The following is a 57,671-nucleotide window of genomic DNA, read 5'->3' on the forward strand; positions in this document are numbered from 1 at the left end:
CCTGAGGCCATGCCAGCAGCAGTCCACCTGCGTTTGTTGATGCCGCCAACACCTCACCTTCCGGAACAGACCATGCAAACCCAATCCCCCACGGCAACCGCCGCGGCCCATCCTTGGTTGGCCGTTGTGGCCGTCGCCCTGGCAACCTTTTCGGTGGTGACCACCGAGATGCTGCCGGTCGGCCTGCTTACACCCATCGCCAATGACCTTGGTACGTCCACCGGCAATGCCGGATTGCTGATCTCCGTGCCGGCCCTGCTGGCAGCACTGTTCGCGCCGTTGGTGGTGATTGCCGCAGGCGGCATCAACCGCCGCTACATCCTCTGCGCGCTGCTGGCCCTGCTTGCCGCGGCCAACGCCGCCTCGGCGTTGGCACCGACCATGCCGTGGATGCTGGCTGCGCGATTGCTGGTAGGCCTGTGCATGGGCGGGATCTGGGCAATCGCCGGTGGCCTGGCGATGCGATTGGTCTGCGCACAACGTGCTGGATTGGCCACCTCGATCATCTTCGGCGGCGTCGCCGCCGCCTCCGTGCTCGGGGTTCCGTTGAGCGCGTGGGTTGGGGAGGTGTTCGGTTGGCGCAAGGCATTCGTCGGTATGGCGCTGCTGAGCACGGCGGTGCTGTTGCTTCAACTTGCGGTGATTCCTTCGCTCCCCGTCTCTGCTTCGGTGCAGTTGCGCCACTTCGCCCAGCAGCTGCGCAATCGACGCGTGCAGCGTGGGTTGGTACTGACGCTGTTGCTGGTCGCCGGCCACTTCGCGGCTTTTACCTTTGTCCGGCCACTGCTTGAATTGGTATCTGGCGTGAGCGCCACATGGATCGGTGCGCTGCTGCTTGCCTATGGCATCGCCGGCATCGGCGGCAATTTCCTGGTGGGTGTCCTCGCTCCTCGCAACGTGTCCGCCACGGTAATGGCCATTGCCGCAGGCCTGCTGGCCACGGCTGTCCTGTTCCTCTGCATCGGCAACACCCCGATCATGGGTGGTGCACTGATGTTGCTCTGGGGCCTGGCCTACGGCGGGGTATCGGTTGGGCTGATGACCTGGATGATGCAGGCTGCGCCACGCGCCGTTGAGGTAAACAGCGCGCTGTATGTGGGGGTCTTCAATACCGGCATCGCACTTGGCGCCTGGGGAGGCGGGCGAGTACTGGACCAGCTTGGCCTCCGCGGAACGCTCTGGGCGACCTCGCTGCTCGCAGCCGTTGCGCTGCTGCTGTGCGCCATCAGCATTGATCGCCACGAACATCCAGAAGCCGATGACGGCGATTGAATGGGCAACCGCGCAGGCTGCTGCTTGTGGCCTGAGACGCAAGACCGGCCCACACTGCTGCTGGCGTTAACTGGCCTCGCGCATGACCTCCGCAACTTGACGAAGGATTGGTTTTCTCAATACTTCGCCAATGCTGAGCCAACACTTCCTGTTCTTCTTTGCGATGCTCGGCGCCTTCATTGGCACCGTCCTCGCATCGTTCCTGTGGTGGCGGGCCAAGGGTGAGCCCAGCCAGCGCTGGCTGGCGCTGCTGATCCTGGTCGTGGGCATGCGCACAGGCAAATCGGTTGCTTATTACTTCTGGCCGGACATTCCCCGGGTGTTCCTGCAACTGGGTTTGACCGCCTGCTTCATGATCGGGCCGTGCCTGTTCTTTCTACTGCGTTCGAGCCTGGCCGGCACTCCCGGTCCACGGTTGGCAGACCGCTGGCACCTCATCGCATTGCTGGCCATTGCCATCGGGGTAAACGTGTTCCTGCCCTACACCGGCCATCCCGAGCTGTGGCTGCATACCATCACCCCGGCCATCCAATATGTCTGGCTGGGCTACCTGCTGTTGGCCAGTGGACTGCTGTACCGGCACCGCGCCCAGCTCAAAGGCACACCTTCCGGCGCGTTGCTGCTGGGAGCGCTGCTCGGCGTGTGGCTGATCTGGGCCGCCTATTTCACCGCGGGCTACACCTCTTACATCGTCGGCGCGCTGTCCTTCACCTTCCTCCTGGCCGCGAGCGTGCTGGTCTACCTGCGCCTGCGTTCCGGCCAGGCGCCGATCGAGCCCTACCAAGACCGGCGGATTTCCGATGACGAAGCCGCACCCCAGCTGCAGGCGCTGGCCGACCTGATGGCCCGCGAGCGCCTCTACCTCGATCCGGGGCTGACCCTGCCTCGCCTCGCTCGCCGGCTCGGCATTCCGCAGACCCGGTTGTCGCAGCTGTTGAACGACAACAAGCAGACTTCCTTCAAGCAATACCTGGCACAACTGCGTGTCATCGAAGCGAAATCACTGCTGCTGCAACTGCCGCCAAAGCCGCTTGAGCGGGTCGCCGAGGAAGCTGGCTTCCAATCGATGTCCACCTTCCACGCCGCCTTCAAAAAGCTGGAAGGCCTGCCGCCGGGGGCGTTCCGCGCCGCTGCCGGAAACTCCTGAAATTGATTCCAGCACTCCGGAATTGCATAGCAAGACATTGATTTAAAAGGGGAGATATAGGCTGCAGGCTCACCCCAACGAGCCGGCGCCATGCCCTTACATCGACTCCTCAAACCACTGCTGATCCTGCTGCTGTGCGCATGGCAGGGCGGCATTTCCGACGCCGCCGCGAGCGCCGGGCCCGCCATGGGGCGGTCCTCGACTGACCCGTCGACGCAACAGGCCAGCAGCAACCACCTTGTCGCCAGCAGCGGCCTCGGCGACACCAACCGGGCCGGGCAACAACGCATCCTGTTCATCCTTGCCAGCAGCAAGGTGCACGGCAGCTCCAGCATCCCGGCCAGCATCAGCTTCGGCGAAGTGGTCCATGCCTGGGATACGTTCCAGGCAGCCGGCTATGCAGTGGACTTCGTCACCCCTGACGGCGGCGACGTGCCCATCCTCGACCCCTACGTGGGCAAGGAAGTGGAATCGCGCCTGCAGGACGAGCGCGTCATGCGCGGCCTGCGCAACACCGCCACACCGGCGCAGATCGACCCCGGCCTGTACCGCGCCGTCTATTACGTCGGCGGCAGCAACGCCATGTACGGCGTGGCGGAGAACCGCGCCCTGCAGGACATCGCCATGCATGTCTACGAACGCAATGGCGGGGTGGTCTCGGCCGTGTGCCATGGCACAGCCGGAATCGTGAACCTCAAACTCGCCGGTGGCCAAAGCCTGCTCGCTGGCAAGCGCATCACCGGCTACCCGGAAGAACACGAGGATCGCGACGCCGCCTACTTCAAGGAATTCCCCTTCCTGATCCGGCAGACCGTGCAAGCCCGTGGCGGCCTGTTCCATGCCGTGGACGGCTACGCGCCTTACATCGAAGTCGACGGCCGCGTGATGACGGGCCAGAACTATGCCTCCGCCGCGCCGTTGGCTGCAGCCGTGGTCGATGCGCTGCGCAAGCTTCCCAACCCGCAAACCAGCCAGGCCAGGAGGGATTGAGCGGCCAGAATCCCGTCCAACTCCACGCACATCAACAACCCACACTCCCCAGGAAACCCATGAACACATCAATCCGATCCACCGTTCTCGCCGCAGCACTGCTTCTGCTCCCCACCTCGCTGATGGCACAAAGCACCGAACATGCCGAAGTTGATCGCGCCATGCAGACCCTGCTGCGCGGCTTCGAAGCAGGCGACGCCAACCTGCTCAGCGGCGTACTGCGGAAAGACGGCGTGGTTATCGGCTATTCGTCCAATCGCGGCGCCGTCGTGATGGAGACCACGGAAGAATGGGCCAAAGGGTTTCCCGGCAAGCCAGCGCCGGATGAGGCGCAACGTCACCGCCAGTATCGGATCCTGGATGTCACCGACAGCGCGGCCGTAGTCAAGCTCACGCTCGACTATCCGACATGGGACGGCTCGGACTACCTGGCGTTGGCGAAGATCGACGGCAACTGGATGATCGTCAGCAAGTCGTGGAGCGGGAAGCGCAAGACACCGGCAAGCTGAGCAGCACGCTACTGCTCGCCTGAGTTGCATGGTGAAGCGCCCGGTGAAAACCGGGCGCTTCGTCCATGTGCTGCCGATGGATCCGGATACGTGAACCAGCGCGCGGGACGCCCCTTCCTGCGTCGCCCAACACCCCGCCCAGCGAGGCCGCCCCTGCCTGTGCGGACCGGCATGACTTCTGGCAGGGATATTAGGTGTTATACCTAACTATAGTATCAACACACCGCTCACCAGAGGCGGCATGGACCGGCGCACGCGCGCACCCTGCTCCATGAGCGCGCTGGGGCCAACAACATCAGCATCCAGGGGAACCGATGAGCACAGGAAAAATGAAGGTATGGCTGCTGGCAACGTTGCTGGCTGCCGCCAGCTTGGCCCAGGCCAGCGAAGTGATGGTGGATCGCGGCGCCTACAAGCTGAGCGCCGAGCAGTCGGCAACCGGACCGGTCACGGTGGTCTTCGAGTCGGGTTTCGGCCAGGGCAAGGACACCTGGAAGGACGTGATCGCTGCGCTCGGCCCCGACTACCGCAGCATCAGCTATTCCCGCGTGGGGCTTGGCAAGTCGGGCAGCGATGGCAAGCCCAAGGACATCGACGCCCACCTCGTTGACCTCGGTGCCGTGATCAGTGACCTCGCCGGCGGACAGAAGGTCGTGCTGGTCGGCCATTCGTATGGTGGACTGCTGGCCACCGAGTTCGCACGCCGCCATCCGCAACAACTGCAGGCGCTGGTCCTCGTCGACCCGGCCACGCTGGGCCAGCGACACGCGTTCAAGCAGGCCGATGCAGCACGCGTACTGGCCGATGATGCCACCCTGCTGGGCATGCTGCCGCCGCCCATGGCCGCCGACTACCGGACATTGATCACCCAGCTGGATGCGCCTGACGCGCAGACGCCAAGCACCATGCCGGATCTACCGGTAGCGCTGCTCACCGCCACGCAGGTCGCCGCCGAACCCTTCGTTCTCGAAGAAACAGCTGCCGGCAAAGCGCTGTGGAAGGCGCAGCACGCCGCATTGTTCAGCACCTTCAACCGTGGTTTCCACCGCTACTTCGTCACCGGCCACAACATCCACCGCGAGAACCCGGCAGCGGTTGCCGACGCGATCAGGGACATTGCAGGCAGGCGTTGAACCGCCGGCTCCGTGGGACTGCTGCCAGCACAACGCGAAGCCGGGCAACACCTCACCATCACTGTCACGCAGCGGGCACTGATCGCAGTGCCGTGCCGCCACCGCCTTGAATGATTGAACGGACGCGAGCGAAATGAAAAGAGTGGCTGCCTTGTTGATGCTTCTTCCGGCTTTGGCGCTTCCGCTAGTGGCGCTGGCGCAACCGCGATCGTCACAAGCAGTGCAGGCGGAAGTGCATGCAGAGAAGCTCGATGACTTCATCAACCATGTCGAGGACAACAACGGCGGCATTGGCAGCCTGTCCATCTTCAAGGGCGGCCGCGAGGTCTATGCCAGGCGCTTCGGGCAGCAGAATCTGCCTGGTGTTGCTCACGATGAGAACAGCAGATACCAGATCGCTTCCGTGACCAAGATGGTCACGGCGATCCTGGCCTTCAAGCTGATCGAAGATGGGCGCCTGCGCCTGGATGACAGGCTGTCCAGCTTTTTTCCGGACATGCCTTCCTCACATCGGATAAGCATCGGCAACCTGCTGGAGCACACCAGCGGCCTTGGCAACTTCGCTATCAGGGAAGGCCAGGTATGGGTAACTGATCCGCTAAGCCAGGATGAAATCCTGCGGGAGATACGAACGCAGGGCGTTGCATTCGAACCTGGCGAACGCGTTGCCTACTCCAACTCCGCCTACTTCCTGCTGCGGATGATCCTCGAGCAGGTGTACGGGCGCGACTACCACGACATCGTCGCGCAGGAGATCGCAGCCCCTCTTGGCCTTCGCAACTTCGCTTCCACGCGCTCCCATCCCGGCAACACCTTCAAGTCCTATGCATTCGCCGGGCAATGGCGGGAGATCAAGGAGATCGAGTACTCCAACGTGATCGGCGTTGGTGATATCGCTGCCACCACACACGACCTGGATGTACTGATCACCGCGCTGTTCGAGTACAGGCTGCTGCGCAGGGAGACCGTGGAGCAGATGCAGCCACGGCCGGCTGGCAGCGGCTGGGGACGCGGCCTGGCCGAGTTCACCTACGGCGAGAATCGCTTTCTAGGTCACGGTGGCGATGCTCTCGGCTCGCACTCACGCGTGATCTACAACCCAAGCGATGGCGTGGCGATCGCCTATTCGACCAACGGCGAACGCATCCCGACCAATGATTTTCTGCGAGCAGTCGTGGATCTTTGCTACGGCCGCGAGGAAACCGGGGTCAGAGTGGGGTTTCGTTCCGAAACCCCACTCTGACCCCGGTTTTGCCCCCCCCGGTTCCGCGTATATGGGTAGGGTTTTTTTGGGCCCGGCCCGCTCCACCGGGGGGTTCTTGGGGGAGTTTCGTACCGAACCCCCACTCTGACCCCGGTTTCCCGACCACGGTTTCCGCTTATCTGGCTACCTCCTCCACCGCCGCAAGGATCACATCCGCCACCTTCCGGGGTTGCGACAACTGCGGAACATGGCTTGCATCGAGCGTGGTTACCCGGGCACCGATCTTCTGCGCAAGGTCCTTCTGCAGGCCGGTATCAAGCATATGGTCCTGCTCGCTGATGACGTACCACGATGGTCGGCTCGTCCACGCCGCCGCAGAAGTCTTTGCAGCGAAGTTGGCGCTGTTGGTCGGGTTCTGGGTAGCAGCCAGCAGCTTGGCATCAGTCTGGCTCAGATCCTGTGCGAGGTGGTGCGCTACGCCTTCCAGGGTCAGCGTGAGATAACCGTCCTTGTCAGCATCGAGGTGACTGAAACCGGAAGGTGTCGGGTAACCCTCGGATAGATCGCTCACCGACTGTCCTTGCGATGGGGCGAAGGCAGCAACATAGACAAGTGCTTTCACGCGTTCATCCTCGCCCGCATCAGAAATGACCGCGCCGCCATAGGAGTGGCCAACCAGCACAACCGGGCCGGTCTGCGCCTGGATCGCCCGCTTGGTTTTGGCGACGTCATCCTCCAGCGAACTGAGCGGGTTCTGGACGGCAACCACGTTCAAGCCCTTGGCCTGCAGCAAGGGAATGACCCTGTCCCAGGCATGGCCGTCGGAAAAGGCCCCATGAACCAAAACGACCGTGGGCATCTCAGCCGACGGGAGAGATGCCGCACCGGCCGCTCCAGCGCTCAGGGCAGCGGCAAAAAGCGCGCTTTTCATAAGAAATTGCATGACAGAAGTTCCTGTTTGAGGGATCAAGGCGGCCGGATTCGGCCACGTGGGATCACTCTACATAGGCAACCAAATGAGATAAATTAACTTCCAATTCAATCACTAGAAACCACTGGATTCAAATGGACCGCCTCCATGCGATGCAGGTGTTCACCCGCGCCGTCGAACTGGGCTCGTTCTCGGCAGCGGCGGTTGAGCTGGATATCTCCCCCCAATTCGCCGGCAAACAGATCCAGGCGCTCGAAACCGGGCTGGGTATCAAGCTGCTGAACCGCACCACCCGGCGCCAGAGCCTGACCGAGAGTGGTCAGCTGTTCTACGAGCGGGCAAAGAACATTCTTGCGGAGATGGAAGCAGCCGAAGCGCTGATGGCGGAATCACGCGCAACACCACGCGGCAAGCTGCGCATCAGCGCACCCATCACCTTTGGCAGCCGTGCCTTGGCGCCGTTGCTGCCGCGTTACCTGCAGGAACACCCGGAAGTCACCATCGACCTGAGCCTGAGCAACCGCACGGTCGATCTGCTGGATGAGGGTTTTGATGTTGTCTTCCGTACCGGGCAGCTGCCAGACAGCGGCCTGCAGGCCCGTGTGCTTGCGCCGCTGCAACTGGTGCTGTGTGCTTCACCGGCCTACATCCAGCGCAGCCCGCCGCTGGCGCGACCTCAAGATTTGAAACAGCACGAATGCCTGGTTTTCTCGCACACCTCGATGCGTACGGAATGGCAGTTCGAAGGGGCGGAAGGTCGGGTATCCATTGCCATCCGTGGCAGGTTCAGTACCGACAGCGGTGAGGCACTCAGGGCCGCAGCAATTGCCGGGCACGGCATCCTGTTGCAGCCCAATGCCCTGGTCGCCGACGACCTGGCCGCAGGCCGCCTGCAGCCTCTGCTGCCGGACCATGTATCGCCTGCGCGTGAGCTGCATATGCTGTTTGCACCGGACCGGCGAATGACGCCGAAGCTGCGGAGCTTCCTGGACTTTGCGCAGGAAAACTTCGGCTGATTACGCCGGGAGCCTGCCCGCCAGCCGATGTCGTGTGCGGTGCAGCTGCACGATCTTGTCCCGCCAGCATTGCACCTGGAAAACGTGCCGAACGCAGGCCTGCCGACAACGCAGTTGATCCGTGTACAGCGCATCGTCCGTGAAGTGTGTTTTTTTCCACGACTCATTCCGCTACGACGGGTGCGTACACGGCGTCCCCGCCAAAACGCAGGCCATCAGCATAGCCGCTGGAACCAGTGAATCAGTCCCGGTTAGGCCTGTTAACCTTCGCAGTCATGGATGCCTCTCCTGCCCAACGTGCCGCCGCACTGATCACCCAGCCTGCCGCCAAGCGATGCCGGTCGGGTCGGCATGGCACCCGCATGCCCTTCTCCAATGTCTGATCCAGCCGACAACCCCACTGCCCTGCACTACCGGCTGGATGACCTGCACATCGATGTGGCACGCCAGCGCGTGCTACGCGATGACGGCCAGCTGCTGGACGTCTCCGGGCTCAGCTTCCGCCTGCTACATTACCTGCTGACTCAGGGCACCCGGGTGGTCGGCTTTGATGACTTGATCGCCAACATCTGGGCGCCAGCCATCGTCAACGAAGAGACCGTCACCCAGCGGGTAAGACTGTTGCGGCAGGCGCTGGGGGATGACGGCAGGCAAGCGCGTTACCTGCGTTCGGTGCGTGGCCAGGGCTACCAACTGTGCAGCGAACCCGTTGTCGAGGTGCCTGCGGCAGCACCCGCTCCGGCAGCGAACTCCACGCGCCGCTGGATCATCCCCACGGCTGCGTTGCTGCTGATCGTGGCCGGCGTTCTCTACTGGCAATGGCCGAGCCCGGATGCAACCGCCGCTTCACCACTGCTGCAGCGCGCGGACTACTACGCCGGCATCGGCCAGCGCGACAACAACGAACGTGCCATCGCGCTGTATCGGCAGCGCCTGCAGGAGGCTCCTGATGATGTGCAGGCACAACTCGGCCTTGCCCGTGCCCAGGCGGCGCGCACCTGCCTGTACAACGGCAGCGGCGAGGACGCCGAGCAGGCATTGCAGCTGGCGCAGGCAGTGATTGCACGCCATCCGACGTTGGCGGCTGCACATGCGGCACGCGGCTATGCACACGATTGCCGTGGCGAGGTCCGAGCGGCGTTGGCCGCTTATGAACATGCGGTGCAGTTGGACCCGGCCGCCGACGCCAGCCGCGCTTCGGCTGCCTACCTTTACGCGCGGCAGGGGCGCTTGAGCGATGCGCTGGCCGCAAACCTGGCCGTGCGCGCACCCGAGCGGGTGCGCTTCTGGGAATTGCAGGTTGCGTCCAATCTTGATCTGCTTGGCTACTCCGCAGCAGCGGAGGCCCGCTACCGGCGCAGTTTCCAACTGTATCCGGACAACGTGTTCTCCAACATCGCCTGGCCAACCTTCCTCTACGAGCACGGCCGCTCCGGCGAAGCACAGGCAGCGCTGGATGAGGCCTACGCCCGCCATACCGAACATGCCTCGCTGCACCTGCTATCGGCAGAACTGGCACTGCAGCGCGGTGATCTCACTACCGCGCACACTGCCGCGCAGCGTGCGCGGGCACTGCGGCCACAGGCCAGTTGGCCGACCACCTTCGCCTGGATCATCAGCGCCGAGCCCACGCCGACGTCAGCGCAGCTGTTGGCGCACTCCGCCGCGTTGCGGGCTGGCCTTGCACAAGGCGGCGATCCGTCCGATGGAATCGAGGCCGCCCTGCTGGCGGATCTCGCAGGCGAGCGCCAGGCCGCGCTGGAGGCACTGCAGACAGCGGTGAGCGCCGGTTACCGCAATGCCAGCTACCTGCAGGTATCACCCTTGTTTGCCGAGCTTCGCAAGGACCCCGGCTTCACCCCACTGCTGCAGACGGTAGCAGCGGCCGTGGCCGCCGACCGGACGCGGGTCCTCGCTTCCGGTCAGCTGCCAGCCGATGCGCAGGCGGTTACGGCAACGCGCTGAGGACGTAGTCCTGCAGCAACTTCTGGGTTTCCTGGTGCATGCCGCGCTGGTTGAAGCGGGTCCGCGTGACCACGACCACCAACTGCCTCTCCGGCACCACGAACACCGCGTTGCCACCATTGCCGGACATCGCCCAGGCATGCACGGGCTTGCCGCCTGCGCTGAACGGGAAGCGCCAGATCTGGTAGCCGTAATCGGCATCGAACGGGGTCTGCGCGTGCACCTCGGTCATCGCCCGGATCCAGGCGGCGGGCAGCACCTGTTGGCCCTTCCAGCGGCCGCCGTCGATGATCAGCTGACCGAGTTTGGCCAGATCGCGACTGCGGTACTCGGTGCCACCACCGCCCATGCCGACGCCCTCGGATGAGCGGTTCCAGACCGACGTCTCGATTCCCAACGGCCGCTCCAGTGCCTCGGTGGCGAAGCGCTGCAAGGGCATGCCGCTGGCCCGCTCGACAATGGCACCGAGCATGAAGGAATTGGCCGTGCAGTAGGCGAAGGCGCGCCCGTGCGGGCTGTCTGCCGGCCGCTTGGTCCATGGCGCATAGCCGCGCTCAGGCAGGTCAAGGGCGAAGCCGGTCCAGTCGGCGCTGACATACATGCGCTCCTCATGCCCGGCGGAGTACTCGTTGTTGTCGTCGCACTCCCACTGTGCGCTCATCGTCAGCAGGTCTTCGACCGTCATCGCGTTCTTGAACGCCCCCGGGTGGGCCGGCGACCGCTCCGGGAAGAAACCAAGGACCGGCGCGCTGACCCCGCTGATCAGGCCGCGGTCGATGGCAGCGCCAACCAGCATCGCGGTCACGCTCTTGGTCAGCGAACGGGTGTTGTGCAGGCGGCTGCGGTCGGCGCCGTTGAAGTAGGTCTCATGCACCAGCGCCCCTCGGTGCACCACCAACACGCTGGTGGTATCCGGCGCCTGGCCGCTGTTGATGGCGGCATCCAGGGCGGTGAACTTGCTGGCGTCCAGTCCGTGGCTGGTCGGGTCGGCGACGGGCCAGTCATCGCTGGCTGGCGGGGCTGCTGCGGCGTCCGCACCAAGCAACAACGCGGCGAACAAAGGAAGGCGGATCAACAGTGACATCGGGGTGCTCCATGTGTGGAGCGCCCAGCCGAACATTCCCTTGGATGAAACGCCTGATGCCTGGATGAAGATTCATGAAGTTGTTTGCAATCAGTGGCTTGGCGGAAAGGCAAAACCGGGGTCAAAACCGGGGTCAGAGTGGGGGTTAGGTGCCAAAACCCCCCACGGCCCCCGGTTTTTGCAGGGGTTGCTCTGGCTTACAGCTTGGCCCTGTCAGTAACAAACACCGGCAGCGGCACATCCAGCACGTCCGCGCTGAGCCCGCGTCCGGCCAGGAAACCGGCGATGTTGTCGGCGATGGCCGGATTGCCTACCCACATTTCGTTGTCATGGCTGGCGCTGCGCACCAGCAGCTCCCTGCCCTTTCTGAAGCCGGGCAGCAGCGCCTGGGCATTGGCATGCGGGGTGCGGCCGTCCAGCGTGCCGCTGATGAACAGCACCGGCACGTCGCTGCGCAGTGGCGCACGGAAGGCCTCACCCAGGTCCAGCATGCCCAGGCCATCAGCAACGTCCGGGAACGGGAAGTTCAAGGCGTCGCCGAGCAGGCTCTGGCGTGCCTGGGCGGCAGCCAATGCGCGCCGTTGCGGACTCTGCCCGGAGGCCACATCCATCGCCGTCGGCATGGCGCGCCAGCCGCCCAGGCCCTCGCGCACCATCAAGGCGATCGCACCGAGCAGGTCATAGTTGCCGGCCTCAGCCTCACGCAGTGCCAGCGGCAGCATGCGCTGGGTGGAGCGGCGACCAAGTGCTATCGCTATCGCCATCTGCGCATCGAACTCGCCGATGGTCACTTTCCTGCCCCCGTGCATCGGGCTGCTGCCCTGCCCCGGCTGCTCCCGCAACTTGGCCAAAACACGCTGCGCCGATCCCTGCAGATCCTCGAAGCCGTCCTTCCTGGCGATGACCGCCAGGTCAGCCAGCAATGCGTCGGCCGTCAGCGGCAGCTTGAGCGTATCGTCCGGACCTTCGCTGCCCATCAACACCACGCGCTCCAGGCTGTCCGGGTGACGGCGCACGGTCGCCAGCGCCAGGTGCGTGCCGTAGCTCATGCCCCACAGGCTCAGCTTCGGCAGCGCCATCGCCTTGCGCAGGTACTCGATATCGTCGGCACTCTCGGCGGTGGTATAGGCGCCCAGATCAACTCCTGCGTCCTTCCAGAAGGCAAGGCAGCTGACCAGTGACGCCTTCACCGCTACCAGCGCCGCGTCGCGCTGCAGCGGTTTGGCATCATCGAACTTGTGTTCGTGCGGGCATTCCGGGGGCATCTCGGAGAAGTCGGTGCCGCGTTGATCAAGCAGCAACACATCAGTCTCGCGGCGAACCCGGTCGAATACCGGCCAGCGCGGGCCCAGCGCGGTGCCGAAGCCCGACCCGCCCGGGCCACCGGCCAGATAGACCACCGGGGCATTGCGGCCATCGCCACCGGTCGCCGGCAAGCGCACGACACGCAGGCGGATACGCGGCCCGTTCGGCTCACTGTGGCGACGCGGGACTTCGAGGAAAGCCTCTTCGGTGGCGATGGTGCCGTTGTTCTTGGTCTGCATTGCATAGGGTGCAAACACCAGCGGCGCAACCGAGTCCTTGGCCAGCGCCGGCGAGGCGCAGGCCAGGGCCAGGCACAGCGCCAACAGGCGACCGCTACGTCCCAGCTTCCCCTTCCCGGTCACAAGCACTCCGCCAGCGTCGTGTTGATGCCCAGCGACAAGCGAGGCGTTTGAAGGAGCCGCCAACGACTGCAGGCAAGGACGGCAAGCACTGGAAACAGATAGAGAGTTGTTGGACATGGCCGGCTCCGACTAAGTGGGAAGGTGGGTGTTGCCGTGGCCCCGACAACCCGGAAAAACCTCCCGTTGCCTCGCCACGGAGCCAGCATCCCTCCCTCAACGGCGCTTGCGGGGCGCGCGTCCGCCGAACAGCTCCAACCCACCGCCCAGCGTCTCCGCGCAGCCGATACGATAGGCCCATGCCGATCCTACGAATCCTGAGCGTACTGGCCGTGCTGGTCTTCGCGGTCGCCGCGTGGCTGGCGGTGCTGCTGCGCGACGTCAACAGCGTGCATGTACTGAGCGGAGAAATGGCACCTGCCAGGGTGACCGCCGCTGGTGGTCTGCCGACCTCACCGCCAGCCGACATCCATTGGCAACCAATCGATCAACAAACGCTGGCCAGCTGGCGCGGCCCGTACTGGCTGCGCTGGCAATCGCCGGCGTCCACCAAGCCTGACGATGGCGGCCGCGCCCTGCGCCTGTCGCTGCGTGGCGCCAGCCAGCTCTACTGGAACGGCCAGCCGATGCAGGGCAATGGCGTCGTCGGCACCAGCGCCGCGCAGGAGCAGCCCGGCAAGGTCGACATCACCCGCGTACTGCCACCTTCCTCGCCCACGGGCACAGACGAACTGCTGGTACTCGCGTCCAGCCACCACCAGCAGTTCGGCCTGTACAGCGCCGATGCCCTGGTTGCGGTGGCACCGGCCGTGGTGCTGTTCCAGCGCATGATCCTGCCCTGGTTGATCGCAGCCCTCGCCACCGGCGCACTCGCAGCAGCCTGTCTGTACTTCCTTGCGCTGCAGCACGGCCGGCCGCAGATGCCGGGTGGGCGACTGTTGCTCGCGCTGTGCGCGGTCGGGATTGCACTGCCGGTGGTCGAAGGCTGGCGACCGTTGCTCGGCTATCTCTATCCATGGCACGGCCTGCGACTGTATGCGCTGCTGGCGTTGCACGTGGCAGCGGCCATGCTGCTGCCAGCCTACCTGGCGCGACGCTACGGCGTTGCCGTGCCCAAGGGCCTGGGCATCGCCTACGCGACCGCACTGGTGATGACGGCCGTGCTGCTACCCAGCTTCGACATCCGTTCGGCGGTGGCGCTACTGCTGAGTCTGCTGGCCTCGTCTGCGCTGCTGCTGCGGGCCAATGGTGAGCGCGAAGAACGCTGGCCGATCCTGGCCCTGCTGGTCGCCGGCGTACTGGCCTTGTTGTTTGCCCCCGGGGCCTTCCTCGATGGCCCCTACTTCCTGCTGCTCGCGGTGCTGGTGGGCTTCCTGCTGCTCTGCCATGCCGCACAGGTGCGGGCCCTGGACCTGCACAACGCACGCCTGCGCGAAGAGCGTGCAAGCTTGTCGCTGCAGTTGCTGCAGCGTGGCATCCAACCACATTGGCTGATGAACACGCTCACCTGCCTGCAGGAGCTGATCGAACAGGCTCCGGCAAAGGCCAGCCGTCTGGTCGAATCGCTGGCCGAGCAGTTCGATCGCCTGCGCGACAGCAGCAGCCGACAGAGCGTGCCGCTCAGCGAAGAACTGGCCCTGTGTCGCAACCATCTGGATATCGTCGGCCAGGCCCTTGACCAGCCGATGACGCTGGAGGTGGATGCCAACGACCTGCAGCTGTCGCTGCCGCCCGGTGTGCTGCATGCACAGGTCGAGAACGCCTTGACCCACGCCGGCGCGGTGGCCTGCGCACAGCGCCCATTCCGCCTGCGCGTGCAGCGCGACAAACAGCATTGGATCCTGGAACTGCGTAGCGCGCGCGGCTCCGCGCCGCATCGTGGCCAGGGCACCGGCACCCGTTATATCGAGGCCAGCCTGGCCGCCTCCCATCCCAATCGCTGGCACTACAGCCAAGGCGCCGATGGCGCCGACTGGTGCAGCCGTATCGAGCTCACATGCGCATATTGATCGTCGAAGATGAGCCGCTGCTCCGCCAGCGCCTGCTGCGGCTTTGTGCGGAAATAGCGGGCACGCGTGCGCGCTTCGATGCGGTCGCCGATCTGGATGCCGCCGGTGACCGGTTGCAGCGCAGCGTCTACGACGGTCTGCTGCTCGACCTCAACCTCGGCGGCGAAGATGGCTTTGACCTGCTGCGCAGCGCGGTCGCCGGCCGCTACCACTGCGTGGTCGTATCCGCCCACCGCGAGCGCGCCCTGCAGGCGTTTGAGCACGGCGTGCTGGATTTTGTGCCCAAGCCGTTCTCGCGTGAGCGCCTGGGCCAGGCACTGGAACGCCTGCTGGATGTAGGCCGCTACAGTTCCGGCCGCGCACGCTACCTCGGCATCTGGCGCGCGCAGGGCACCGCCCTGATCGAACTGGCCGACGTGCAGTGGATCCGTGCCGACGGCGACTACAGCGAGCTGCGCATGCGTGATGGCCGCAGTGAGCTGCACGACAAATCCCTGGCCGGACTGAGCGCGGTGCTGCCACCCGATTTCATCCGCTGCCACCGTTCCTACCTGGTCAACCTTCGCCATGTCAGCACCTTGCATTCGGGTAGCGGCAGTCGGTACTGGTTGGTACTCAATGGCGGCGGGGAGCTGCCGGTCGGGCGTGCCCATGTGGCCGGCCTGCGGCAGGCACTCGCGCTTGAATGAACCAGCCGACGACATGAAAGCGAGCAGACGCCGTAGCCCGGGTAAGCGCAGCGCACCCGGGAGCTTGCAGAGCGGTGCGAAGTCGCGTGCCCATACAAGCACATCAACGCCATATCTGACTCAACGATTCCCCGGGTGCGCTGCGCTTACCCGGGCTACGTGGTTACGCTGAAGATCTCAGACGGTTCGTCTGCCGATGGAATCTGCGGCGGCTGCTCAAGGGCTCTGGGGCATTGAACGCGCCTTGCTCAACGCGTCCTCAAAACTCTCCTTGTGCTCGTCCACCAGTCGGGCGAGCAGGCCAGGGTCCACAAATGCATCCTCATCGCCATCGGCGCGTTGCGCCTGCCGCTCAAGGATGCCGGTGGTATCGGGATGGCCGCTCAGGACGATGTCCGCCTGCATCGCGCCAAGCTTTGCAAACGTAGCGCGGAAATCCTCGGCGATCGTCGGGTAACTGCGATTCCCAACCAGCGTATTGCCGGCGACGGTAATGCTGCACAGGAACAACACCTCACGCGACGTGCCACGGTCATTCACGGTCATGCTCCAGCTGGTGCAACCGGCGGTGTGCCCCGGCGTGAGATGCGCCGTCAGCTCGACGTCACCAAGCCGCAGCTTCTGCCCATCGCTGACGATCTCATCCAGCTTGATCGGATCGAAGGGCTGGATGCCGTAGTTGTTGTCGCCCTGGTTCCTGCCGTTCTCAAGCGCCCAGCGGTCGCCAGCGCTGGCGGCATAACGTGCACCGGTGTCGCGCTTGAGTGCTGCCATCGCGCCGACATGATCCGCATGGGCATGGCTGCTGAGCAACAGCCGCACATCATGCAGCGGCACACCCAGGCTTTCGATGTTGCGCTCGATCTGATCCGCATTGGCAGCAAGCGGAGCATCCAGCAGGATCGCCCCCTGCTCCGACACGATCAGGTATGCCGCCAGTCCCTCGCTGCCTACGTAATAGATGTTGTCGACGATATGAAATGGTTTGATCGGTGTCGTCCAGTCCGCAGGCGGTCCAGCCCACGCCGCCGCCGCCGCCGACACCGCTCCGGCAAACACCATCGCCGCCACCTGCAATCTCCTGCGAATTCCCTGCTTCTGCATCATCTCTGCACCTTGTCCAATACGTGCAGGAACTGTGCGCCGTAGAGGAGATTGCGACAAATGCGTAGAACTGGGCCGAGCCATGAGTTTTTCCTGGCCTTCGCCCATCCGCGGGCAGGCCGGTACGATACGTGCCAGGCACCTCGCCATCCGGCAATGAACGGCCGGCGTCCGCAGCACACCGTAATTGCAATTCTCCGGCCTGCAATTTTTACGGTGTTTTCATCGCGGCGTATCACCACCCCGCCGCGCCCAGCAGTATCTTCGCGTCCATCCGCCCCGAGAAGCCACAATGATCCGTCGATCCTTGTCCCTGCTGCTTCCGCCCCTGTTTGCGGCTGCAGCGCTGTCGGGCTGCGACGCTCCCGACAACGCAACCGCCGTTGTCGATAAGGCCCCGGCAGCAGATGCCAATGAACTCCCGTTGTTCGACACCTTCGGCGACCTGCACCGCGACATCGGCAGCAAGGTGCCATTGGCACAGCGCTACTTCGACCAGGGTCTGCGCCTTGCCTATGGCTTCAACCATGAAGCTGCCGGACGTGCATTCGCCCAAGCCGCGCGCTTGGACCCGGCATGTGCAATGTGCATCTGGGGCCAGGCCTTGGTGCTTGGGCCAAACATCAATCTGCCGATGGACCCCGCGGCCGCCAAGGAAGCCACCGCATTGGCGGCACGTGCCGCCACACTTGCCACTGGCGCGCGACCCGTCGACCAGGCGCTGATCCAGGCACTGCAGAAACGCTACAGCGATCCCGCACCAGAAGACCGCAAGCAACTGGACCATGACTACGCCGACGCGATGGCAGCGGTGGTGGCGCAGTTTCCTGAAGACGATGATGCCGCCACGCTGTACGCGGAGGCCTTGATGGATCTCTCGCCGTGGGCTTATTGGCAGGATGGCAAGCCCGCCGAGTTCACCCAGGCATTGGTCGGTGAGCTGGAGCGCGTGCTGGCGCGCAACCCGCGCCATATCGGCGCGATGCACTACTACATCCACGCCATGGAATCCTCGCCCGAGCCAAAGCGCGCCGAGCCCTACGCCGATGCGCTGGCTGCGCTGGCGCCGGGCTCCGGCCACCTGGTGCATATGCCCGCGCATATCTACATCCGTGTTGGCCGCTACCACGATGCAACCCTGACCAATCTGGCTGCGACCACCGCCGACAAGGACTTCCTCGCGGTCTGCCGTGGTAGCAATGGCGTGTATCCGCTGGGCTACGTGCCACACAACTGGCACTTCGCCACGATGACCACCGGACTGACCGGCTCGCGCACGCTGTCCATGCAGGCCGCCAGACAGACGGCCGATCGGGCGGACCGCGCGGTCATGGGCGAGGCGCCGATGCAGTTCATGCAGCAGTTCGTGGTGGCACCGCTGCTTACCCAGGTCCGCTTCGGTGATTGGGACGGCATCCTCGCCGACACCGGCACTGCAGCCGAACTCCCCTATCCTGCCGCGATCCGCCATTTCGCCCGCGGCATGGCCCATGCCCGCAAGGGCGCACTGGCAGAAGCAACACGCGACGCCGAAGCCCTGCATGCCATCACCGCCGATACGGCAATGGCGCAGGTCAGCTTCTTCGACATCAACCACGCAGACAGCGTGCTGCGTGTTGCCGATGCACTCCTGCGTGGCGAACTGCTACGCGCGCAGGGAAAACACAGCGAAGCGATTACCGCCTTGCGAGAGGCTGCAGCCGCCGAAGATGCCCTGGCCTACAACGAACCCGCCGACTGGCCGCTACCCGTGCGCCCCTACCTGGGCGCCGCGCTGCTGGAGACAGGTGATGCGAGATCCGCAGCCGAAGCCTTCAATCAGGACCTGAAGACCTATCCGGCCAATGGCTGGTCGTTGTTCGGGCTGGCACAGGCACAACAGGTGCTGGGCCAGGCCGATGCGGCAGCCGAAACCAAACGCCAGCACACAGCAGCCTGGCAATGGGCGGATGCGCCACTGGCAGCCGCGCGCTATTGAACCAGCAGCGCTGGCTGCGACCTGGCTGCATCCACATCCGGCTGCAGCTCGGCCATCGCTGCCAGCGCCGCCGTCTCGCGCTGCTGCCAATCGCCGCGCAGCTGGAAAAAAGGAATCCGCCGGCTGCCTAGCTCACGCAGATACCAGGCATGCTGCCAGCGCCGGAACGCCTCGTCGCGTCGGGTACCGTCCTGCACGAATGGAACATCAGGGTCACACAGCAATACCAGGTCATAGCGACGTCGCGACAATTCCAGCAAGCACGGATCGGCGCGACCAAACATCGCCTCGGCGTACAACAAGGTGGTCAACGGCGAGGTGTCGCAGAACAGCCAGCCGGTGGCGGCACCCAGCAGATCTTCCTCGCGCGCCACCTGGGTCTGGGCGATATGCAACAGATCCGACTCCTGCAACTGCCCATCCTGCGCCTCCCATAGCTCGCGGCCATACTCCGCCGCGTAGACGCTATCGCAGCGCGTGGCCAGTGTCTGGACCAGCGTTGATTTCCCGGTGGATTCACCGCCCAGCAACACCACCCGCCTGACAAAATCACGGTACACGAGCGGCGCCAGCTGCTGCCGCTGCGCATGCAGGTCCGCGCGCACTGCAGTGCCCGATACCGGCACGCTGCGCCGTGCCGGATCGACCTCAACGTGCGCCACCGCGCGGCCGCCATGCAGTTGCTGTTGCTGCGACAGCACTGCAGCGAAACCGGGCCCGTAGTCCTCGCTGGTGAATACCAGATCCACCTCGCTCTGGATCACCTCGCGCAGCAGCCAGGCCATGAACAGGCGATGCGCCTCGTCGCTGGCATCGTTATCCGGCAGGCATCGCTGCGGCAGCCCCAAGCGCTGACAATGTGCGGCCAGGCGCACGTCGTCGAGCACCCAGTGGTTGGCGTCGGGATACAGCGCACGCAGCCAGGCCTCGCGTCGCGCAGGCCCCATGCCGGGAAACTCGGGCTTGGTGTAACTGACCACGACCAGGCGCTCGCAAGCGGCCTGTGCATGATCCAGCAGCAACTGGTGGCCGCGATGCAGCGGGCAGAACTTGCCCACCACCAGGCCAACCCGCAGCATGCTCACGCAGCCGCGCCCTGCTCGCGCCACAGCCGGCGCCAATGCCGCCAGGCCAACCAGGCGTTGATCCAATACGCTGCATACAGCACGGACGTCAGGGTGAGCCCGCGCGAGGCGTACAGCGGCACCGCGATGGTGTTGACCAGCACCCACACCGGCCAGGTCTCGATGCGCCTGCGCATCAGCAGCAGCTGCGCCAGCACCGACAGGCACAGCACCGAGGAATCGGCGAACGGCGCGTAGGCGTCGGTGAAGCGATGCAGCACCAGTCCGTAAGCAGCACCGGCCAGCAACGCACCTACGCCCATCAGGACGAAGCTGCGTAACGGCGTGCGCTTGATCGGCAGTGCCGCATGGCTGGCGCTGGCGTGCCAGTTCCACCAGCCGAACATGCTGGCGACGACGAAGAACACCTGCAGCAGCACATCGGCATACAGCTGGGTATGCCAGAACAGCAGGCCGAACAGCGAGCAGCCAATGATGCCCGTCCACCAGGTATGTACGCTGTTGCGCGCCGCACACAGGATGGACGCGGTGGCGAAGGCGTTGGCCGCGATTTCCAGTGCGGTCATGCGCCCAGGCCTTCGTTGAGATCGGTGGTGTATTGCAGCACTTTGTCCTCCACGTGCATCAGCACGACCTGTACCGGCAGGTCGTCCAGGGTATGTTGCAGGGCCGCTTGCGCCTGCTGTGCGTAACCGGCCTCGACGGCTGGTAGATGCAGGTTGACGCTGCCGTCGCCCTGCTGGTGCACACGAAAGCGCGACAGCGGCAGCGCCGCCAAGGCGTGGGTCAGGTCGATGTTGTTGATCCAGCGGCCACTGCGGGTGCGGTAGCGTACCGGTCGCCTGCCCTGCAGGTCGACAATCATCGGCACATCACCACACATCGCCAGCGCGCCACGGTCGCCAGTGCGGTAGCGCAGCAGCGGCAGGCAGAAGTTGAAACCACCGGTCAAGGTGATCTCACCGACCTGTCCATCCGCAACGGCACGACCGGCATCGTCCAGCACCTCCACATACATGCCCGGCTGCAGCAGCACGTGGCCACCGGCGGCGGCATCATGCACCGCCAGCGGACCGGCTTCGTTCATCGAGTAAATGTCCAGTACGGGGCAGTCGAATCGTTGCTGCAAGGCCTGCCGCAGGCCCGGCGACAAGGCCATCGACACCGACAGCAGCGCGCGTGGCCGGTGGCTGACCCCCAGTTCCAGCAAGGTGGCGAAGGAGATTGGGTCACCGGCAATCACTTCCGGCTGCAGCGCATCGATATAGCGCGCGCGGTCATCGGGATGACGCCACTCATCCGGATGCAGGTTGATCTTGGCCAGCCCGGACTCGTCCATGCTCGGCGTCACCGATACATAGGTGAAGCAACGCCGCTGCATGCCCAGCAGCATCACGCCCATCTGTCCGCGACCGTTGCGCAGCTGTACGCCAGCGCGCGCCAGCGCACGCTTGTGGTAGGCCAGATAGCGACCGGCCACGACTGGATGCGAGGGCAGCACCAGCGGATGGCCGGTGGTTCCGGTGGTGCGGAAATTCATCATCCGCTGCAACGGCACCGGATCTGGCACGAACTGGGCGATATCGGCGGCAAGGTCACCGCGATGGGTGGTAGCGATGTCCTCGAAACATGCGGCACGACCGCGCGCGCGAAAATACGGTACCTGTGCCACCACATCCTCGACAAAGCCCTGCAGCCACGGTGGCGGTGAACCCGGCTGCCACTGGAAGCCCGCGCCGAGGATGTCGTCTTCGTACCCGCGCAGTTGCTGCACTTCCTCGGCGAGCAGTCGATTGCCGCTCTGGTTGCGGTAGCGCGGTGCTGCCGGGTGCTCGCGCATCCGCTGCAGCATCGCCCCGCCCGCTTCGCTCAGGGTGGGATAGCGCTCGCCGTCGTGCGGGTCTCGATTCACTCGCGCGGTCACTCGCGCGTCCATTTGTCCGCCGATTCCTCGGCGGCCTTGCGTGCCAGCGCCTCGCGGATGGCACGTGCGCGCGCTTCAGCAGCGCGGCTGGCTTCCAGCAGGCGGCGGCGCTCGACGCTGCTGACACTGGCCAGGCGATCGGCTGCCTGTGCCGCGGTTTCACCCGCAGGCAGCAAGCCAAGACGGGCGATGGCGGTACGCACCAGCTCCTCGCGCCGGTCCGGGTCGTGCAGATAGCGGTTCACTGCGGCCTCCGCTGCCAACGCGGGCACTGCCTCGGCAAATACCGGCAGCAGCGCCTCGCGCGGGAAGCGCAGCGCGTGCCAGGCCTCATCGGCGAGCAGCCAGGCCATCACCGCGGACAGACTCAGCTGGTTGGCGGTGACCGCCGCCAGGTTGCCGGACAGGCTGGCCTGCAACGCAGCAGGCAAGGCGACGCCGTGCAGGGCCAGCACGTCATTGACCACGGCGGCGACCTGCAGCTGCCCTTCGCGGCCGCGCCGTGGCGGATCGAGGAAGTCCGGTGGTGTATCGATCAGGCGACGCAGCAGGGCGTCCAGCGAGGCGCTGTTGCTCATGGTTGATTCCGTAAGGTGTTCTTCATCGGCCTGCGCCGTCCAGCGACTGGTAATGGCGTTGGCTGAACTCACGTGCGAAGGCCAGCAGATCGGTCATGTCACGCACGACGTGGATATCCCAGCCCTGCTCGCGTGCGCGCAGCAGGTCCGCGGTCCAGCCTTTGGCGCCGACCAGGCTTGCCGGCAACGGACTATAGAGATTGAGCGCCATGGTGCCGCCAGCCCGGCCCGCACGCAGCGCCTGCGCGGCGACGTCCCAGCCGCTGTTACCGCGCTCGTCCTGCTCGAACATGGTGGTGATGCCGTCATCGGAGATATGCAGGATATGCACGGCACGCGCAGCCGCCGGCCGCTGCGCGTAGGTGCTGCGCAGGCGATGGATGGGGAAAGCCGTTGCGCCACCGAAGTAACCCACCAGCACCTTGAGGATGTCGTCCTCGCTGCGCACGAAACCATCGGTGTGCAGGCATTGCTGCTTGCCGCTCCACAAGGTGGCCTGCACGCGCGCGCCCGCGCGCAATGCCGACAACGCGATCACCGCACCGGCCAAGGTCAGCCATGAGGTGTCCTGCTGCGGATCGGGCATGGAGCCGGAGCTGTCCACGTACAGGTCCAGATCAATCGGTTCGTTGGCCTGCTCATTGCCCGGCGCCGGCCCCATTACCCGCTGCACCGTGGTCACGCCCGGCACCACGGTGGGCGACTGCATCAAGGTCTGCAGCCAATCCACCGCATCCAGCGGATCGCCAGGCTCCCAAGGCTCCAGCCCTTCAAGTTCGAGTTCCTGTGCCTGCGGCTGAGGGCTCACCGGGAAGCGGATCAGGTGCGGCAAGGCACGCTCGCGGTAATAGCGCACCGCGAATTGCTGTGGGTCCATGTCCAGTCCGGCCGCGCGCAGGATTTCACCGTACTCGAACGGCTCGCGGGTCTGGCCGTAGCCGGGCGCGCGGGCCGGCAATGCGTTCTGTGGCAATGCATCCTCCGCCACCACGTCTGCTGCGCCAGCATCTTCCTCGCCAGTGATGCGCGGATCGAGCGCCGGATGCAGCACCGGTGCAAGTTCGTCTTCTTCCAGCCGGTCCAGTCCCGCCGGTTGACTACCGCGCCCGGCATGGCGGGTATCCATCAGCGCGTCGACGCGCGCGTCACTGATCGTCTCCAGCAAGTGCGGCAGCAGCAAGGCACTGAAACGGCTGGCACCTTCCATCCACTCGCCGGCATAGGTGCGGATCACCCGTGCGCCCAGCCACGCATCGCCGCGCAGGCCTGCAGCTTCGAGCGCTGGCCCGCCGAGGCTGCCGGCGGGCTGCTGCCACAGTTGCTCGTAGATGCCCATGTACAGCTGCCACAGCGGCGAACTGCCGCTGGCGCCGGTGGCAAGACGCCGGTAGATGTCGGCCATGCGCAGGCCACATTGGCGTTGCAAGCGATCGTTGATCAGCAGGTCGGTATAGAGGTTGGCGACCATCGGCGCGTGCGCTTCCAATGTCGGCAATGCGCGATGGATACGCGCCAGCAGCCGCGCGTGATCCGTTGCAGTCGCAGGTGCCAGCACGTGATGGCCGATCTCGTGGGCGAGGATTTCGCGGGCGTGATCCTGCAGCCCCAAGCGCTGCACCTGTGGCAGATCGATCACCACCCGCTGGTCGGCCAGGCGGATCATCGCGAAGCTGCCGGTCAGGCCCTCCTTCGCCGCCTCGACGCTGCTGGCGCACAGGCGTGGATCCTGCAAGCGGGTGAAACGACTCCAGTCGGCCAGCGCCACCGGCCAGGCGGCGCGCCAGTGGGCCAGCAGGCTTTCCTGCTCGACGCTGCTCATGCCACGCCCGGCAGCAGGCGCACGTGGTGCGACCACGGCGAATACAGGGCGATGCCGGCCGGTCCAGCCACCGCCGCAAGGCCATCAGCTGGGGCGGCGTAAACGATGTTGGTCGTGCCAATACGCGCGCCCTGGCTGTCGATTGAAAGCTGCGTGGCCGGCGTGACCCGCGCGGCGGCAAACTCTGCCGCACTGGCTGGCAACACCACACCACCGAAGGCATCGGCAATCAGCAGGTAATGGCGGTCGCCGCTACGTGCGATGAAACCTTCCGCGCTGGCGCACAGCTCCGGCGGCGCGGCGAATGGGCCGCCCAGCCCGGTGAAGCCGCCCACCGTCTGCCCCTGCACGCTTGCCGCTGCACCCCGCGGGTGCCACCAACGCTCGCTGCCGAGCTGGCTGCGCAGCGACGGCCACTGCGCGCCGTCGACGCCCAAAGCCTCTGCGGCCAATCCGGCAGGCAGACCGCCGGCCTGCGCCAACGCCGCCACGCGCAGATGCGCCATGCCGGCCTGCCATGCACACAGTGCGCCGACGCTGCGCAAGGCCGCCGTGCTGTCGCAACGCGGGGCCAATGCGGCCATGCGCTGCAGCCATGCGTCAATGCGCACGCCCGGCACCTCGTGCATGCGCACGACCGCATTGCTGAGTGCGCCCAGCGTCTCCAGCGGCGCAGCTGCGATCAGTGGTGCGGCAGGTGCTGCCAGTTGCTGCCACGCGGCATCTACCCACGGCAGCCGAGCTGCCGGTCCCGCGAGTCCCTGTGCCACCAGTTCCAGGCCCAGCTCGAAGGCCACCTCGGTGGCCGCCGGCATCGCGGCTTCATCCACTGCGGCAATCGCCAGGCACAAAGGGTCCAGCGTCTGCGCGACAAAGACCGAGAACGCCGCGGTATCCAGAGTGGGCCAGCGTCGCCTCGCTTCGGCAACCTGCTGATTGAGCAGGCTGCGGCGCGATGCCAGCAGGCCGGTCAGTGCGGGTGACAGCACCTCAGCGCGCCTGCTGCCAATGCAGGTAATTGGTATAGCGCTGGTGCAGGTACTTGAGCTTGAGCAGGTCGTCGTACAGATGACCGTAGAGCTTGCGGCCCTTCACCCGCTCCTCCACCAGCCGTTCGATGCGCGTGAGACGCGCACGCGTCTCGCGCTCACTGACACCATCCAGGCCGCGCGCGAACTGCGCGGACAGCTCGCCGACCGGATCATTGCGATCCAGGTCCAGGCGGTCGTACTCGGCATTGGAGCTGTCCAGCAACCAGCGCAGCCAGCTGAGCCGGTCGCTGCGGTAAGCGGCGTTTTCCGGCAGCGCGAAGAACGGCGCGTCCAAATCGGGTTGCAGCTTGTCGTTGAGCACGAACGGCAACACCTGGCGCACGTCGTCCAGCGCGACCGCGGCATTGCCACGGAACCACGCCAATGCCTTGGCGAACATCAGCAAGGTCATCAGGTTGCGTACCGACAAACCATTGCGGGTCTGGCAACCCAGGTCCTTCATGCGATCACGGCCGGAATCGGCGGCGATGGCCTGGGCCCAGTCAACACCAGCCAAGCGCACGGTGTCCTTGGTCAGGTATTCGAACTGTGCACCCGCGGTTTCCATCAACTCGAACTGGCTGCTGAAGAACTCAATGCGCCTGCGCACGTCCTGCGGCACGTCCACCGCGCGGATCTGCTGCAGCATCAGGTCGCCTTCTTCTTCGCTGAAGATGATCTCGCGCGGCACCACTTCTTCCGGACGGATGTTCTGCTCGATGCGCAGCAGCATCTCCTCGAGGAAGCGCGGATTGAAGGCCAGCGCCTGCACCACCACGTCGATACGGTCGCGCAGCGCCTCGATCACCTGGTAGGTGCCGCCACCACGGTCGTCATTGGCGGTGAGGTACCACGCCGACTCGGGGCATTCGTAGACCTGGTTGAGCACTTCGGCGTAGTTGTCCCCCATCACCGTCAGCAGCGCGCTCTGGGTGCGGGTGGGGATGCGGTTGTACTCGTCGATGATCTTGACCCGCATGCCCAACCAGCTGCGCCACGCGATGCGGATCTGCGACATGTCCTGCGCGGCGACCAGATCGGCCGGCAATGGATTGCCGAGCAGGTCGGCGATGGTCATCTGCGGGTGGCCGTGCTGCATGGCGCGACGCACCTCGCGCACCGGGTAACCGGCAAGCACGCCCATCAGGATCGCACTGGCGGTCTTGCCCCGGCCGGGGCCGCCGACGAACAGGCATTTGCGGCGGGTGGCGAAGGTCAGCAGCGGCAGCAGCACGTAACTGGAATAGCTCTGCGCCGATGGCAAGGTCAGCTGGCGGCGGGTATCACCAACATTGAAGCTGGCCGACGGACCGGCGTGGTACTCGATGTCGTAATGCGGGCTGATGATGGCGTTGTTGACGATCCAGAAGTAGGCCTGGCGCAGCTTCTCGTCCAGCGCCAGCGGCGCGGCATCGGCGGCATCGGCCAGCTGCACCGGTCCTTCATACAGTTCGGCCACATCGAAGGTCCGCGCCACCGGCTCGGCCTTCGGGTTGGTTGGCGCCTGCGACAGGCGCTGGAACAGGTTGAATGGCGACACCGGGCGTCCCTTCATCACGGAACCCGGATTCTAACGTGGGGGCCGTGACGTCGGCCGTCGCTCAGTCAGTCGGTTGCGCGGCCTGCTCGAACTCGAACACCTGCACACGTTCGCCAGCGGAGACAGTGGCTGTCAGCTGCCGGCCGTTGCGCTGGTAGGCGATCCGCTGCGGGAAGTCATGCCGGAGGTTTTCGAACACCACCGACTGCGCCCCCTGCTCCACCAGTGCGAACCTGACCGGCGCGGGATTCCCGGCAACATCGGCGACGTAGTACAGCTGCCCGCCTGCATCGATGATGCGCAGACGTTCCTGGAATTGCAGTTCGCCTTGCCGATAGCTGCGGCCCTCGCCTTCGAGAACATCCGCCTGCCGACGCCATTGCTCAGCGCCGCTCGTACCGGCTGCCATGCCGGTGCGCTGCCAGTTGCCCAGCAGCCAATCCAGCGAGGCCAGCTCCGCCGCAGCTGTGGTCACGGCACTGGCTGCACCGACCAGCAGGACCAAGCAGAGCAAGGACCTGCGCATCAGCCGCGCGGCGGGATCAGCGCATCATCCAGGGCGCTTGCCCGCTGCCAGGCCGGGCGGGCACGCAGGTGTTCGCCATACGCAGCGAACGCATCACGCGCTGGCATGCTCTTGAACATCTGTCCCCACAGGATCTGGCTGCCAACATAGACATCGGCCGCACTGAAGCGCTCGCCAAGCAGCCACGGCGACGCCGATGCGGCCAGCTGCTCCAGGGTATCGATGGTCTGCTCGAAGCTGCCGTAGCCGACCGTGCCGGCCTTCTCCAGCGGTGCAAGCAGGCCCAGCGCCTTGGCACTGACTACTGCCTCCACCGGCCCGGCAGCGAAGAACAGCCAGCGCAGGTAGCTGCCACGCAGCGGATCATCCAAGGCGGGTGCCAGTCCTGCAGCGGGAAACGCATCGGCCAGATAGGCGCAGATCGCTGCAGCCTCGGTCACCACCACGCCACGATGCACGATGGTCGGCACCTTGCCCATCGGGTTGATGGCCAGGAACTCCGGGCCTTTCATGCTCTGTCCGTATTCCAGCACCTCGGTGCGATACGGCTGGCCCAACTCCTCCAGCATCCAGCGCACGATGCGCCCGCGTGACATCGGGTTGGTATAGAAGACGATCTCTTCTGTCGTGCTGCCCATGCGCCTGCCTCCGGAGGATGAGGCGGCAGTCTAGCAACTGCGCCCCAGCACCGGGACAGGGGAAGGTGCAGCGCTCAGCGGTGTTCGCGTGGACGCGGCGGTGGTGCTGGTGGCTGCACGCCCTTGCCCTTCAGGCAGGCGTCCATGGCTTGCCGGTCGAGCCTGGGCCGTTCCGAATCGCCCTGCTCCGCTGCCTCGGCCGCAGGGCTACCTGCCTGCTCGGCCAGGCAGGCGTCAAATGCCTTGGTGAATGCCGGATCACGTGGCAGCGAAGGCGGCGGCGGGCCACCGGGTCCACCACGATGCGGGCCAGGCGGCGGGCCATCCTGGCAGCGTCCAAACGCGCCGCAGCCGGCAAGCGACAACACCAGCAGCGAGGCTGCGAAGGGTGTGAATTTCTGCAATGACAAGCGCATGGGAATGCTCTGGGTTCAATGGGGAAAAGGGCGCCGCATCGCGGCGAGCAGGTCGTCGGACAACGGGATCAGGCGCGCACGGATATACGCGCGTCGTGCGGCATCGAAGCAAAGCTGGAATTTGCGGCGATCATGCAACGCCTCGCCCGCACCCTGTTTCCAGGGTTCATCGCTGCGAACCAGAACGCTCAGATCAGCGGATCCTGCCGTCGCGCAATCGACGACATCGCAACCGAGGAACGCAAATATCCGCGCCAGTTCCTGCTGCGGTTGCGCGATGAGCTGTTCGTAGCGCACCCAGAGATGGCGCCGGTCATGCAACCACGCCCCGCTTTCAACGACGGCTCGATTCCAGCGATCGATCGCACGATCGACATCGGCGTATACATGCCAGGGCCGATAGCGCGCGGCAGCGGCATGCAGCGATGCCACCACTTCCTCGCCATCGCGCAGCAGGTGGATCACCCGTGCATCCGGCAGGTGCCTGCTGATCGAGCGCAGATAGAACAGGTGGTCTGGCGTTTTCTCCAACCAGAGTTGTCCGCCGGAGCCATCGCAGTGCGCCGCCATCGCACCTGCAAACGCCTGCAGCTGCGCGCCGACCGGGGCGAACGCCGATGGCGATGCAGCTGCCAGTTCGGGAACGCCAGCCCAGGCACGCCGGACCTGTGCACGCGGAACCCATCCCAGCCAGGCCTGCAGCGCATGCCGCATGCCATGCAGCTGTTTCCAGCGCCACGCCCGAACTGATTCGCGATGGCGGTCGCCGTAGCGCAGCAGACGCTGCAGGAAGTGCGTTTCCGGCAACGAGACGATATTCGGATGCGTGCTCAGCAAGCGCTGCAGCAAGGTGGTTCCCGAGCGCGGGCACCCCACCAGGAATACCTGGCCGATGGCAGCGTTCATTCCTTCACCCGCAACAGCGCCGGCATGGACCGCCGCTGCAATGGCAGTCCTTCCGTGACCACGCGCTGGAAGCGATGGATGAAGGCCTCCTGGTTGTCCACGAAGTGCTCCCGCGCCTGCCGCGACATGGCGTCCAACGCAGCGTCGGAAAGCCGCAACGCGCGTGTCACCGCGAGTTCGATGCCGGCCGGATCGATGTAATAGCGCCATGCAAGGTCACGTTTGATTGCCTGTGCCGGCAGCATCAGCAGCCCGCGCTGCGCAGTGACCAGCTCATTCATTGGTTCACCGTCGGTGGTCAGCGTCACCGCACCCACGCTCAAGGCTTCCATCAGGTAGTGACCGTAGCCTTCGGTCTCGGAGGGGCAGATATGGAACAGGCATTGGTTCTGCAACCTGCGTAGTTCCGCCTCATCGAGCACCGCGATGCGATGGTCGATGTTGTCCGCGATCACCCGCTCGCCAGCGGTGCGCGGATTCTGCACCACGATCAGCAGCGGCCACTGCGGATGCCTGCGCCAGGTATCCAGCAACACCCGCGTGCCCTTGGCGCTGCTGCGCCCGGCCAGATGGAAGAACACCCGCTGCCGCGGCACATCGGGAAGCAGGCGGTCCTCACTGGTGAAGCCGATGTATCGGGTGATGCAACCCAATCCGGCGAAGATGCGCTCGGCGTGACGGGTCTTGCACAGCACCGCATCAAACCTGGCCAGGCTCGGGTGCCAACGCGGCAGGAACCACTCCGGGTTGGGCAGGAGGAAATTGCGCTCCGCCAATGGCAGGCAGCGCGGGTAAACCCGCTCGGAAAAGATCTGCAGCGGCACCCGCCCCTGCAACAGGCGGCGCCCCCACAGACCGGCCACCTGCGCGCGGGTACGCCCGGTACTGCCGAATCCCACCCGCTCGGTGGCAAATCGTGGCGCCAACAAGCGCTGCATCAGATCCAGGTCACGGCTCAGGCCAACACCGTTTTCGCGGCTGATCAAACGAACGCGTGGGACTGTCATCGTGGAGTGCGCCAGAATGGGATGGCGCACTCTAGGCAGCCGTCTTCACCGCCGGATGCTGAACCGGGCGACGGGCCGCCGGGCACTGACAAACATTGACAAATTGGCGCGCTATGATGCGTCGCGCGGCCCCGGATGCGGAGTCCCCCAGCACGGTCGCAGCGAAAGGAAGCCCATGCCCACCCATCTCCTGGTGGTCGACGACGATCCCGATCTGCGCAACCTGATAGCTGACTTCCTCGGCCAGCACGGTTACAGCGTAGCCACCGCCGACAGCGCAGCACAGATGCGCCTGGCCATGAACAGCCACCGCCCCGACCTGGTGGTGCTGGACGTGATGATGCCCGGCGAAGACGGCCTCAGCGCGATGCGCCAACTGGTCGGCGAACGCAACGCGCCGCCGGTGATCATGCTCAGCGCACTGGGCAGCGACACCGACCGCATCATCGGCCTGGAAGTGGGCGCCGACGACTATCTGTCGAAACCCTGCAATCCACGCGAGCTGCTGGCGCGCATCCGCGCCCGCCTGCGTCGTACGCAGGCCGATGCCGAACAGACCCAAAGTCCTCACCCGGTCTACGAATTCGGCGGCTGGCGACTGGATGCGCTGCGGCGTGACCTGCGCGATCCCGATGGTGTCTACGTCACCTTGTCGGACAGCGAATTCACCCTGCTGCGCGCCTTCGTCGAGCATCCACAATGGGTGTTGAGCCGCGACCAGTTGCTGGACAACGCCCGCAACCGCGGCAGTGACGTCTACGACCGCGCCATCGACAGCCAGATCAGCCGCCTGCGCCGCAAGTTGAATGACCGCGGCCATCCGGAGCTGATCCGCACCGTTCGCAACGAAGGCTATCTGCTGCTGCCCACGGTGCGCCGCCTGTGAAGGCGCTGCCGATCTTCGCGCGCACCTTCCTGTTGCTGCTGGGCGCATTGCTGGTGGCATTGGCCTTGGGCATCGCACTGTTGTTGACCATGCCCCCGCGGCGCCCGGCCGACATACCACTGTCGGAAGTGGTAGCGCTGCTGTCCAGCGAGCTGCCATCGACCAATGGCCGGCTGACCGTCTCCGACAGCAGCGAGCGACCGGCCTGCCCGGAAGGCCATCGCCAGGACCCCTTCATGCGGATGCGCCTGGCTCGCTGGCTGGGGGTACCCGAGGACCAGGTGAGCTACTGCAACGGCATGCGCATGCCCGGGCTGGGTCCCGGCAGCGCGTTTCACCAGCGTCCCGCCGGCCCCGACCGAGCGGCAGCGTTTGAGCCAACAGCCGTTGGCGAAGCGGGAACAGGACCTGCCGTACCACCAGCTGTGCGGCGCCCGCCACCCAAGCGCGATGCGATGCCGCCTGGCGATGACGGCTTCCCCGCCAATGCACCGCTGTTCGGCAACTTCGTTGCCGCCACACGCAAAGCCGATGGCCATTGGCGCAGCGTTGTACACCGCATGCCCGGACCATTGCCCAGCGTCGCTCGCCAGGTCGGCCTGTTGTTCCTGTGTGGCGCAGTGGCGATGCTGCCGCTGGCATGGTGGTTTTCGCGCGCCTTGTCCGCACCCATACGCCGCTTCGCCCAAGCTGCGGATCGCCTCGGCAGCCATCCCGGTGCTGCGCCACTGGACCGCAGCGGTCCGGCCGAACTGGCGCGCGCGGCGGATTCGTTCAACACCATGCAGGCCCGCATCAACCGCTTGCTGGACGAGCGCACCCGCACCATCGGCGCGATCGCCCATGACCTGCGCACACCGCTGGCGCGGCTGTCATTCCGCCTGCAGGCACTACCAGCGGAAGCACGCGACAAGGCCAGCGCCGACATCGACGAGATGAGCCGGATGATCACCGCTGCGCTGGACTTCCTGCACGGCCAATCGCAACCGGGCCCACGCGACCGCCTCGATTTCGCCAGCCTGGTGGAAAGCGCGGTCGGCGACCTGGCGGATACCGGCCAGGACGTGATGCTCACTGCCGCCGAGCCGGCGGTCCTGTTGGGCGATCCGTTGGCACTGCGGCGTGCGGTATCCAACCTGATCGACAACGCGCTCAAGTACGCCGGCAGCGCGCGGCTGCAGCTCTACCGCGACAACGGCAATGTCGTGCTTGAGGTGGATGACGACGGCCCCGGCATCGATCCCGCGCGCGAGAACGAATTGTTCCTGCCGTTCGCGCGCGGTGACGAATCACGCAACCGCGATACCGGCGGCATCGGCCTGGGCCTGTCCGTGGCACATGGCGTGGTGCTGGACCACGGCGGCAGCTTGCGCCTGCACAACCGCAGCGAAGGCGGCCTTCGTGCATTGATGACGCTGCCGTGCCTGCCTGCTGATCAAGGCGCGCTTGCTTGAACGCAGCAACCCGATACCCGATCAGGTTGCACGCGCGGACTCAATAGGCGAACTCGCCGAACAAGGGATCGACGCTGCCATTCCAGCGTCCATGGAACAGCTCCAGCTTGCGCTCGGCCGCGGTCTTGCCCGAATCCACGATCTCCTGCAGCACATCCAGGAAGCGCGTTTCATCCTGACCATCGGCATTGAGCGCGGCACGACGGCGCAGGCCATCGCGCGAAATCGCCAGGGCTTCGCGTGCAAGGTCACGCACCGTGCCATTGCGGAACGGCAGGTTCATCGCCTGCCTGGGCACGCCATCGCGCAGCACGTTGCGTTCGGCCAGGCTGAAGTCCTTGACCAGGTCCCAGGCTGCATTCAACGCGGTCTCGTCATACAACAAGCCAACCCAGAACGCCGGCAGCGCGCAGATGCGGCTCCACGGGCCGCTGTCGGCGCCGCGCATTTCCAGATACTTCTTCAGTCGTACTTCCGGGAAGGCGGTCGTGGTGTGATCCGACCAGTCACGCAGGGTCGGCAACGCGCCCGGCAACACCGGCAACCTGCCCTGCAGGAAATCACGGAAGCTCTGTCCGCTGGCATCGTGGTAGATGCCGTCGCGGTAAGAGAAGTACATTGGGACGTCCAACAGATAGTCGACGTAGCGCTCGTAGCCGAACCCATCCTCGAACACGAAATCGAGCATGCCGGTGCGGTCCGGATCGGTGTCAGTCCAGATATGCGAGCGGTAGCTGAGATAGCCGTTGGGCTTGCCTTCGGTGAACGGCGAATCGGCGAACAGCGCGGTGGCGATCGGCTGCAACGCCAATGACACGCGGAACTTCTTCACCATGTCCGCTTCACTGGCGTAATCCAGGTTGACCTGGGTGGTGCAGGTGCGGGTCATCATGTCCAGGCCGAGCGAACCGACCTTGGGCATATAGCTTTTCATGATCTGGTAGCGGCCCTTGGGCATCCACGGCATGTCCGCACGTGCCCACTTGGGCTGGAAGCCCATGCCGAGGAAGCCAAGCTGCAGCTCACTGGCCACCTGTGCGACTTCATTGAGGTGGCTGCCGGTCTCCACGCAGGTCTCATGCAGGGTTTCCAATGCGGCGCCGGACAGCTCCAGCTGCCCGGCAGGCTCCAGGCTCACCGAGGCACCGTCACGCAGCAGCGCGATGGTATTGCCGTTCTCCTGCACCGGCTCCCAGCCGAAGCGGGTCAGCCCATCGAGCACCGCATTGATGCCGCGCTCGCCTTCAAAGGTAGGCGGGCGCAGGTCGTCCAGACGGAACCCGAACTTCTCGTGCTCGGTGCCGATCCGCCATTGCGACTTGGGTTTTTCACCCGCCGCGATGCTCTGGACCAACTGGTCGCGGTGGGTGATGGGTGTGTCAGCGACGTGGCTCGGGCTCGACAAGGGCAGGCTCGCAGAATTCTGGTCAGGGCGGGAAGGTGGGGGCCAGCCCCCGCCATCGCAAGGGCGCACTATATCGTGGCGCACATTGCCATCGTGTCACGGCAGCGGTTTTCAGCGTCCTATAAAAGCAGACTTGACCGCCGCTGGCGCTGCGGCTGCGGCTGCGAGTCATTCCGCGGCTGACTGGGCACTCGTCCTACACTGTAGGCATGAGTCGCACCCATCATCGTGAAACCCACCGTTCGGACCGCGTCGGCTGGTTGCGTGCCGCCGTGCTGGGCGCGAACGACGGCATCGTCTCGGTCGCCGGCCTCGTTGTCGGCGTGGCCGCAGGCGGCGCCAGCGCCTCGGCGATCCTGGCCACCGGCATCGCCGGCACCGTGGCTGGCGCCATGTCGATGGCGGCTGGCGAATATGTCTCGGTGATGTCCCAGGCCGACGCAGAACATGCCGATCTGGCCATGGAGCGACGCGAGCTGCACGAAGACCCGCACAGCGAGCTGCAGGAGCTGGCCGGCATCTACCGCCGCCGCGGGCTCAGCCCCGAACTGGCCCAGCAGGTTGCCGAGCAGCTGACCGCCCACGACGCCCTCGCCGCGCATGCGCGCGATGAGCTGGGCATCACCGAGGAACTGCGCGCCCGCCCGCTGCAGGCGGCGGCAGCGTCAGCCAGCGCCTTCATCGTCGGCGCGGCGCTGCCGGTACTGACCGCGCTGCTGACCCCGCATGCGCTGGTAGCGCAGGTGACCACCGCCGCCACCCTGGTCGGGCTGTGCATCACCGGCGCACTGGCCGCGCGCGCCGGCGGCGCCCCCGTGCTGCGCGGCGCGTTGCGGGTAGTGTTCTGGGGCGCATTGGCAATGGCCGCAGCCGCAGCCATCGGCCACCTGTTCCAGATCACCGTGTAAGCGATGACTACCGAAGCCGATCCCACACTCAACTTGCTGGCCCAGCTGTCCTCCCTGGTCGATTGCGAGCGTGCCGAAGGCTACGCCTGCATCACCGCGCGTCGCGAGCACGGCGCAAGCTCGGTGGACATTCCGCAGCCACAGTTCGCCATCCTGCTGCAGGGCCGCAAGCAGGTCCGTACCGCGCAGCAGTCGCTGGAATTCGGCCCGGGTGATCTGTTCCTGATCACCCGCCGCAGCCGCATCGACGTGGTCAATATTCCCGATCCGCACAGTGGCCTGTATCTGAGTGCCATCGTGCCGCTATGCCCGGAAGTGCTGGCTGCAGCGCGCGCCTTGTGGAGCGACGCCCTGCCCGATGCCGGCAATGCGCTGGCATGTCTGTCGCTGGCCGAACACGGTGCGGCCCTGCTGCAATGGCGGCAGGCATTGCAGGACGGCCAATACACCGAGGCGCGACTTGCCCTGGCCGCACTGGTGGTGGCCTTCTGCCGTCGTGGCCATGGCAGCCTGCTCGCCGCGCCCGAGCCCGGCCTGGGCGATCGCATCCGCGATCTGGTCGCCGCGCAGCCGGAACGCGAGTGGCAGTCCCGTGATTTCGAATCGCACCTGGGCATCAGTGGTGCCACGTTGCGGCGGCGCCTGGCCGGCGAACAACTCAGCGTGCGCGAGCTGGTAGCCGATGCGCGACTGGCGCATGCCATGCAGTTGCTCTACACCACCCGCCTGCCGCTGAAGACCGTGGCAGCGCGCGCCGGTTATCGCTCACTGGGCAGCTTCAACAAGCGCTTCGCCGCGCGCTACGGCCTGGAGCCTGCGGCAATCGGCAACAGCTGATCGTGATGCGAGCGTTTCGCGCAGCATTGTGAGCGAAACGCGGCGGCACTCCAGCGCAGCATTGAGTTCCCGCGGCACAGCCGTATCTGCAGGAACCCCCATGCGCATCCGCCCCCGACACCGTATCGCCGCTGCCTTGCTGATCCTCGCCGTCAGTTGCACCGCGCAGGCGCGCAGCACGCATGTCGTGCAGCAGCAGGTTGCCGGTGTCTATCACCAGCAGATCGGCGACCTGCAGGTAACCGCCTTGTTTGACGGCGCAGTGGCACTGGGCCGCCAGGAACTGGTCGGCATTGATCCCGGCGCGGTCACCCGCCTGCTGGAGCATGGCTATGTACCGGAGGATGGCAAAGGCCTGCAGACTGCGGTCAACGCCTATCTGGTACAACGCGGCGATCATCTGAGCCTGATCGATACCGGCACTGCACAATGCTTCGGCGCTGATATCGGCCTGGGCCAGGTGCTGGGCAACCTGCGCGCCGCCGGCTACGACCCGGCCGATGTCGATGACGTGCTGCTGACCCACGCCCATCCGGACCATATGTGCGGCCTGCTCGATGCACAGGGCCAGCCGGCCTTCCCGAAAGCCACGGTGTGGCTGTCGCAGGCCGATGCCGCCTATTGGCTCGATCCGGCCAGCGAAACCACTGCCCCGCAACCGCTGCGGTTCGCGTTTGGCCTGGCCCGCAATGCGGTGGCGCCTTATGTGGCCGCCGGCAAGTTGCACCGGTTCGGTCCGGGTGAGCCCCTGCCGGCAGGAATCGCCGCGCTGGACAGCCACGGCCATACCCCCGGCCATGTCTCGTACCTGATTGAGGGTGGCAGCGGCCAACAGCTGCTGGTGTGGGGCGACATCGTGCATTTCCATGCGGTGCAGTTCGCCCGCCCGGACGCCGCCTTCGAGGCCGACAGCGACCGCACCGCCGCCATTGCCAGCCGCCGCCGGCTGATGGCCGAAGCATCCGACCAGGGCTGGTGGGTCGCCGGTGCGCACCTGCCGTTCCCGGGTCTCGGCCATGTGCGTCGCGCAGCTGAGGCGTTTGCGTGGGTACCGGGTGAGTTCTCTCCGCTGAAGTGATGCTGTGGCTGTGGCTGTGGCTGTTGCCGGTGCTGTTGCCGCTGCTGTTGCTTTTGCTGCCCCCTCTCCCGTTTACGGGAGAGGGGTAGGGGTGAGGGCAGCTCTTGCTCTGGCCTTCGCTCCCGCAACAACCAAAAAACAAAAACGCCGCCCTACAAGGCGGCGTTTGTTGTGCGGTGGAGGCTGACAGACCATCGGCTTCGCGGCTTACGCCGCTCCTACAAGGCTTATGCCACTCCTGCATCACCTGCACCGTCAGCTGCCGGCGGGTTCAGGCCCAGCCAGCCACCGATGATGCCGCGCGCTTCGTCCACGCCCTGGCGCGATTCGCCGGAGAAGGTCTGCACGCTGACCGTGTCACCGAAAACCGAGTGCAGTTCCTTGCGCACCTTCTGCAGGGTCTGCATCTGCTGGCCACGGCCGAGCTTGTCGGCCTTGGTCAGCAGCGCATGCGCCGGCAGGCCGCGCTGTACTGCATACCCCAGCATCTGCCGGTCGTAGTCCTTCAGCGGATGACGGATATCCATCACCACCACCAGGCCCTTGAGGGCATTGCGGGTGCGGAAGTACTGGTCGATGAAGGCCTGCCAGTGCGCCTGCAGGTCCAGCGGCACCTTGGCGTAGCCATAACCGGGCAGATCGACCAGGTGCGCCTCGGGGGTTACCTCGAAGAACACCAGCTGCTGGGTGCGGCCAGGGGTCTTGGAGACGCGGGCCAGTGAATTTTGGCGGGTCAGCGCGTTGAGCGCGCTGGACTTGCCGGCGTTGGAGCGACCGGCAAATGCCACTTCGGCCCCCAGATCCGGCGGCAACTGCCGGGAATTGTGGGCGGAAAGGTGGTAACGGGCGCGTTCGATGAGCAATGACATAGGCATAGGCATAGGATCGCATGTTGCGACGCCGCGCGTCGGCCTGGCCGCTGTCCCGGGACCACCGACCCGGCCGATTTTGCTGCACTGCTGCGTTGACCGTGCCGCAAAACGCCGTTGATAATCCGGGCGATGCCGGCGGAAAGCCCCGCCCGGCCCGGTCCACACGGAGCTTCAGCATGCGCCATGCTCGTGTTCTTGCCGTTGCAGCACTGGTAGTCCCCGTAATTGCCGCCGTCGCCTTTGCCCAGAGCTCGGTCATCGCCGTGCCGGACAATGCGCCTGTACAGACCGCTTCGCTGGAAATCGACTTCAGCAAGACCAAGCCCGGTGATGCCAAGGCCGGCGAGGCCAAAGCGTCCACCTGTGCGGCCTGCCACGGCGCCGACGGCAACTCCGCCGTGGAGATCTACCCGCGTCTGGCCGGGCAGAGCGAGCGTTATGTCGCCAAGGAAACAGCCCTGATCGCCAGTGGCCAGCGGACCGAAGGCGCAGTCGCCGCGATGCTGCCGTTCGTACAAGGGCTTACCCCGCAGGACATGCGCGATATCGGCGCCTTCTTCGCCACCCAGAAGTCCGGTGCCGGTGTGGCCGATGACGCCGTGGTCAGCGACGGCCCGTACCAGGGGATGAAGTTCTTCGAAGTCGGCCAGAAGCTCTACCGTGGCGGTGACGCCAGTCGCAACATCCCGGCCTGCATCGCCTGCCATGGTCCGACCGGCGCAGGCAACCCGGGCCCAGCCTATCCGCATATCGGCGGCCAACATGCCGGCTACGTCGCGCAACGTCTGCAGCGCTACCAGTCTGGCCAGACCGGCGAGGCCGATGCCGCACAGTTCAAGATCATGGCCCAGATCAGCCACGCGCTGACCGGACAGGAGATCCAGGCGCTAGCCAGTTACGTCCAAGGCCTGCATGATCGAGCCAACGATGCCGCGGTAGCTACCGCCGCCGCGCAACCCTGATACCCGCCGGTCGCCCCGGCGACCCGGCAACTGCCTCACGCAGACACGCCGGCCGCAAGGTCGGCGTCTGTTTTTCCAACGGAGACTCCCCACGATGAAGTTGTTCCCCCGACTGTTGCTGATGCTGCTGGCAATAGCCCCGCTCTCGGCCTGTGCCGCCCCCCCGAACGCGCTGGTCGAAGGCGATGACTATGAGCTCATCGCCGAGCCGGGCCCGTTTGCACCGCTCGCCGGCAAGATCGAAGTGGTCGAGGTGTTTGGTTACACCTGCCCGCACTGCGCCCACTTCGAGCCGCAGTTGGAGGCATGGGTGGCCAAGCAGCCAGCCGACGTGCGTTTCACCCCTGTGCCGGCGGCGTTTGGCGGTTACTGGGATTCCTACGCGCGCGCCTTCTATGCCGCCGAACAGGTCGGCGTACGCCAGCGCAGCCATGCCGACGTGTTCAAGGCGCTGCATGTGCAGGGCAGCCTCCCAGCACAGAATGTCACGCCCGACGAACTGGCAACCTTCTATGCCCAGTACGGCGTGCAGCCGCAGCGCTTTGTAGAAGCCCTGCGCAGCCAGCAGGTGGATGACAAGGTCAAGTACGCCCGCGCCTTCGCCATGCGGACCAAGGTCAGCGGCACACCGATGCTGGTCGTCAACGGCAAATACCTGGTCAAGGGCAGGACGTTCGACGACACCCTGCGCATCGCCAGTGCCCTGGTGGCCCGCGAACGCACTGGCGCCAGCCGCCGCTGAAACCTCCGCTGAAGCCCGGCTGAGCCGGGTCACCTGTTCAGCCGAATACGCACATAATGCGTCCCTGCGCGCGCCGGTTGCAGTCTCACTGTCCCGGCGCCCCAAACACACTCTGCTGGAGATCCCTCCCGATGAAGATCCGCTTCGCCCTGGCCCTGACTGCCCTGTTGCCGCTGATGGTTGCCTGCAAAGCCCAGGACGGCACTGCTGATACCACCGCTCCGGCAGCCCCGGCCGCAACCGAGGCCGCTCCGGCAGCCGCCACCCCGGCCCCGGCCGCTGAAGGTGCAAGCCCTGAAGGTGCTACTGCTGCCCCGGCTGCCACCGACGCCGCTCCGGCAGCCCCGGTCCCGGCGCAGGCCCGCCTGGTCGGCCCGGAGCCGGTTGCCGGCACCGACTATGTCGCCATCGAAGGTGGCCAGCCGTACCAGCCAGCCACCGGCAAGGTCGAAGTCACCGAGATCTTCGGCTACGTCTGCCCAGCCTGCGCCCGCTTCCAGCCGCTGATCAGCTCGTGGAAGGCTGGCCTGCCCTCGGACGTGAACTTCGTCTACGTACCGGCCGCCTTTGGCGGCACCTGGGACAACTACGCACGTGCCTTCTACGCCGCCGAAACCCTGGGCGTGCAGGAAAAGACCCACGACGCGCTGTACTCGGCCATCCACATCGAGCAGACCCTGAAGGGCGAGCGCGGCACCGATTCGGTGCAGGACATCGCCAACTTCTACGGCAAGTACGGCGTCGACCCCAAGACCTTCGCCGACACCATGGGCAGCTTCGGCGTCGCCGCCAAGGTCAACCGCGGCAAGCAGTTCGCCCAGCGCAGCAAGATCGGCGGGACCCCGTCGCTGATCATCAACGGCAAGTACCTGGTCAAGGGCAAGGGCTATGAGGACATGCTCCGCATTGCCGACCACCTTATCGCGCGCGAACGCGCCGCCAACGCCAAGTGAGGTATCAAGGGCCTCGGTGACGAGGCCCTTGAGTTCAACCCGTTGTGAAATCCCCTACCCAGACATTGCGATTGCTGACCGCCAACATCCAGGCCGGTTCCAGCACCCGCCGCTACAGCGACTATGTGACCCGCAGCTGGTCACATGCGCTGCCTGCCGGACAGAAGCGCTCCAGCCTGGACGCGATCGCCAAGCTGGCCAGCGGCCGCGACATCGTCGGCCTGCAGGAGGCCGACCCGGGCAGCCTGCGCTCGGGCTTCACCAACCAGACCCATTACCTGGCCGAACGCGCGGGCTTCAACTATTGGGCGCACCAGCCCAACCGCCGCATGGGCGGCGTGGCCTCCAGCGCCAATGGCCTGCTGAGCCGGCTTGAGCCGGTGGAAGTTCAGGACCACGCCCTGCCCGGCCGCATCGGTGGCCGTGGCCTGCTGGTCGCCCGTTACGGCGATGGCGACGAAGGCCTGACCGTGGCGGTAGCACATCTGTCGCTGGGCACCGGCTCGCGCCTGTCGCAGCTGGACTTCATTTCCGATGTGCTGGCTGATCATCCCAACGCGGTATTGATGGGTGACTTCAACTGCAAGGCGGATCGCCCGGAGATGCGCGTGCTGTACCACAAGACCCGGCTGCAACCGCCGAGCTGCCTGGTACCGACCTTCCCCAGCTGGGGCCCGGACCGCGCCATCGACCATATCCTGATTTCCGACAGCCTGAAGATGATCGACACCCGCGCCGTTCCCGCCGCGCACTCGGACCATCTGGCCGTTGAAATGGAAGTCGAAGTCCCCGCCAACAGCCTGCGCTGAGCGCAGGCTCAGCCGGCCACCGCGGCTGGCGGTGGTCGCCGCCGCGCGGTCAAGGTACTGCCCGCCGAAGCCAACACCGTGCAGCCGATCGCCAGCCACTGCAGGCCGGTCAGATGCTCGTGCAGCAACAGCAATGCCCACAGCGCCGCCACGGCCGGCTCCATGCTGATCAGGATGCCGAAGGTCTCCTTGGGCAGGCGCTTGAGCGCCATCATTTCCAGCGACATCGGGATCGCACTGGACACCACCGCCACCAGGAAACCGGCCAGCAGGATCTTCGGCTCCAGCAGCGCCATGCCAGCATGCGCAACGCCGACCGGCACCACCACCAACGATGCCGCCAGCAAGCCCAATGACACACTGTGGCCCGCATGCAGATGGCCGGCACGCTTGCCGAAGATGATGTACAACGCCCAGCACAGCGCGGCACCCAGGGCATACAGCACGCCGATTGGATCCAAGGCCTGGCCACCATCGAGTGGCAACAGCAGCACCAGCCCAACCAGCGCACAACCGACCCAGACGAAATCAATCGGTCGCCGCGAGGAGAACATCGCCACCGCCAGCGGGCCGGTGAACTCGATGGCAACGGCAATCCCGAACGGGATCGTGCGCAGCGCCATGTAGAACAGCAGGTTCATCAGCCCCAGCGTCAACCCGTAGCGCAGGATCGCCGCGCCATCGGCGCGACTGGTATGCCAGCGCCATGGCCGCCACAGCAGCAACAGGAACAGCGCCGAAAAACCCACGCGCAACGCGCTGGTGCCTTGCGCGCCAATGATGGGAAACAGGTTTTTGGCGTAGGACGTGCCGATCGACAACGAGGTCACCGAGCCCAGCACCGCCAGCACCGGCAACAGCGATGCGAATCGGGAATTTTGCATCCCGCTAGTGTATTCGGCCGCTGCTGCAAACGCTTGGGCGAAATGGCGATGGGCGGCAGATCCGATGATGTCGCCGGACCTGCGTGGCGGTGCGGCCACCATCACCGCCCGACAGGCATCAACCTTCACATCGACTGGTTGATGCCTGCCATGCGCGGCACGCTACTGGATGAAGGCAATACGCTGCATGTGCGTGTTGTTGGCCGCCGCCAACACCTTGGCCATCACCTGGTACTGCGCATCCGGCGAGGCGTCGATGCGCAACTCGGGCTGGTTGCCCTCATGCAGATCGGCCTGTGCCTGCAGCCGCGGCTGCAAATCGCCTATCGCCAGCAACTCGCCGTTCCAGAAGAGCTGGTCGGATGCATCCACCCGCAACGCTATCGGCGGTGGCGGTTCGACACGCTGCACGATCTTGTCGGTTCGTTGTGGCAGATCCACCGGGATCGGCACCGCCACCATCGGCGCGGTCACGATGAAGATGATCAACAACACCAACATCACGTCGACCAATGGGGTCACGTTGATATCGGCCAGTGGACGCCCGCTATTGCCTGCTGCACTGAATGCCATTCCAGTTCCCCCAGGGCGAGGCCGGCTGCCTCGCCACCGAAGCTACGCTTGCTTCCGGGGGTTTCCAGCGATGCCGCGACTTCTGTTCAGCTTCCATTTGCACGGAAGGGGCGCGCTTGTTCATGTGCGGGTTGGGCTGCTGCTCTGCCGTTGACGCTGCGGCCGTTATCCTTCCGCCATGAATAAAATCTTCCTGCTGCCTCTGGCCACCCTCGCCGCGCTGCTCAGCGCCTGCGTCCAGGCCCAGAACCTGGACGCACAACGCACCGCGATGCGCACCGCCATCGACAATGCCGAGCGCGGGCAGTTCGATGCCAACGCCGCCGCGCCGCTGCGCGACCACCCGCTGTACGGCTGGCTGGAGTTCAGCGCCCTGCGTCGCAGCATCGACACGTTGCCGACCACGCAGGCGCAGGATTTCCTCAAGCGCTACCAGGGCCAGGCCGTGGCCGAGAGCTTCCGTTCGGCCTGGTTGCCCGCCCTCGCCCGCCGCCAAGACTGGCCGACCCTGCTGGCCAACTGGAAAACCAGCAACGATCCCGGCCTGCGCTGTGCCGAGCTCAACGCACGCCAGGCAACAGGCAGGGCCGATGCGCAATGGACCAGCGACGCCCAGTCCGTCTGGCGCAGCGCCGGCAAGTCGCTGCCCGATGGCTGCGACCCGGTGTTTGCGGTACTCGCCAGCCGCGGCGGCCTGACCCCGGCGCTGCGCTGGGAACGCATCGACGCTGCCGCCGATGCGCAGCAACCGGCGGTGATGCGTGCCGCCGCACGTGGCCTGCCAGCCGCCGAGCTGGCCCAGGCCAATGACTACGCAGCCTTCGTCGACAAGCCCGACGCGCGCGCCCTGAACTGGCCGAAGAACGAACGCAGCCGTCGCATCGCCGTCGACGGCCTGCAGAAGCTGGCCAAGGCCGACCCCGGCGCCGCCGAGCTGCAGCTGCCGCAATACGCCCAGGCACTCGCCCTCAACGCCGAGCAGCAAGGCAAGGTGCTGTATGAGATTGCGCTGTGGACGGTGGCTTCCTATCTGCCGGATTCAGCGCGGCGCCTGGCCGCCGTGCCCGAGTCGGCCTATGACGAACGCCTGCACGAATGGCGCACCCGCGAAGCGATGGCACGTGGCGATTGGCCGGCAGCACTGACCGCCATCCGCAAGATGCCGGCCAGCCAGCGCAACGACTCGCGCTGGCGCTGGTTCGAGGCCCGCCTGCTGGAGAAGACCGGCAAGCCGGCCGAGGCCACCGCGCTGTACCGCGCCGCCTCGGCCGAACCGACCTTCCACGGCTTCCTGGCCGCCGACAAGCTCAAGCAGCCCTACAACCTGTGCCCGTGGAATCCCGGCGACAGCGCAGCGGCAAAGACCGCCGTCGGCCGCGACCCGGCGCTGGTGCGGGCAATCGAGCTGTTCAAGATCGAACGCCCAAGCTGGGCCGCGCGCGAATGGGCCGAGGCCTTGTCGCGTTTCGACGACAGCCAGCGCCGTCTCGCCGTCGAAGTGGCCAGCAACAACGGCTGGTTCGACCGCGCGGTGTTTGCGTTGAAAGGCCCGCAGGAGTTGCGCCTGTACAACCTGCGCTTCCCGCTGCACCACGACGACACGATCCGCCGCGAAGCCGCCCGCAATGCGCTGGACCCGGCCTGGATTGCGGCGGAAATCCGCGCCGAGAGCATCTTCAATCCAAATGCACGTTCGCCGGCCAACGCCATGGGCCTGATGCAGGTATTGCCCGCCACCGGCGCCAGCGTGGCCAAGAGCATTGGTCTGAGCGGTTATGGCGGTGCGTCCAGCCTGTATGACTCGGATACCAACATCGCCATCGGTACCGCCTATCTGCGCCAGCTGATGGACAAGTACAACGGCCTGCCCTACGTCACCATCGCCGCCTACAACGCCGGCCCCACCCCGACCGCACGCTGGCAGAGTCAACGCCCGAACTACGACCCGGATTTCTGGATCGAGACCATCAGCTACAAGGAAACGCGCGAATACGTGGCGCGCGTGCTGGCCTTCAGTGTGATCTACGACTGGCGCCTCAACAACAACGCCCTGACCCTGAGCGACCGCATCGTCGGAAAGACCCAGGGCGCGCGCAAAGCCTTCAGCTGCCAGCAAACGCAATAACGCCTGTAGAGCCGAGTCAGGCTCGGCACTATCGCTTCAGCCCCTCTCCCGCTAGCGGGAGAGGGGTTGGGGTGAGGGCAGCTTTTTCGCTTGCAAAGCCCCCGCCGAGCATGGCTCGGCACTACCGCTGCTGCCCCCTCCCTTTCGCGCAGCGAAGGGGAGGGTTGGGGAGGGGTCGGCTCTTGCGGCCTTCCAGCATTGTCGGCTTCGCGGCTTACGCCGCTCCTACAAGAACATGCATGGCCGGTAACGCCCCTTGCCGAGCATGGCTCGGCACTACCACCTCTGCCCCCTCCCTTTCGCGCAGCGAAGGGGCGGGTTGGGGAGGGGTTGGCTTTTGCCGCCTTCAAGCATTGTCGGCTTCGCGGCTTACGCCGCTCCCACAACAGTGGGTATTGCTGGTGCCCCCCTGCCGAGCATGGCTCGGCACTACCGCTGCTGCCCCCTCCCTTTCGCGCAGCGAAGGGGAGGGTTGGGGACGGGTCGGCTCTTGCGGCCTTCCAGCATTGTCGGCTTCGCGGCTTACGCCGCTCCCACAACCGCATGCACTGTTGGTGACGCCCCTGCCGAGCATGGCTCGGCACTACATGTGCGGCACCGCATCCGACTTATCATGGCCGCATGAAGACTTATCTCGTCGGCGGCGCTGTCCGCGATTCCCTGCTCGGCCTGCAAGCCGGTGACCGTGACTGGGTGGTGGTCGGTGCCACGCAAGCGCAGATGGAAGCGGATGGCTTCAAGGCCGTGGGCAAGGATTTCCCGGTCTTCCTGCATCATCTGACCGGCGAGGAACACGCGCTGGCGCGCACCGAGCGCAAATCCGGCCGCGGTTATCGCGGCTTCGTGGTGGATGCCGATCCCTCGGTGACGCTGGAAGAAGACCTGCAGCGCCGCGATTTCACCATCAATGCCATTGCCCGCGACGAGGAAACCGGCGAACTGGTCGATCCCTGGGGCGGTGTACGCGATATCGAGCAACGCGTGCTGCGCCATGTCGGCCCGGCCTTTGTCGAAGACCCGTTGCGGGTACTGCGTGCGGCACGCTTCATGGCCCGCTTCGCACCCCTGGGCTTCACCCTGGCACCTGAAACCGCCGCGCTGATGCGCGCGATGGCAGCCAGCGGTGAACTCGATGCCTTGGTGCCGGAACGCATCTGGCAGGAACTGCGCCGCAGCCTGACCATGAAACAACCCTCCGCCTTCCTGCGCTGCCTGCACGATACCGGTGCGTTGTCGGTGATCCTGCCGGAAATAGATGCGCTGTACGGCGTACCGCAACGCGCCGAGTTCCACCCGGAAGTGGATACCGGCGTGCACCAGGAAATGGTCAGCGACATGGCCGCACAGCTGGCACCGGGCGATGACCTGATCGGCTTCGCTGCCCTCACCCACGATCTTGGCAAGGCCTTGACCCCAACCGACGAACTGCCGCGCCACATCATGCATGAGCAGCGCGGCCTGAAACCGCTGGCCAAACTCTGTGAGCGCCTGAAGATTCCGATCGACCATCGCCAGTTGGCAGAAGCGGTCTGCCGCGAACACCTCAACGTGCATCGCATCGACGAACTGCGCGACGCCACCGTGCTGGAGCTGATCCAGCGCTGCGACGGTTTCCGTCGCCCCGAACGCATCGCACAGATGGCCCTGGTCTGCGAATGCGACAAGCGCGGACGGCTCGGCTTCGAGGACAGTGACTACCCACAGCGCGCAACCCTGCAGCGCCTGCATGCGGCTGCACTTGCGATCAATGCACGCGATATCGCCACTGAAGGCCTGCAAGGCCCCGCCATCGGTGAAGCCTTGAAGAAGGCGCGGATCAAGGCAATCAGCGTGGCGCGGTGAATGCCAACCGTTGTCGCAGTCGTTGGATGTTGTGGGAGTGGCGTAAGCCGCGAAGCTGGTAATCCAACAACAAAAGCAGCTGTCTGCAATTGCATGATCTGCCATTGCTTTCGAATTGGTGGCTTCGCGGCTCACGCCGCTCCCACAAATCTGCAAACGGCGGCTTCAGATCTTCAGATAGATCTTGCGGCGGTCCATCCATGCCATCGGCAGCCACCAGATCGCCACGAAGCTCAAGGCCATCGCCAGCGAGGCGAACTGTGCGCCGCCCAACGGGGTCAGCCAGCGGTTGAACAGGTGTTCCCACAGCCAGCCCCAGCTGCCGGTGGCCATCATCGCCAGCACCATCGCCGAGGAACCGGCATAAGCGGTGATCGCGTTGACACCGAAGCGGCGCCCCAGCGCGGGCCACTGCCGGCAGTCGATCAGGATGTGCGCCAGCCACAGGCCCGCACATGCCCAGCCGCCGGTCCACAGCACATACGACGAGGTCCACAGGTTCTTGTTCAAGGGCAGCCACTGCGCCCACAGGCCGCCGGCAATCAACAGCAACACCGCAGCAGGCAGCAATCGCCATGGACGTTGCCGCAGCAAGGCACCGGCACGCAGGCCGAGCAAGGTCGAAGCCAATGCGCCCAGCGTGGACATCAGCCCTTCCGGATCATGGCCATGGCCGGTCGCCGGGTCATATTGATACAGCAGCGCGCCGAACAACGAAGTATCCACGCGGCTGCTCAGATTGAGCCAGGGCTCCAGCGAGCCACCTGCCACCAACAGCGCAGCGTAGCCGGTCAACAACACGCCAATGCATAGCCACTGCAAGCGCGGCTTCAACCAGATCGCCGCCATGCCAGCAGCAGCGAAGCACAGGCCAATGCGTTGCAGCACACCCCATGGCCGGTAGTGCGCCAGATCCAACCACCACCAGGCGAGAAAGTGCAGCAGCAGGCCCAGACCGAGGATACGACCGGCGCGGATCAATACCGTGCGCGTCAATGCACCACGATCACTGCCCTGCTCCACCCGCGGCACGACGCCCAGCGCGATGGACACGCCGACGATCACCAGGAAGAACGGAAACACCAGGTCGGTCGGCGTGCAGCCGTTCCATTCCGAATGCAGCAGCGGCGCGTAGACATGGCTCCAGCTGCCGGGGTTGTTGACCAGCAGCATGGCCGCGACGGTGATGCCGCGCAGGGCATCCACCGAGGCATAACGGATGGCTTTATTCATGGGCACTACTCACAGGCCGAAACTCAGTCGCGCTGACCAGCAATCCAGGTGCCCTGCACCTGCAGATCGGCGTCCAGCAATACGAAATCCGCCTGGTAGCCGGCCGCGATATGTCCGTAACGATCATCGAGGCCAAGGAACTCCGCCGGATAGGTCGACGCCATGCGCGATGCTTCGGCCAGTGAGAGACCCAGCAGGCCAACCGTGTTGCGCACGGCGGTGATCATGTCCAGCGCCGAACCCGCCAACGCGCCAGCGGCGTTGCGGACCACGCCATCAACGGCAGTGATGGTTTCGCCGTACAACTCGAACGCCGGGTTGTCCGAACCGACCATCGGCATCGCATCGGTGACCAGGAACACTTTGCCGCGCGGTTTGGCCGCCAGCGCCACGCGCAGGCTGGCCGGGTGCACGTGCACGCCATCGACGATCACCCCGCACCAGCTGTCGGCATCTTCCAGTGCCGCGCCCACTGCACCGGGATCACGCCCCTGCAGCGGCGACATCGCGTTGTAGAGATGGGTGAAGCCGGTGATGCCAGCGTCCAGACCGGCGCGGATCTCGTCGTAGGTACCGGCGGTATGACCGGCAGCAACGATGGCGCCGTTGGCGACCATCTGCTGGATCGTTGCCAGCGGTACGCGCTCGGGTGCCAGGGTGATCAGGGTGACGCCGTTGTCCAGCGCCGTGGCCATGCGCACTTCATCGGCATCCGGTACGCGGAACTTGCCCGCATCGTGCGTGCCCTTGCGTGCCGGTGCGATGTAGGGGCCTTCCAGGTGGATGCCGAGCACGCCCGGCACCTTGGCAGCAATCGCCTCGCGGGTGGCCTGCACCGCGCGCGCCATCACCTCGGCATCGTCGCTGATCAGGGTCGGCAACATGCCAGTGGTGCCGTAGCGGCGGTGCCCGGCCACCATCGTGCGCAGCGCATCGACGTCGGTCTGGTTGTTGAACAGCGCGCCGCCGCCGCCATTGACCTGGGCGTCGATGAAGCCGGGCAGCAACCAGCCGCCGCCCAGATCCACCTGCGCGTCGGCCGCGGCAACGGCCGGGTCGTCGCTTGCGACGAGCGCAGTGATGCGGCCGTCTTCGATCAACACCGCGACATCGTCACGGAAGTTCTCGCCGGCAAGTACCCGGCCATTGCGCAGCGCGGTTTTCATCAGACCGTTTCCGTCACCTTGTTGAGGTGCGGCGGCAGGTCCGGGTTGTTGCCACGGCGCAGCGCCAGTGCATTGATCGCGCGGTAGAAGCTCTGGATGGTCAGCAGCGGTGCGCACAGCGGATGCGGAGCAGATGCGGTCGGCAGGTTGCCGCCCTCGCCGGTCAGCCATACCTGCGCGCCGCGCGCGGCGAATTCTTCGGCCACGGCACGGGTGCCGGCGCCGGTTTCGTCCGGCTGGGCGAAGGCAAGCACCGGGAAATCGCGGCCAACCAGCGCCATCGGCCCGTGCTTCACTTCGGCCGAACTATAACCTTCGGCGTGCAGGCCACAGGTTTCCTTGAATTTCAGTGCGGCTTCCTGCGCCGCCGCAAGGCCCGGGCCACGGCCAAGCACGAACAGGTTGTGCGCATCGACCAGACCATCGGTCACCGCCGTCCAATCGCAGGCCCATGCTTCGGACATCGCGGCCGGCAAGGCATCCAGCGCGGCGATCAGTGCCGGATCGTTCTTCCAGTACGCGCCCAGCTGCAGGATCGCTGCCAGCGAGGCCAGGTAGCTCTTGGTCGCAGCGACACTGCGCTCGACGCCGGCGCCCAGCGGGATGACGGTTTCGGCCAGCAGTGCCAGTGGCGAATCCTCGACATTGACCAATGCCACCACACGCGCGCCGGCAGCCTTGGCGGCCTCGGCATTGCGTAGCAGATCGGGGCTCTTGCCCGACTGCGAGATCACGATGTACAACGCGCCCCGCAGCTGCAGCGGCGCTTCATAGACCGAGCCCACCGACGGCGACGCCGAGGCGGTCACCAGGCCGAGCTGGGTCTCGAACAGGTACTTGGCATAGGTAGCCGCGTGATCGGAACTGCCACGGGCGCAGGTGATAACGAACGGTGGCGGGTTCTGGCGCAGGTCTGCGGCCAGGGCCTGCACCACGTCGCGGTTGCGTGCGAACTGGGCGGCGATGACAGAGGCGCTTTCCGCGGCCTCGTTGAACATCAGGGTTTCGGTTTCACTCGGCAGTGCCATGGATCGTTACTCGGAGAGGTCGGGGGGAGATGACGGAGGTCGCGACGGCTGCTGGCGCAGCGGTGCGGTGGAGCCACGTACCACCAGCTGCGGTACGAAGCCCTGGTTCTGCAGCTGTGCCGGGCTGTCTTCGTAGGCATCGGTGCGCAGCTGGCTGATCAGCAAACGCGCGGCATGGCGGGCGATGTCGCCGGTGGCCTGCTTGGCGGTGGTCAGTGCCGGCCACGACTGGCGCGAGAACGGGCTGTCCTCGAAACCGGCGATGGACAGGTCGTAAGGCACGTTCAAGCCGGCCGAATTGGCTGCGGCCAACACGCCAGCGGCGATTTCGTCGTTGGAGCCGAAGATGGCGGTAGGCGGTTCACGCAGCGCCAGCAGGCGGCGCGCACCACGGAAGCCATCGTCAAAGGTGTAGTCGCCCGGGATCACCAGGTGCTTGTCCAGCGGGATGCCGTAGTCCTTCAGCGCCGCTTCGTAGCCGGCGTAGCGCTCGCCGCTGGAACGGTGCGAGGTGCCGCCCCACAGGAAGCCGATGCGCTGGTGGCCAAGCTGGATCAGGTGCTCGGTGATCTCGTAGGCGGCATCGCGGTCATCGACGAACACGCAGGGGCCATCGCCCGGGTCCTCGGTGGCGGCGATGATGCGCACGGTCTTGATGCCGCGTGCATTGAGTGCGGCCACCAGTTCCGGGCGCTCGGACATCGGTGCGGTCAGCACCAGCCCGGCCAGGCGCGAACGCTGCACCCAGTCGGCCAGTTCCTCGGCCAGCATCGGCGAGGTCGAATCGCAGGGATGGATCTGCAGGCCGAAGCCGGTCTCGCGGCAGGCCGACAACACGCCGTTCTGTACCCCGATGATGTGGTACGGATTGGGGTTGTCGTACACCAGCCCGATCACGAAAGTAGTGTTGCTGCGCAGGTTGCGCGCGGAAGGATCGGGCTCATAGTCCAGCTCGGCCACCGCACGCAGCACGCGCGCGCGGGTGGCCTGCATCACCGAAGGCTCGTTGTTGATCACCCGCGAGACGGTCTTCAAAGAGACCTTGGCACGCTCGGCGACATCCTTGATGGTGGGTCTACGCATTACCGGTTCCCGCGTTGGCTCGATTGCCGCCATGATGCTTGATTCAGGCGCCACGTGCCTTGCCCGCGTTATGACCTACGGTGCCGAAGTACAGGATGTACAGGTAGCAGGGGATCATCAGTGCGGCGAACACCAGCTGGAAGTGTTCCGGGTACGCGTGCTTGAGCAGTGCAAAGGCCTGCGGGATGATCGCGCCGCCGGCAATACCCATCACCAGCAGGGCCGAGCCGATCTGGGTGAAACGGCCCAGGCCGCGGATCGCCAGCGGGAAGATCGCCGGCCACATCATCGCGTTGGCGAAGCCCAGCGCGGCAACGAAGCCCACCGACACATAGCCGTGGGTGAAGTACGCGCCCAGGGTGAAGACCACGCCCAGCACCGCCGACACCGCCAGGTACTTCTCCTGCGAGATGAAGCGCGGGATCACCAACAGGCCGATCACGTAGCCCACCAGCATCGCGAACAGGGTGTAGGAGGTGAACAGCTTGGTCTGGTCCAGCGGCAGGCCGAAGGCATTGCCGTAGGTACCGATGGCGTCACCGGCCATCACTTCCACGCCGACGTAGACGAACAGACACATCACCCCCAGCCACAAGTGCGGGAACTGGAAGATGCTGCGCTTGGCGGCCTTGCCGTCATTGGCCGCGGCATTGGCCTGGTCCGGCTGCACTTCCGGCAGCGGCGAGAACAGCACGCCGACTGCGACCAACAGCAGCACGCCAGCAATCACCATATAGGGTGTATGGATCTTGGCGGCGAAGCTGTTGAGCAGGTCGGCCTTGGTTGCGGCGTCGGCCGCCTGCACCTGGCTTTCCAGGTCGCCGATGCCGTGCAGCACGAAGGTACCGATCACCACTGGCGCGATGATGCCGGCGATCTTGTTGCAGATACCCATCAATGCAATGCGCTGCGCGGCGCCCTCGATCGGGCCGAGGATGCTGATATAGGGATTGACCGCAGTCTGCAGCAGGGCCATGCCGCCGCCGATGACGAACAGACCAGCCAGCGCACCGCCGAACCAGCGCTGCGTGGCGAACTCACCGAAGCCCATCGCACCAACCGCCATCACCGCCAGACTGAGCGCCAGGCCCTTCTTCATGCCGGTGCGACCGAGGATCCAGGACGCTGGCAAGGCCAGGAAGAAGTACGACAGGTAAAACACCATCAGTACCAGGAAGGCTGATACCTCGTTCACGTCGAAGGCCAGCTTGACGAAGGTGATCAACGGGCCGTTGATCCAGGTACAGAAGCCGATGATGAAGAACAGCACGCCGACGATGGCGATGGACGACGCCATGCTGGTACGCGGCGTCGAGACGGGAACAGCAGACATGGGCAAAGCTCCTGCGGATGCGGGAGACGGATCGAGGCCGTCCGGCGACTTACGTGGGAACAACGTTGTCACATTTATGGTTTGCTGCGGACAAGTTTGTCAACAACGCAGCTCCGCCGGGTTATTCGGGCAGCTCATCAGGAATGTCCCATAAGCCCGTAAGGATCAGGCTTTTGGCAGAAAACCCTGCAAGTTAAGCCACTGCACGCTATCGGATGCAACAAATGCAGGCGGCGCAAGGTTTGCGCAGACACGCTGCGGCGCAGCATCGAAAGTTTCAATTATTCGTTGACATCGTTGTCAGAAGGATTACAGACTCGCCCCCCAATGGTGCCCCTCCGGGCGCTCCGCCTCGCCATAGGGAAACCGAGTGACAGCTGTCGTCCCCCCACTGCAGACCACCCGCCTCGACCCCGCCTCCCGGCCCTTCTTCGCCGCCGACGTGGGTGGCACGCACGTCCGCGTCGGCCTGATCCGGGCCGCGGCAGCAAACGACCCGTCGATCGACGTACTGTCCTATCGCAAGTACCGCTGCGCGGACTATCCCAGCCTCAGCGCGATCCTGTCCGACTTCGCCAGCCATAACCCGCCGGTCGAGCATTGCGTGATCGCCACCGCCGGCTACGCGCTGCCGGACGGCACGGTGATCTCGGCCAACCTGCCGTGGCCGCTGTCGTCCACCCGCATCCGCGATGACCTCGGCTTTGCCGGCGTGCATCTGGTCAATGATTTCGAAGCGGTCGCGCATGCCGCCGGCCATATCAGTGCCAGCCAGGTCCTGCAGCTGACCGGCCCGGCCGAAGCCGAGCGCGGCCCGACCCTGGTGATCGGCCCGGGCACCGGCCTGGGCGCCGCCGTGTGGATCCCGGTCGGCAACCGCTCGGTGGTCCTGGCGACCGAAGCCGGCCAGGCTTCGCTGGCAGCCACCACCGAACTGGAAATGGCGGTGCTGCAGCAGATGCTGCAGGACCGTCCGCATGTGTCGATCGAACAGGCACTGTCCGGCCCCGGCCTGCTCAACCTGTACAACGCGCTGTGCGCGGTGCGCGGCGTCACGCCGGTGCACACCACCCCCGATGCCGTCAGCGCCGCCGCCTGCGATGGCAGCGATCCGCTGGCCGTGGAAACCCTGCAGTTGTTCTGCGGAATCCTCGGCTCGACCATCGGTGACATGGCCCTGCTCTACGGCGTGCAGGGCGGCATCTATCTGGCTGGCGGCATCCTGCCGAAGATCAGCCAATTCCTTTTGAACAGCACCTTCGTCGAACGCTTCCTCAACAAGGGGCCGATGCGCAAGGCGTTGCAAAGCATTCCCGTGAAGCTGGTAGAGCACGGGCAACTGGGCGTCATCGGCGCTGCCAGTTGGTATCTGGAAAAGTCGGCCACGTAAGCCTTCAGCAGCATAAGCAACAGATCCACCAGCAGGACCCGTAGTAACGCGGCACGCAGTGCCAATCAATCTTGATGTTGAGGAGAGACAACATGCATCGCAAGACCCTGCTTTCGGCAGCCATCATCAGCTGTATTGCTTTCAGCGCGCACGCGCAGGATGCCGCAAAAACCGCCACCGACCTGGACACCGTGACCGTCACCGGTATCCGTGGCTCGATGGAAAAGTCGCTGGATACCAAGCGCGAAGCCAACGCCCGCGTTGAAGTGGTCACCGCCGAAGACGTCGGCAAGCTGCCGGCGCACAACGTTGCAGATACCCTGCAGCGCCTGCCGGGCGTCAACATCAGCTCGTCCTCTGCCGACGAAGGCGGCTTCGACGAAGCCGACCGCGTCAGCATGCGCGGCACCAGCCCGAGCCTGACCCAGACCCTGATCAACGGCCACAGCGTCGGCTCGGCCGACTGGTTCGTGCTGAGCCAGGGCAGCAACGTGGGCCGCAGCGTCAGCTACACCCTGCTGCCGTCCGAACTGGTCAGCTCGGTTGAAGTGAACAAGTCCTCGCAAGCCAAGCTGCAGGATGGCGGCACCACCGGTACCGTCAACATCATCACCCGCAAGCCGCTGGAATTCCCGAACCAGATCACCGCTGAAGCCTCGATCGGCGCAGTGCGTTCCGACTCGGCAAAGTCCAACGACCCGCAGCTGTCGGGCCTGTTCAACTACAAGAACGACGACGGCACCTTCGGCGTGATGGTGCAGGCCTTCAGCCAGAAGCGTGAGCTGCGCCGTGAAGCACAGGAAATCCCGGCCGGCTTCTTCCAGATCGATCCCAATGGCAGCGTTGCGCAGAGCAATCCGGACCTGGCCGGCGTGTATGCCCCCAGCCTGCTCGGTTCCACCCTGTTCGAGCAGACCCGCGAGCGCAAGGGCGGCCTGATCGGCCTGCAGTTCAAGCCCAGTGACAATCTGACGCTGGGCCTGGAAGGCTTCAGCTCGAAGATGGATGCCAACAACTACAACCGCAACTTCATGTTGTGGGGCTCATCGATCATGAGCGACGTCAAGGACAGCAACGGCAACATCACCCGCCCGGGCCAAGCACCGGACGCCGGCTACGTGGTCAAGGATGGCGTATTGACCAACGCCAACTTCACCGGCCAAGCCGGTCGGGACTACGCCGTGTACGACATGATCTACCGCGAAGCAACGGCCAAGAGCAGCTATGTGACGCTTGATGCCGACTGGCAGATCAACGACTCGCTGAATGCCAAGTTCCAGGCCGGCAACACCAAGGGCACCGGTTCGACCCCACGCCAGTTCATCGCCGAGCTCACGATGGGCACCGGCGGTGGCGCAAACTGGACCACGCATGGCGCAGGCAGCCCGATCGACTGGAACGTCGGCGGCGACCTGTCGCCGGGCGCTGCAAACTGGGGTGGCACCTGGGGCAACCAGGAAGTCACCGCCGAAGACAAGGAGAAGTGGTTCACCGCCGACTTCAACCAGTACTTCGATAGCGGCACGCTGAACTCGATCGACTTCGGCCTGCGTTACGCCGACCACAAGCGCGAAGCGCTGTCACCCGAAGGTGCCACCCCGGGCGATATCTGGACGAGCCTGCAGAATGGTGCCACCGCCAACTATCCGGGCGGCTTCGCCGGCGGCATCGGTGGCAGCTTCCCGCGCAACCTGTGGTACTTCACCCCAGGTGCGCTGAAGGACGCGATCCTCAACAACTCCACCTGGCTGGCCAACAACGATGGCCCGGATGGTCGCCACAACTACGGCGCCGAATGGAAGGTGGCCGAAAAGAACTTCGCCGGCTACGTCCAGGCCAACTTCTCCGGTGATCGCTGGAGCGGCAACGTCGGCCTGCGTTACGTCAACATCGACCAGGACATCAACACCTACCAGGCTGTCAGCGACGCCGCCAATGCTGACGTGCGCAGCCTGTTCGGCATGTGGAAGGCGCTGTCTTACAACAACAAGCACGACCGCATCCTGCCCAGCGCCAACTTGAAGTTCGACCTGACCGATGACGTCGTGTTCCGCTTCGCCGCGTCGCAGACCCAGACCCTGCCGGACTTCTCGGCCCTGGGTGCTTCCTCGTGGGGTTCGGACCTGAGCCGCACCGGTGGCGGCGGCAACCCGAAGTTGAATCCGGTGCTCTCGACCAACTTCGACGCCAACCTGGAGTGGTACTTCATGCCGCGCGGCCTGCTGTCGGTCGGTCTGTTCTCGATGAACCTGAAGGACTATGTGGCCTTCGGCACCGAGACGCAGATGCTGTTCAGCGAATTGACCAACCAGCTGGAAGCCTATGAAGTCGCCGTGCCGGTCAACTCCAACGGCAAGGTCACCGGCGCGGAAATCGCCTATGAGCAGCCGATCGGCGACAACTTCGGCATCAACGCCAACTACACCTATGCCGACGGCAGCACCTCGCACACCTGGGAAGACGGCAGCAACAACCTGCTGGGTACCTCGAAGAACACCTACAACGTGGGCGGCTACTTCGAGAACGACACCTTCGGTGCACGCGTCAGCTACACCTACCGCTCCGAGTTCCTGATCGGCCTGAAGGGTGCAAGCCCGTACTACCAGGATGAGTTCGGCACGCTGTCGCTGTCGCTGAGCTACAAGGCAACGGATTGGCTGAGCGTCAGCTTCGATGCGCTGAACCTCAACAACCCGACCCTGAAGTACTACCAGAGCTCGGTCATTCCGAGCGCATTCTACGAGAACGGTCGCCAGTACTACCTGAACTTCCGCTTCAAGTACTGATCGATCCCGGCATGCAACATCGCCGGTTAGCGTGACCCGCCGGGCCTGGATCATTCCGGGCCCGGTTTTTTTTAGCTCTTCAATGTAGCGCCGAGCCATGCTCGGCATCGGTTACGTTCGGCAATGCTTGCGCTGCCGAGCATGGCTCGGCACTACAACAACAGCAGCAACAGCAGCAACAGCAGCAACAGCAGCAACAGCAGCAACAGCAACATCCTGCCGGGCATGGCTCGGCACTACACAAGATCGATGCGGCACTAAACACTGCCGCCCAAGCACAGACAGGAGCTCCGCCCATGACGAAGTCCTTCCACAAGCGCAGCCGCGCGCCGTGGCTCAGCAGCTGCGTATTGCTGGGCATGTCCGCCCTGCAGGTACAGGCCGCCGACACCACCTCCGCCCCTTCGCTTGTCCCCCTGCCCGCCAGCTACCAGGCTGGCGGCGGCAAGGACTTCGTGCTGCAGAACTCCGCCCGCGTCGGCGGCAACGACGAGGCAGCGCGCCGCGCCGCCGCGCAGTTCGTGACCCTGCTCAAGCAGAACGGCGGCCCGACCCTCACCGTGGCCGACAACGCCAGCAAGGCGCAGGTCCGCTTCCGCCTCGATCCATCGGCAACCAATACCGCCGAAGGGTATGCACTGAAAGTTTCCAACACCGGCATCGATGTCAGCGCCGGTGATGATGTCGGTCTGTTCTATGGCGCGGTCACGGCCGCGCAGCTGCTGACCGGCAACACGCCAGGCCATGTCGCCGCCGCCACCATCAACGACACCCCGCGCTTCCCGTGGCGTGGCTTCATGCTCGACTCTGCACGTCACTTCCAGAGCATGGACGAGATCAAGAAGCTGCTCGATGCGATGGCGCAGCACAAGCTCAATACCTTCCATTGGCACCTGACCGATGACCAGGGCTGGCGCATGGAGATCAAGCGCTATCCGAAGCTGACCGAAGTCGGCAGCTGCCGCGTGCCGCTGGGTGATGCCGGCATCAATACCGCCACCGGCGAAGCGCGCCAGTACTGCGGCTACTACACACAGGAGCAGATCCGCGAAATCATCGCCTACGCCGCCGAGCGCCACATCCAGGTGATCCCGGAAATCGACGTGCCCGGCCATGCCACCGCCGCCATCGTCGCCTACCCGGAGCTGGGTACCACC

General features: G+C 65.3%; 51 protein-coding genes (2 of these 51 only partly in view). 26 read left to right on the forward strand and 25 right to left on the reverse strand.

Features of this window, described 5'->3' with window-relative positions; translation table 11 throughout:
• From AC13FW_RS01820 to AC13FW_RS01850, 7 genes are all read left to right on the forward strand, one after another.
• Window positions 1–40 carry the 3' portion of an MFS transporter gene (locus AC13FW_RS01820; protein WP_482987985.1) on the forward strand. It extends 1,166 nt beyond the left edge of the window, so the window shows 40 of its 1,206 coding nt (coding positions 1,167–1,206); its start codon lies off the left edge, out of view; its stop codon occupies window positions 38–40.
• Between the two features lie 32 nt (window positions 41–72).
• Window positions 73–1,272, forward strand: a complete 1,200-nt coding sequence (locus AC13FW_RS01825; RefSeq protein ID WP_482987986.1) for an MFS transporter — start codon at window positions 73–75, stop codon at window positions 1,270–1,272.
• Between the two features lie 130 nt (window positions 1,273–1,402).
• The gene (locus tag AC13FW_RS01830; RefSeq protein WP_482987987.1) at window positions 1,403–2,419 is read left to right on the forward strand and encodes an AraC family transcriptional regulator; all 1,017 of its coding nucleotides are present in this window, start codon (window positions 1,403–1,405) and stop codon (window positions 2,417–2,419) included.
• A 90-nt stretch (window positions 2,420–2,509) separates the two neighbouring features.
• A complete protein-coding gene (locus AC13FW_RS01835; protein ID WP_482987988.1) occupies window positions 2,510–3,409 on the forward strand; it encodes a type 1 glutamine amidotransferase domain-containing protein in 900 nt (299 codons plus the stop codon).
• Window positions 3,410–3,468: 59 nt separating this feature from the next.
• Window positions 3,469–3,918: a nuclear transport factor 2 family protein gene (locus AC13FW_RS01840; RefSeq protein WP_482987989.1), complete on the forward strand. Its 450-nt coding sequence runs from the start codon at window positions 3,469–3,471 to the stop codon at window positions 3,916–3,918.
• 314 nt (window positions 3,919–4,232) lie between these two features.
• Window positions 4,233–5,051, forward strand: a complete 819-nt coding sequence (locus AC13FW_RS01845) for an alpha/beta fold hydrolase (protein WP_482987990.1) — start codon at window positions 4,233–4,235, stop codon at window positions 5,049–5,051.
• Between the two features lie 232 nt (window positions 5,052–5,283).
• Window positions 5,284–6,294, forward strand: coding sequence for a serine hydrolase domain-containing protein (locus AC13FW_RS01850; RefSeq protein ID WP_482987991.1), 1,011 nt, complete (start codon window positions 5,284–5,286; stop codon window positions 6,292–6,294).
• Between the two features lie 136 nt (window positions 6,295–6,430).
• On the opposite strand, the gene AC13FW_RS01855 is transcribed toward AC13FW_RS01850, so the two are convergent.
• Window positions 6,431–7,225: an alpha/beta fold hydrolase gene (locus tag AC13FW_RS01855; RefSeq protein ID WP_482987992.1), complete on the reverse strand. Its 795-nt coding sequence runs from the start codon at window positions 7,223–7,225 to the stop codon at window positions 6,431–6,433.
• A 95-nt stretch (window positions 7,226–7,320) separates the two neighbouring features.
• Between AC13FW_RS01855 and AC13FW_RS01860 the strand changes: the two genes are divergently transcribed.
• Window positions 7,321–8,202: a LysR family transcriptional regulator gene (locus AC13FW_RS01860; protein WP_482987993.1), complete on the forward strand. Its 882-nt coding sequence runs from the start codon at window positions 7,321–7,323 to the stop codon at window positions 8,200–8,202.
• A 375-nt stretch (window positions 8,203–8,577) separates the two neighbouring features.
• Window positions 8,578–10,167 (forward strand): winged helix-turn-helix domain-containing protein, encoded by a 1,590-nt coding sequence (locus AC13FW_RS01865; protein WP_482987994.1) that lies wholly within the window; start codon window positions 8,578–8,580, stop codon window positions 10,165–10,167.
• On the opposite strand, the gene AC13FW_RS01870 is transcribed toward AC13FW_RS01865, so the two are convergent.
• Together AC13FW_RS01870 and AC13FW_RS01875 are read right to left on the reverse strand one after the other, a co-directional pair.
• Window positions 10,151–11,251, reverse strand: a complete 1,101-nt coding sequence (locus AC13FW_RS01870) for a serine hydrolase domain-containing protein (RefSeq protein WP_482987995.1) — start codon at window positions 11,249–11,251, stop codon at window positions 10,151–10,153. The genes AC13FW_RS01865 and AC13FW_RS01870 overlap by 17 nt on opposite strands.
• 197 nt (window positions 11,252–11,448) lie before the next feature.
• Window positions 11,449–12,918: an alpha/beta hydrolase gene (locus tag AC13FW_RS01875; RefSeq protein ID WP_482987996.1), complete on the reverse strand. Its 1,470-nt coding sequence runs from the start codon at window positions 12,916–12,918 to the stop codon at window positions 11,449–11,451.
• 296 nt (window positions 12,919–13,214) lie between these two features.
• Between AC13FW_RS01875 and AC13FW_RS01880 the strand changes: the two genes are divergently transcribed.
• A complete protein-coding gene (locus tag AC13FW_RS01880; protein ID WP_482987997.1) occupies window positions 13,215–14,924 on the forward strand; it encodes a histidine kinase in 1,710 nt (569 codons plus the stop codon).
• The gene (locus AC13FW_RS01885) at window positions 14,912–15,613 is read left to right on the forward strand and encodes a LytR/AlgR family response regulator transcription factor (RefSeq protein WP_482987998.1); all 702 of its coding nucleotides are present in this window, start codon (window positions 14,912–14,914) and stop codon (window positions 15,611–15,613) included. The genes AC13FW_RS01880 and AC13FW_RS01885 overlap by 13 nt, the downstream gene beginning before the upstream one ends.
• A gap of 216 nt (window positions 15,614–15,829) precedes the next feature.
• Here AC13FW_RS01885 and bla read toward each other — a convergent pair whose 3' ends face one another.
• Window positions 15,830–16,720 carry a subclass B3 metallo-beta-lactamase gene (bla, locus tag AC13FW_RS01890; protein WP_482987999.1) on the reverse strand — a complete coding sequence of 297 codons (891 nt, stop codon included), beginning with the start codon at window positions 16,718–16,720 and terminating at the stop codon, window positions 15,830–15,832.
• A 289-nt stretch (window positions 16,721–17,009) separates the two neighbouring features.
• Between bla and AC13FW_RS01895 the strand changes: the two genes are divergently transcribed.
• Window positions 17,010–18,695, forward strand: a complete 1,686-nt coding sequence (locus tag AC13FW_RS01895) for a tetratricopeptide repeat protein (RefSeq protein ID WP_482988000.1) — start codon at window positions 17,010–17,012, stop codon at window positions 18,693–18,695.
• Here AC13FW_RS01895 and AC13FW_RS01900 read toward each other — a convergent pair.
• The 12 genes from AC13FW_RS01900 to AC13FW_RS01955 all read right to left on the reverse strand — a co-directional run bounded on the left by AC13FW_RS01900 (window position 18,689) and on the right by AC13FW_RS01955 (window position 30,165).
• A complete protein-coding gene (locus AC13FW_RS01900; RefSeq protein ID WP_482988048.1) occupies window positions 18,689–19,774 on the reverse strand; it encodes an AAA family ATPase in 1,086 nt (361 codons plus the stop codon). The two genes, AC13FW_RS01895 and AC13FW_RS01900, sit on opposite strands and share 7 nt — an antisense overlap.
• A 2-nt stretch (window positions 19,775–19,776) precedes the next feature.
• A complete protein-coding gene (pnuC, locus tag AC13FW_RS01905) occupies window positions 19,777–20,346 on the reverse strand; it encodes a nicotinamide riboside transporter PnuC (RefSeq protein WP_482988001.1) in 570 nt (189 codons plus the stop codon).
• Window positions 20,343–21,716 carry an AMP-binding protein gene (locus AC13FW_RS01910; RefSeq protein WP_482988002.1) on the reverse strand — a complete coding sequence of 458 codons (1,374 nt, stop codon included), beginning with the start codon at window positions 21,714–21,716 and terminating at the stop codon, window positions 20,343–20,345. The genes pnuC and AC13FW_RS01910 overlap by 4 nt, the downstream gene beginning before the upstream one ends.
• Window positions 21,701–22,282 (reverse strand): hypothetical protein, encoded by a 582-nt coding sequence (locus AC13FW_RS01915; protein WP_282268022.1) that lies wholly within the window; start codon window positions 22,280–22,282, stop codon window positions 21,701–21,703. Before AC13FW_RS01915 ends, AC13FW_RS01910 begins: the two co-directional genes overlap by 16 nt.
• 22 nt (window positions 22,283–22,304) lie before the next feature.
• The gene (locus tag AC13FW_RS01920) at window positions 22,305–24,137 is read right to left on the reverse strand and encodes a hypothetical protein (RefSeq protein ID WP_482988003.1); all 1,833 of its coding nucleotides are present in this window, start codon (window positions 24,135–24,137) and stop codon (window positions 22,305–22,307) included.
• Window positions 24,098–25,090: a hypothetical protein gene (locus tag AC13FW_RS01925; RefSeq protein ID WP_482988004.1), complete on the reverse strand. Its 993-nt coding sequence runs from the start codon at window positions 25,088–25,090 to the stop codon at window positions 24,098–24,100. Before AC13FW_RS01925 ends, AC13FW_RS01920 begins: the two co-directional genes overlap by 40 nt.
• Before the next feature lies 1 nt (window position 25,091).
• Window positions 25,092–26,687 (reverse strand): AAA family ATPase, encoded by a 1,596-nt coding sequence (locus AC13FW_RS01930; RefSeq protein WP_282268025.1) that lies wholly within the window; start codon window positions 26,685–26,687, stop codon window positions 25,092–25,094.
• Window positions 26,688–26,733: 46 nt separating this feature from the next.
• Window positions 26,734–27,147, reverse strand: coding sequence for a DUF6265 family protein (locus AC13FW_RS01935; protein WP_482988005.1), 414 nt, complete (start codon window positions 27,145–27,147; stop codon window positions 26,734–26,736).
• A gap of 50 nt (window positions 27,148–27,197) precedes the next feature.
• Window positions 27,198–27,836 (reverse strand): glutathione S-transferase family protein, encoded by a 639-nt coding sequence (locus tag AC13FW_RS01940; RefSeq protein WP_482988006.1) that lies wholly within the window; start codon window positions 27,834–27,836, stop codon window positions 27,198–27,200.
• A gap of 74 nt (window positions 27,837–27,910) precedes the next feature.
• Complete coding sequence (locus tag AC13FW_RS01945; RefSeq protein WP_482988007.1) at window positions 27,911–28,252, reverse strand: hypothetical protein; 342 nt, start codon at window positions 28,250–28,252, stop codon at window positions 27,911–27,913.
• Between the two features lie 15 nt (window positions 28,253–28,267).
• Window positions 28,268–29,158: a sulfotransferase family protein gene (locus AC13FW_RS01950; protein WP_482988008.1), complete on the reverse strand. Its 891-nt coding sequence runs from the start codon at window positions 29,156–29,158 to the stop codon at window positions 28,268–28,270.
• Entirely contained in the window at window positions 29,155–30,165 is a 1,011-nt protein-coding gene (locus AC13FW_RS01955; RefSeq protein ID WP_482988009.1) for a glycosyltransferase, read from the reverse strand. Before AC13FW_RS01955 ends, AC13FW_RS01950 begins: the two co-directional genes overlap by 4 nt.
• A gap of 175 nt (window positions 30,166–30,340) precedes the next feature.
• Here AC13FW_RS01955 and AC13FW_RS01960 point away from each other — a divergent pair, with 175 nt between their 5' ends.
• Both AC13FW_RS01960 and AC13FW_RS01965 read left to right on the forward strand, forming a co-directional pair.
• A complete protein-coding gene (locus tag AC13FW_RS01960) occupies window positions 30,341–31,051 on the forward strand; it encodes a response regulator (protein WP_296248447.1) in 711 nt (236 codons plus the stop codon).
• Window positions 31,048–32,505 carry an ATP-binding protein gene (locus AC13FW_RS01965; protein ID WP_482988010.1) on the forward strand — a complete coding sequence of 486 codons (1,458 nt, stop codon included), beginning with the start codon at window positions 31,048–31,050 and terminating at the stop codon, window positions 32,503–32,505. Before AC13FW_RS01960 ends, AC13FW_RS01965 begins: the two co-directional genes overlap by 4 nt.
• A 40-nt stretch (window positions 32,506–32,545) precedes the next feature.
• On the opposite strand, the gene AC13FW_RS01970 is transcribed toward AC13FW_RS01965, so the two are convergent.
• Window positions 32,546–33,910: a glutamate--cysteine ligase gene (locus tag AC13FW_RS01970; RefSeq protein ID WP_296248451.1), complete on the reverse strand. Its 1,365-nt coding sequence runs from the start codon at window positions 33,908–33,910 to the stop codon at window positions 32,546–32,548.
• A gap of 209 nt (window positions 33,911–34,119) precedes the next feature.
• Here AC13FW_RS01970 and AC13FW_RS01975 point away from each other — a divergent pair, with 209 nt between their 5' ends.
• The 3 genes from AC13FW_RS01975 (at window position 34,120) to AC13FW_RS01985 (ending at window position 36,733) form a co-directional block, all read left to right on the forward strand.
• Window positions 34,120–34,818: a VIT1/CCC1 transporter family protein gene (locus tag AC13FW_RS01975; protein WP_482988011.1), complete on the forward strand. Its 699-nt coding sequence runs from the start codon at window positions 34,120–34,122 to the stop codon at window positions 34,816–34,818.
• Window positions 34,819–34,821: 3 nt separating this feature from the next.
• Entirely contained in the window at window positions 34,822–35,655 is an 834-nt protein-coding gene (locus AC13FW_RS01980; RefSeq protein ID WP_482988012.1) for a helix-turn-helix transcriptional regulator, read from the forward strand.
• 100 nt (window positions 35,656–35,755) lie between these two features.
• The gene (locus AC13FW_RS01985; protein ID WP_482988013.1) at window positions 35,756–36,733 is read left to right on the forward strand and encodes an MBL fold metallo-hydrolase; all 978 of its coding nucleotides are present in this window, start codon (window positions 35,756–35,758) and stop codon (window positions 36,731–36,733) included.
• A gap of 227 nt (window positions 36,734–36,960) precedes the next feature.
• Here AC13FW_RS01985 and yihA read toward each other — a convergent pair whose 3' ends face one another.
• Window positions 36,961–37,602: a ribosome biogenesis GTP-binding protein YihA/YsxC gene (yihA, locus tag AC13FW_RS01990; RefSeq protein ID WP_482988014.1), complete on the reverse strand. Its 642-nt coding sequence runs from the start codon at window positions 37,600–37,602 to the stop codon at window positions 36,961–36,963.
• A gap of 179 nt (window positions 37,603–37,781) precedes the next feature.
• On the opposite strand from yihA, the gene AC13FW_RS01995 reads away from it, so the two are divergent.
• The 4 genes from AC13FW_RS01995 (at window position 37,782) to AC13FW_RS02010 (ending at window position 41,071) form a co-directional block, all read left to right on the forward strand.
• The gene (locus AC13FW_RS01995) at window positions 37,782–38,567 is read left to right on the forward strand and encodes a c-type cytochrome (RefSeq protein WP_482988015.1); all 786 of its coding nucleotides are present in this window, start codon (window positions 37,782–37,784) and stop codon (window positions 38,565–38,567) included.
• Window positions 38,568–38,661: 94 nt separating this feature from the next.
• Window positions 38,662–39,309: a thiol:disulfide interchange protein DsbA/DsbL gene (locus AC13FW_RS02000; RefSeq protein WP_296248463.1), complete on the forward strand. Its 648-nt coding sequence runs from the start codon at window positions 38,662–38,664 to the stop codon at window positions 39,307–39,309.
• Between the two features lie 131 nt (window positions 39,310–39,440).
• Window positions 39,441–40,262 carry a thiol:disulfide interchange protein DsbA/DsbL gene (locus tag AC13FW_RS02005; protein WP_482988016.1) on the forward strand — a complete coding sequence of 274 codons (822 nt, stop codon included), beginning with the start codon at window positions 39,441–39,443 and terminating at the stop codon, window positions 40,260–40,262.
• A gap of 71 nt (window positions 40,263–40,333) precedes the next feature.
• Window positions 40,334–41,071 carry an endonuclease/exonuclease/phosphatase family protein gene (locus AC13FW_RS02010; protein WP_282268060.1) on the forward strand — a complete coding sequence of 246 codons (738 nt, stop codon included), beginning with the start codon at window positions 40,334–40,336 and terminating at the stop codon, window positions 41,069–41,071.
• 8 nt (window positions 41,072–41,079) lie between these two features.
• On the opposite strand, the gene AC13FW_RS02015 is transcribed toward AC13FW_RS02010, so the two are convergent.
• Window positions 41,080–41,955, reverse strand: coding sequence for an EamA family transporter (locus tag AC13FW_RS02015; RefSeq protein ID WP_296248467.1), 876 nt, complete (start codon window positions 41,953–41,955; stop codon window positions 41,080–41,082).
• Between the two features lie 162 nt (window positions 41,956–42,117).
• On the reverse strand, window positions 42,118–42,528 hold the full coding sequence (locus tag AC13FW_RS02020) for an ExbD/TolR family protein (RefSeq protein ID WP_296248470.1): 411 nt from the start codon (window positions 42,526–42,528) through the stop codon (window positions 42,118–42,120).
• 178 nt (window positions 42,529–42,706) lie between these two features.
• Here AC13FW_RS02020 and AC13FW_RS02025 point away from each other — a divergent pair, with 178 nt between their 5' ends.
• Both AC13FW_RS02025 and AC13FW_RS02030 read left to right on the forward strand, forming a co-directional pair.
• Window positions 42,707–44,653 carry a transglycosylase SLT domain-containing protein gene (locus tag AC13FW_RS02025; RefSeq protein WP_482988017.1) on the forward strand — a complete coding sequence of 649 codons (1,947 nt, stop codon included), beginning with the start codon at window positions 42,707–42,709 and terminating at the stop codon, window positions 44,651–44,653.
• A 621-nt stretch (window positions 44,654–45,274) separates the two neighbouring features.
• Entirely contained in the window at window positions 45,275–46,495 is a 1,221-nt protein-coding gene (locus AC13FW_RS02030; protein WP_482988018.1) for a multifunctional CCA addition/repair protein, read from the forward strand.
• 165 nt (window positions 46,496–46,660) lie between these two features.
• Here AC13FW_RS02030 and AC13FW_RS02035 read toward each other — a convergent pair whose 3' ends face one another.
• From AC13FW_RS02035 to AC13FW_RS02055, 5 genes are read right to left on the reverse strand one after another with little or no spacing between them, the layout of a single operon-like run.
• Window positions 46,661–47,728: an acyltransferase family protein gene (locus AC13FW_RS02035; RefSeq protein ID WP_482988019.1), complete on the reverse strand. Its 1,068-nt coding sequence runs from the start codon at window positions 47,726–47,728 to the stop codon at window positions 46,661–46,663.
• 23 nt (window positions 47,729–47,751) lie between these two features.
• Window positions 47,752–48,894 carry an N-acetylglucosamine-6-phosphate deacetylase gene (nagA, locus tag AC13FW_RS02040; RefSeq protein WP_482988020.1) on the reverse strand — a complete coding sequence of 381 codons (1,143 nt, stop codon included), beginning with the start codon at window positions 48,892–48,894 and terminating at the stop codon, window positions 47,752–47,754.
• Window positions 48,894–49,922 (reverse strand): SIS domain-containing protein, encoded by a 1,029-nt coding sequence (locus AC13FW_RS02045; RefSeq protein ID WP_482988021.1) that lies wholly within the window; start codon window positions 49,920–49,922, stop codon window positions 48,894–48,896. The genes nagA and AC13FW_RS02045 overlap by 1 nt, the downstream gene beginning before the upstream one ends.
• 6 nt (window positions 49,923–49,928) lie before the next feature.
• The gene (locus AC13FW_RS02050; protein WP_057627176.1) at window positions 49,929–51,005 is read right to left on the reverse strand and encodes a LacI family DNA-binding transcriptional regulator; all 1,077 of its coding nucleotides are present in this window, start codon (window positions 51,003–51,005) and stop codon (window positions 49,929–49,931) included.
• Between the two features lie 43 nt (window positions 51,006–51,048).
• Window positions 51,049–52,338: a sugar MFS transporter gene (locus AC13FW_RS02055; RefSeq protein ID WP_482988022.1), complete on the reverse strand. Its 1,290-nt coding sequence runs from the start codon at window positions 52,336–52,338 to the stop codon at window positions 51,049–51,051.
• Between the two features lie 370 nt (window positions 52,339–52,708).
• Between AC13FW_RS02055 and AC13FW_RS02060 the strand changes: the two genes are divergently transcribed.
• From AC13FW_RS02060 to AC13FW_RS02070, 3 genes are all read left to right on the forward strand, one after another.
• Window positions 52,709–53,728 (forward strand): glucokinase family protein, encoded by a 1,020-nt coding sequence (locus AC13FW_RS02060; protein WP_481534330.1) that lies wholly within the window; start codon window positions 52,709–52,711, stop codon window positions 53,726–53,728.
• A 92-nt stretch (window positions 53,729–53,820) separates the two neighbouring features.
• Window positions 53,821–56,514: a TonB-dependent receptor gene (locus AC13FW_RS02065; protein WP_482988023.1), complete on the forward strand. Its 2,694-nt coding sequence runs from the start codon at window positions 53,821–53,823 to the stop codon at window positions 56,512–56,514.
• A gap of 296 nt (window positions 56,515–56,810) precedes the next feature.
• Window positions 56,811–57,671, forward strand: partial view of a beta-N-acetylhexosaminidase gene (locus AC13FW_RS02070; protein WP_482988024.1) — the beginning only. 1,449 nt of this gene lie beyond the right edge of the window; the window shows 861 of its 2,310 coding nt (coding positions 1–861); it begins with the start codon at window positions 56,811–56,813; its stop codon lies off the right edge, out of view.

It is taken from the genome of Stenotrophomonas sp. 21LCFQ19 (assembly GCF_056861425.1).

Coding starts and splice junctions, on each gene's coding strand:
- AC13FW_RS01825 (WP_482987986.1), top strand. CDS start 73: ATGCAAACCCAATCCCCCACGGCAACCGCCGCGGCCCATCCTTGGTTG.
- AC13FW_RS01830 (WP_482987987.1), top strand. CDS start 1,403: ATGCTGAGCCAACACTTCCTGTTCTTCTTTGCGATGCTCGGCGCCTTC.
- AC13FW_RS01835 (WP_482987988.1), top strand. CDS start 2,510: ATGCCCTTACATCGACTCCTCAAACCACTGCTGATCCTGCTGCTGTGC.
- AC13FW_RS01840 (WP_482987989.1), top strand. CDS start 3,469: ATGAACACATCAATCCGATCCACCGTTCTCGCCGCAGCACTGCTTCTG.
- AC13FW_RS01845 (WP_482987990.1), top strand. CDS start 4,233: ATGAGCACAGGAAAAATGAAGGTATGGCTGCTGGCAACGTTGCTGGCT.
- AC13FW_RS01860 (WP_482987993.1), top strand. CDS start 7,321: ATGGACCGCCTCCATGCGATGCAGGTGTTCACCCGCGCCGTCGAACTG.
- AC13FW_RS01865 (WP_482987994.1), top strand. CDS start 8,578: ATGTCTGATCCAGCCGACAACCCCACTGCCCTGCACTACCGGCTGGAT.
- AC13FW_RS01870 (WP_482987995.1), bottom strand. CDS start 11,251: ATGTCACTGTTGATCCGCCTTCCTTTGTTCGCCGCGTTGTTGCTTGGT.
- AC13FW_RS01880 (WP_482987997.1), top strand. CDS start 13,215: ATGCCGATCCTACGAATCCTGAGCGTACTGGCCGTGCTGGTCTTCGCG.
- AC13FW_RS01885 (WP_482987998.1), top strand. CDS start 14,912: ATGCGCATATTGATCGTCGAAGATGAGCCGCTGCTCCGCCAGCGCCTG.
- bla (WP_482987999.1), bottom strand. CDS start 16,720: ATGATGCAGAAGCAGGGAATTCGCAGGAGATTGCAGGTGGCGGCGATG.
- AC13FW_RS01895 (WP_482988000.1), top strand. CDS start 17,010: ATGATCCGTCGATCCTTGTCCCTGCTGCTTCCGCCCCTGTTTGCGGCT.
- AC13FW_RS01900 (WP_482988048.1), bottom strand. CDS start 19,774: ATGCTGCGGGTTGGCCTGGTGGTGGGCAAGTTCTGCCCGCTGCATCGC.
- pnuC (WP_482988001.1), bottom strand. CDS start 20,346: ATGACCGCACTGGAAATCGCGGCCAACGCCTTCGCCACCGCGTCCATC.
- AC13FW_RS01910 (WP_482988002.1), bottom strand. CDS start 21,716: ATGGACGCGCGAGTGACCGCGCGAGTGAATCGAGACCCGCACGACGGC.
- AC13FW_RS01915 (WP_282268022.1), bottom strand. CDS start 22,282: ATGAGCAACAGCGCCTCGCTGGACGCCCTGCTGCGTCGCCTGATCGAT.
- AC13FW_RS01930 (WP_282268025.1), bottom strand. CDS start 26,687: ATGAAGGGACGCCCGGTGTCGCCATTCAACCTGTTCCAGCGCCTGTCG.
- AC13FW_RS01940 (WP_482988006.1), bottom strand. CDS start 27,836: ATGGGCAGCACGACAGAAGAGATCGTCTTCTATACCAACCCGATGTCA.
- AC13FW_RS01945 (WP_482988007.1), bottom strand. CDS start 28,252: ATGCGCTTGTCATTGCAGAAATTCACACCCTTCGCAGCCTCGCTGCTG.
- AC13FW_RS01950 (WP_482988008.1), bottom strand. CDS start 29,158: ATGAACGCTGCCATCGGCCAGGTATTCCTGGTGGGGTGCCCGCGCTCG.
- AC13FW_RS01955 (WP_482988009.1), bottom strand. CDS start 30,165: ATGACAGTCCCACGCGTTCGTTTGATCAGCCGCGAAAACGGTGTTGGC.
- AC13FW_RS01960 (WP_296248447.1), top strand. CDS start 30,341: ATGCCCACCCATCTCCTGGTGGTCGACGACGATCCCGATCTGCGCAAC.
- AC13FW_RS01975 (WP_482988011.1), top strand. CDS start 34,120: ATGAGTCGCACCCATCATCGTGAAACCCACCGTTCGGACCGCGTCGGC.
- AC13FW_RS01980 (WP_482988012.1), top strand. CDS start 34,822: ATGACTACCGAAGCCGATCCCACACTCAACTTGCTGGCCCAGCTGTCC.
- AC13FW_RS01985 (WP_482988013.1), top strand. CDS start 35,756: ATGCGCATCCGCCCCCGACACCGTATCGCCGCTGCCTTGCTGATCCTC.
- yihA (WP_482988014.1), bottom strand. CDS start 37,602: ATGTCATTGCTCATCGAACGCGCCCGTTACCACCTTTCCGCCCACAAT.
- AC13FW_RS01995 (WP_482988015.1), top strand. CDS start 37,782: ATGCGCCATGCTCGTGTTCTTGCCGTTGCAGCACTGGTAGTCCCCGTA.
- AC13FW_RS02000 (WP_296248463.1), top strand. CDS start 38,662: ATGAAGTTGTTCCCCCGACTGTTGCTGATGCTGCTGGCAATAGCCCCG.
- AC13FW_RS02005 (WP_482988016.1), top strand. CDS start 39,441: ATGAAGATCCGCTTCGCCCTGGCCCTGACTGCCCTGTTGCCGCTGATG.
- AC13FW_RS02015 (WP_296248467.1), bottom strand. CDS start 41,955: ATGCAAAATTCCCGATTCGCATCGCTGTTGCCGGTGCTGGCGGTGCTG.
- AC13FW_RS02020 (WP_296248470.1), bottom strand. CDS start 42,528: ATGGCATTCAGTGCAGCAGGCAATAGCGGGCGTCCACTGGCCGATATC.
- AC13FW_RS02025 (WP_482988017.1), top strand. CDS start 42,707: ATGAATAAAATCTTCCTGCTGCCTCTGGCCACCCTCGCCGCGCTGCTC.
- AC13FW_RS02030 (WP_482988018.1), top strand. CDS start 45,275: ATGAAGACTTATCTCGTCGGCGGCGCTGTCCGCGATTCCCTGCTCGGC.
- AC13FW_RS02035 (WP_482988019.1), bottom strand. CDS start 47,728: ATGAATAAAGCCATCCGTTATGCCTCGGTGGATGCCCTGCGCGGCATC.
- nagA (WP_482988020.1), bottom strand. CDS start 48,894: ATGAAAACCGCGCTGCGCAATGGCCGGGTACTTGCCGGCGAGAACTTC.
- AC13FW_RS02045 (WP_482988021.1), bottom strand. CDS start 49,922: ATGGCACTGCCGAGTGAAACCGAAACCCTGATGTTCAACGAGGCCGCG.
- AC13FW_RS02050 (WP_057627176.1), bottom strand. CDS start 51,005: ATGCGTAGACCCACCATCAAGGATGTCGCCGAGCGTGCCAAGGTCTCT.
- AC13FW_RS02055 (WP_482988022.1), bottom strand. CDS start 52,338: ATGTCTGCTGTTCCCGTCTCGACGCCGCGTACCAGCATGGCGTCGTCC.
- AC13FW_RS02065 (WP_482988023.1), top strand. CDS start 53,821: ATGCATCGCAAGACCCTGCTTTCGGCAGCCATCATCAGCTGTATTGCT.